Here is a 55,888-nt window from a genome sequence, read left to right as displayed (position 1 = left end):
TCCTGCCCTTCGTCTGTACCTCCAGGCCGGTGGACGGCTCGCGCCCGCCCCTGGTCTGGCACGACGACAACGGTGCGGTTCAGCGCACCCTGAAGCCCACCGATGCGCAGATCGCCCGGGCCGACGACGAGCGTCTGGCCGAGGACCTGCGTCTGTTCTACGTGGCCCTGACCCGGGCCCGGCATGCCTGCTGGCTGGGCGTCGCCGACCTCAAGCGTGGCAACGCCAGTGAGTCGCTGCTGCATCGCAGCGCCCTCGGCTATCTGCTCGGTGGCGGTCAGCCGCTGGCGGATTCCACGGCATTGGTCGGTTGGCTCGATGAGCTGAAGGAGGGCTGCGCGTCCATCAGCAAACTGCCACCGCCGCCAGTCGATGAGCAGCTGTACGTCGCGCCCCGCCAGAGTGCCGAACTGCTGGCCGCGCGCGAGCCGAAGCGCAGCGCGGCGGAAAACTGGTGGATCGCCTCCTACAGTGCCCTGCATATCGGTGAGGAGGCGTTGCAGCTCGACGCCGACGTGGCCCAGGCGCAGCAACTGCTCGACGACGAGCGGCCGGACCCCGAGGCCCTGCGCGATGTGGCGGCGATCGCCGGCGATATCCATCGTTTTCCGCGTGGGCCCAATCCCGGGACCTTTCTCCACGGCCTGCTGGAGTGGTCCGGGCAACAGGGTTTCGACCGGGTCGTCGCGGCGCCGCAGACGCTGCATGACATGGTTGCCCAGCGCTGCAATCGGCGCGACTGGAAAGGCTGGATCGGCACCCTCGGACGCTGGTTGCAGCATCTGTTGCAAACCCCGCTGCGCCTGGGTGACGACAGCACGCCGGTGGCCCTGGGCAGTCTGGTCCAGTACCAGATCGAGATGGAGTTCTGGTTCGCCAGCCACCGCGTCGACGTGCTGCGCCTGGACCGTCTGGTCGCCCAGCACACGCACCAGGGCGCCGCGCGTCCGGCGGCGCAGGGTGCCCTGCTCAACGGCATGTTCAAGGGGTTCATCGACCTGGTCTTCGAGCACGACGGGCGCTACTACGTGGCCGACTACAAGTCCAACTGGCTCGGTCCTGACGACCTGGCCTACAGCGAGGCGGCCATGGACGCGGCGATTCTCGAACACCGCTACGACCTGCAGTACGTGCTCTACCTGCTGGCCCTGCACCGCCAGTTGCGTGCGCGGCTGCCGGACTACGACTACGACCGGCATGTCGGCGGCGCACTGTTCATCTTCCTGCGTGGCGCTCATTCGCCGAGCCAGGGTGTGTACTTCATCAAGCCGCCGCGCGCGCTGATCGAACAACTCGACGCGCTGTTCCGCGGTGCGCCGCCCGCGACGCAACAGGACCTGTTTGGAGATGTCCCATGAGCCGCACCCTCGACGATCTGCTGCCGACGCCACTGGATGCCGAGCACCTCGCCGCGCTGGCGCCGCTGAGCGACAGCGAAGACCTCCTGGCCTTGCTCGATCGCTGGGTCGAACGTGGCTGGCTGCGCGCGCTGGACCGCGCCTTCGTCGGCTTTCTGCGTGACCGCGAACCGCAGGGTGAGCCGCTGGTCCTGCTGGCCGCGGCGCTGGCCAGTCACCAGTTGGGGCATGGGCATGTCTGTCTCGATGTGCACAAGACCCTGGCCGAGCCGGACTTCGCCCTGTCCCTGCCGCCGGAAGGCGATGTGCTGGCGGGGCCGTCGCTGCTGCCGTCGCAGTTGCTCGAACGGCTGAACGCGGATACCTGGCTGCAACGTCTGCAGGCCAGCGCACTGGTGGCGGCGGGCGAGGATCCGCAGCATTCGTCGCGTCCGCTGGTGCTCAGCGAGGGGCGCCTGTACCTGCGCCGCTACTGGACCTACGAACGGCAAATCGACAGTGCCCTGCGCCAGCGTCTGCAGCAGCGCGAAACGACTCCCGCTGACCTGCGCGGGCGCCTCGACACCCTGTTCGGCGAAGGCGCCGAAGCCGGGCAGATCGACTGGCAGAAGCTGGCCTGCGCCCTGGCGACCCGTGGTGCGTTCAGCATCATCACCGGCGGTCCCGGCACCGGCAAGACCACCACGGTAGTGCGTCTGCTGGCCCTGTTGCAGGCGCCGGCGGTGGAGGCCGGGCTGCCACTGCGCATTCGCCTGGCAGCCCCCACCGGCAAGGCCGCGGCGCGTCTGACCGAGTCCATCGGGCAGCAGGTGGAGCGGCTGGCGGTCAGCGCCGACGTGCGTCAGCAGATTCCCTGCGACGTCTCCACGGTGCACCGCCTCCTGGGCAGCCGGCCGAACTCGCGGCATTTCCGCCATCACGCCGGCAACCCCTTGCCGCTGGATGTGCTGGTGGTGGACGAGGCGTCGATGATCGACCTGGAAATGATGGCCAACCTGCTTGCCGCGATGCCGGAAAGTGCCCGGCTGATCCTGCTCGGTGACAAGGACCAGCTGGCCTCGGTGGAGGCGGGAGCGGTGCTCGGCGATCTGTGCCGGGACGCCGAGGACGGTCGCTACAGCCCGCAGACCCGTACCTGGATGGAGCAGGTCAGTGGTGAGTCGCTGGCGCAGAGCGGTCTGCAGCCTGGCGATGGCGAACGTCATCCGCTGGCTCAGCAAGTGGTGATGCTGCGACGTTCGCGGCGTTTCGGCGAGGGCAGCGGGATCGGCCAGCTGGCGCGCCTGGTCAACCGTCAGGACGCCGTGAAGGCGCGGGCCCTGCTGCGCGAAGGCCAGTACGCCGATGTGTTCGGCCTGACCCTGCGCGGCGAGCAGGATCGCGCCCTCGACCGGCTGGTACTGGATGGGCTGGGACGCGGTCCGCAAGGGCCGCAGGGCTACCGCGATTATCTCCACGTCATTCGCCAGGGGCGTCCGGCCGCCGGCAGCGCGATCGACGATCCGTGCTGGAGCGACTGGGCGATGAATGTCCTGAAAGCCTTCGAGCGCTTCCAGTTGCTCTGCGCGGTGCGCAAGGGGCCGTGGGGCGTCGAGGGGCTGAACCAGCGGGTCGGTCGTGTCCTGACCAGCGCTGGGCTGATCGACGGTGAACAACCCTGGTACGAAGGCCGGCCGGTCCTGGTGACCCGTAACGACTATGGCCTGAACCTGATGAACGGCGATATCGGCATTGCCCTGCGGGTACCGGACGGCCAGTCCGAGGCCGCGCCGCTGCGGGTCGCCTTCCCGCGCAACGACGGTCGGGGCGGGGTGCGGTTCGTCCTGCCGAGCCGTCTCAGCGAAGTGGAAACGGTGTATGCGATGACCGTGCACAAATCCCAGGGCTCGGAATTCGCCCATACCGCGCTGGTCCTGCCGGATGCGCTGAATCCGGTGCTGACCAAGGAGCTGATCTACACCGGGATCACCCGGGCCAAGGACTGGTTCAGCCTGATCGAGCCGCGGCTCGGGGTGCTGGAGGAAGCGGTGGAGCGCAAGGTGAAGCGGATTTCGGGGTTGATGCTGGAGCGGGTGTAGTGCGGACTCATACCGCGTTGCATCGTCATTCGGGGAACAGCATGGCCTGCGATTCCCCCATCAACAACGGGCTGTTCCGTTCCGTCACATCGCGGATGTAGTCCCACAGCAAGGTAATCCGCTTCAACTTCCTCAGATCTTCCCGGCAGTACATCCAGAACTGCCGGGTGATCTGCACCTCCTCCGGCAACACCGGCACCAGCCGTGGGTCCTGCGCGGCCAGGAAGCACGGCAGGATCGCCAGGCCCCGTCCTTGCTGCGCGGCGACGAACTGCGCGATCACGCTGGTACTGCGCAGGTGCGCGCTGGCATTGGGCAGCAGGTTGTGCAGGTACAGCAGCTCCGAACTGAACGCCAGGTCATCCACGTAACTGATGAACGGATGCTCGCCCAGGTCGCTGGTGCGGTGGATCGGCGGGTGACGGTCGAGGTAGTCGCGGGTCGCGTACAGGCGCAGGCGGTAGTCGCACAGCTTGCAGCAGACGTACGGGCCATGTTCCGGCCGCTCCAGGGCGATGACGATGTCCGCCTCGCGCTTGGACAGGCTGATGAAGTGCGGCAGCGGCAGGATGTCCACCGAGATCGCCGGGTAGGCGTCGACGAAATGGCTCAGCTGCGGGGTGATGAAGAAGCTGCCGAAGCCCTCGGTACAGCCCATGCGCACATGTCCGGAGAGCGCCACGCCGGAGCCTGAGACCTGCTCGCAGGCCATGTGCAGGGTGCTCTCGATCGACTCCGCGTAGCTCAGCAGACGTTGGCCCTCGGCGGTGAGGACGAAGCCGCTGGTCCGCGACTTTTCGAACAGCAGCGTGCCCAGCGCCTGCTCCAGCGAGCTGATCCGGCGCGACACCGTGGTGTAGTCGACGCCCAGGCGCTTGGCCGCGCTGCTGGCCTTGCGGGTCCGCGCCACCTCAAGAAAGAACTTCAGATCGTCCCAGTTCAGCGAACCCAGGGAAGTGATGTTTTTTTGCATGTTGGACCGGTTTTTATGTGCGTTCTTGTTAGATGTTTGCACATCTATACTCGAAAACAGCCCGGGCCCCAAGCCCTGTCATGGCGACCATTCTCTCGCTAACAACAATCTCCAGGAGAAGCCTCATGAACGCATCCCTCACCCCCGGTCAGACCAAGGTCGACCAGGTTCGCCTGCTGATCGACGGTCAGTGGGTCGAGTCGAAGACCACTGAATGGCGCGACATCGTCAACCCGGCCACCCAGGAAGTGCTGGCGCGGGTGCCCTTCGCCACCGCCGAGGAAGTCGACGCGGCAATCGCCGCCGCGCAGCGCGCCTTCAAGACCTGGAAGGACACGCCGATCGGTGCACGGATGCGCATCATGCTGCGTCTGCAGGCATTGATCCGCGAGCACTCCAAGCGCATCGCCGTGACCCTCAGCGCCGAGCAGGGCAAGACCATCGCCGATGCCGAAGGCGACATCTTCCGCGGCCTGGAAGTGGTGGAGCATGCGTGCAGCATCGGCACCCTGCAGATGGGCGAATTCGCCGAGAACGTCGCCGGCGGCGTCGATACCTACACCCTGCGCCAGCCGATCGGCGTGTGCGCCGGGATCACCCCGTTCAACTTCCCGGCGATGATCCCGCTGTGGATGTTCCCGATGGCCATCGTCTGCGGCAACACCTTCGTGCTCAAGCCGTCCGAGCAGGACCCGCTGTCGACCCTGATGCTGGTGGAACTGGCGATCGAGGCTGGCGTGCCGGCCGGTGTGCTCAACGTGGTGCACGGCGGCAAGCAGGTGGTGGATGCGCTGTGCACCCACAGCGATATCAAGGCGATCTCCTTCGTCGGCTCGACCGAAGTCGGTACCCACGTCTACAACCTGGCCGGCCAGCACGGCAAACGCGTGCAGTCGATGATGGGGGCGAAGAACCACGCCGTGGTCCTGCCTGACGCCAACCGCGAACAGACCCTCAATGCCCTGGCGGGTGCTGCGTTCGGCGCGGCCGGTCAGCGCTGCATGGCGACCTCGGTGGCGGTGCTGGTGGGCAAGGCCCGCGAATGGCTGCCGGAACTGAAGGCGCTGGCGGCGAAGCTGAAAGTGAACGCTGGTAACGAGCCGGGCACCGATGTCGGTCCGGTGATTTCCAAGCGCGCCAAGGAGCGTGTACTGGGCCTGATCGAAAGCGGTATCCGCGAAGGCGCCAAGCTGGAACTGGACGGTCGTGACGTCAAGGTGCCGGGCTACGAGAACGGCAACTTCATCGGCCCGACCCTGTTCTCCGGGGTGACCACCGACATGCAGATCTACACCCAGGAAATCTTCGGCCCGGTGCTGGTAGTGGTGGAAGTGGACACCTTCGACGAGGCCATCGCCCTGGTCAACCGCAACCCCTTCGGCAACGGTACCGGCCTGTTCACCCAGAGCGGCGCGGCGGCGCGCAAGTTCCAGGCGGAAATCGACGTCGGCCAGGTCGGCATCAACATTCCGATTCCGGTACCGGTTCCATTCTTCAGCTTCACCGGTTCGCGCGGCTCCAAGCTCGGCGACCTCGGTCCGTACGGCAAGCAGGTGGTGCAGTTCTACACTCAGACCAAGACCGTCACCGCCCGCTGGTTCGATGACGACAGCGTCAACGATGGCGTGAACACCACCATCAGCCTGCGCTAAGGAGTTGATCATGCGTATCGCATTCGTGGGGCTGGGCAACATGGGCGCGCCGATGGCGCGCAACCTGATCAAGGCCGGCCACAGCCTCAACCTGTTCGACCTCAACACCACCATCCTCGCCGAGCTGGCCGAGCTCGGCGGGCACATCAGCGACTCGCCGCGGGATGCGGCGAGCAACGCCGAACTGGTGATCACCATGCTGCCGGCCGCCGCCCATGTGCGTGGCGTGTACCTCGGCGAGAACGGCGTGCTGGCGGGCGTGCGCGCCGGCACGCCGGTGGTGGACTGCAGCACCATCGATCCGCAGACCGCCCGTGAAGTGTCCGCGGCGGCGGCGAAGCAGGGCGTGGACATGGCCGACGCGCCGGTGTCCGGCGGTACCGGCGGCGCCGCCGCGGGCACCCTGACCTTCATGGTCGGCGGCAGTGACGCGCTGTTCGCCACGCTGCAACCGGTGCTGACGCAGATGGGGCGCAACATCGTGCATTGCGGCGCGGTGGGTACCGGACAGATCGCCAAGATCTGCAACAACCTGCTGCTGGGCATTTCCATGGTCGGCGTGTCCGAAGCCATGGCCCTGGGCAACGCGCTGGGCATCGATACCAAGGTGCTGGCGGGGATCATCAACAGCTCGACCGGGCGCTGCTGGAGTTCCGACACCTACAACCCGTGGCCGGGGATCATCGAGACCGCGCCGGCATCGCGGGGCTATACCGGTGGCTTTGGCGCGGAGCTGATGCTCAAGGACCTGGGCCTGGCGACCGAGGCGGCGAAGCAGGCGCATCAGCCGGTGATCCTCGGTGCGGTGGCGCAGCAGCTGTATCAGGCCATGAGCCTGCGCGGGGATGGCGGCAAGGACTTCTCGGCGATCGTCGAGAGTTATCGCAAGCCTGAGTGATCAGCTTTCAGGGGCCGCTTTGCGGCCCCTGTTCCATCAGGCAAATACGAAGTACTTGCGCACCGTCTCGACCACTTCCCAGGTCCCCTTCATCCCCGGCTCGACGATGAAGATATCCCCCGCCCGCAGATGGATCGGCTCCTGGCCGTCCGGGGTGATCACGCAATAGCCTTCCTGGAAATGGCAGTACTCCCACTTCTCGTAGTTCACCCGCCATTTGCCCGGGGTGCAGATCCAGGTGCCCATGATCTTGCTGCCGTCTTCGCTGGTGTAGGCGTTGAGGTTGACGGTGTGCGGGTCGCCCGCCAGTTTTTCCCATTTGCAGGCGTCGAGTACCGGCAGCGGATGGGTATCGCGAAGGACGACGATTGGCTTGCTCATAAGGGCTCCGTCAGACAGATGAAAGAGTCCGCAGCCTAGCGAGGCGATTCGCCCGGCAATTGCCTGTGCTCGACGTCCAGTTGTCTAAACGCGCGGCTCCAGTGCCGCCAGCAAGGCCAGGGCCTGGCCCGGCAAGGTGGCGAAGTCCCGCGCGCAGAGCAGCAGGCGCCGCTCTGCCCAGGCGTCCTGCAAGGCCACGCTGCGCAGTGGCAACAGCCCTTGCCAGCGCCGCACCGCGGCCAGCGGCACGATACCCAGCCCGGCACCGTGGGCGACCATGCGAATCACCCCGTCGAAGCCTTCGGCGCGCACCCGCACCTGCATGCGCCGGCCCAGGTGCAGGGCCCGTTCCTCCAGGTGCAGGGACAATGCGCTGCTGACGCCGAGGCCGACATGGCCATGCTCCAGCGAGCGGGCGAAGTCGGGTTGTTCGACGGACGCGAGGGGATGGTCCAGCGGCATGATCAGCACCAGCGGATCGTCACGGAACGGGCGGGTCTGCAGGTCGCCGGTGGCCACGGCGGTGGAGACGATGCCGAGGTCGGCGATGCCCTGGCCGAGGGCCTGGACGATGCGCAGGCTTGGCAACTCCTGGATATCCACATCGATATGCGGGCGTTGGCAGAGGAAGCTGGCGAGCAGTTCCGGCAGGTATTCGCTCAGCGCCGCGGTATTGCACAGCAGGCGCACCTGGCCGTGCAGGCCGTTGGCGTACTGGGCCAGGTCGAACTGCAGGCGCTCCACCTGCTGGCCGATCTGCCGCGCATGGCTGACCAGCGCCTGGCCCGCCGGTGTCGGCTGCACGCCGCGGCGGTTGCGCTCCAGCAGGGTAATGCCGAGGGAGTTTTCCATCGCGCGGATCCGCGCGCTGGCTGCCGGCAGCGACAGATGACTGCGCTGTGCGCCGGCGGTGATGTTGCCGCACTCGACGGTGTGGAGGAAAAGGCGCAGGTCGATGAGGTCGAAGTGCATGGGGGAGGCCGTTGTAGAGGTGTGCCGAGTATAGAGTGGGCCGGTAACGGAAACGCAGGGATGTCCCTTGATCGGAAGCCGGTTGCAATCCTGCTCGTCCTTCGACAAATTGTTCCGATGTTTCGGAAGGGTTGTTGATCATGGCAAACGTAGAACTGATGGGCGCTTCTGGCCGCACCGTCGCCTTTGTCGGGGAAGGTACTGAAGTCGAGGTCAACCGGCTGGTTGATGACGACCTGCTGCCTTCTCGTTTCAGTTGGAAGGCCACCGAACGTCGAGAGTTCGATTTACTGGGCGCTGCAGCCGCTTTGCGCCTCAACCGGAAATTCAAGGACATGCTCACCCGACAAGCTCGCAAGGACATCCTGGCGAAGCTGGAGGCTGAACACCTGAATGTGATCAACGAAACGCTCGCCACCTACTCTGTTGATGCGCCTTGTCAGGTTGTCGTGGATCTTCTGGAGGCGAGAGCCTGGGTGATCGAGCTGAAAGATCTTTCTCTTGATCTCACCCACGAAATGAATGAGATAGGCGACAGGCTCCGCCTGCTCGTTGCCGCCGAGGAGGCTGTTGCGGTCGATCCGGAAATCATGGGTGGCCGGCCTGTTTTCAAGGGCTCCCGGCTACCGATCGAGACGGCGATAGCCTCTATCGACGACGGGGTCACGATGTCGGAAATGATTGAAGATTATCCTTTCCTCTCGGAAGAAAAGATCGCGCAGGCGCGTGTGTATCTTCGTGTCCACCCTCGTGCAGGACGCCCTCGCAAGGCCGCTATCCGTGGCAAGCATGAGGCCGTTCGCCGTGTTCAAGTCGAGAAAGATCCAGCCTGAACATGGCGTACAGTTTTCTGATTGACGAATGTCTGAGCCCTCAGCTCGCACAATTGGCTCATGTATCTGGTCATGCGGCAACGTCGGTTCGTGACAGAGGTTGGTGTGGTTTGTCAGACCGGGAAATCATGCGTCGGGCCGTCGAATTCGACCTGACGTTGGTCACCAATAATTCGGTTGATTTCAGGGGGGGAAACCCTCCAGCTTCCGGGGGATTGTTTGCTCTCGAAGAACTGCATGCAGGCCTGGTATGTCTCAATTCGGCAGTGGGGCTGATGACGCGGGACATCCAGAAATTGGCATTTACCGTACTGCTTCAGCGATTGCCCGCAGACTTGGTCAATCGCGCTATCGAAGTGACCGCTCAACGAGGCGGACGTTTTACGCTCGTCGAATACGCAATACCCATGAACTGAAGTCACCTGGACGCTGCAGTGCGGGCCTCGGACTCCGTTTGCCTGGTCAGCCTATTGTTTTCACACAGGCTGGCTGAGGGAATTCCAGCTCCTCAAAGCAATCGCTACAAGGCAGCATGGACCCATGACCACCTTCCTCAGCTTCTACCAATCCATAGGTCCGGCCCTGACCCTGCTGGTGCTCTTCACCTTCCTCCTGGCCGGCGCGGTCAAGGGCGTGATCGGCCTTGGCCTGCCCACCATCGCCATGGGTCTGCTCGGTCTGGCTATGTCTCCGGCGCAGGCAGCCGCGCTGCTGATCGTGCCCTCGACCCTGACCAATGTCTGGCAACTGGCGAGCGGCGGGCATCTGCGCGGGCTGCTGCGGCGGCTGTGGCCGATGCTGGCGATGATCTTCATCGGCACCCTGGCCGGCAGCGCCTGGCTGGGGATCGGCAGCGGCGCCTGGGCGGTTCACGCGCTGGGCGCGGCGCTGCTGTTGTATGCGCTGGTGGGGCTGTGGCTGCCGCCGTTCAGCCTGGCACCGGGGCAGGAACGCTGGCTGGGGCCGCTGTGCGGCGGGCTGACCGGGCTGATCACGGCGGCCACCGGGGTCTTCGTGATTCCCGCCGTTCCTTACCTCGGCGCGCTGGACCTGGACCGCGACGCCCGCGTCCAGGCCCTGGGCCTGTCGTTCAGCGTGTCCACCGTGGCCCTGGCCATCGGCCTGGCCGGGCAGGATGCGCTGGGTGGCGAGGCGCTTGGCGCGTCAGTGCTGGTGCTGCTGCCGGCACTGCTCGGCATGCTGTTCGGGCAGTGGCTGCGCCAGCGCATCAGCGCGCCACTGTTCAAGCGCTGCTTCTTCATCGGCTTGGCGCTGCTGGGCGCACACCTGTTGCTCAACGGTTAGCCGAGGACGCGCTGAGCATCTCGATCAACTGGATCTCGAAATCCCGCTCCAGGTAGTCCATGCGCTTCTCGAAGAATTCGCGCATGTGCGGCAGGGCCGAGTGCACGTCGAGCGCGGCCTTGCTGGCCCAGATTTCATAGAAGACGAACAGGCTCGGATCTTCCTTGTCGCGCAGCATGTGGTATTCGATGCAGCCCGGTTCGGCGCGGCTCGGTTCGACATAGGAGCGAAACAGCGCTTCGAAGGCCTCGGCCCGTTCCGGACGGGTCTTGGCTTTGAGGATGAAGCCGTAGGGTTCGTGCATGAGGAGTACCTCGTGGAAATGAGGTGCTGATTCTATTTCAACAATCTCAAGTTGATTTGTGCTTTTGAGTCAAAAGTATTTTGTCCGCGCGACGGTTTTTCCTACCCCGTTCCCTCACTAATCTGCCGCCATCCCGATATCCCGGTCCCCTGGCCACAGGCCCTGACGCGGACCCATGACAGATGAGGCAAGACATGAAAAAGGTTCTGTTGCTCAACGGCGGCAAGCAATTCGCTCACTCCGACGGCCGTCTGAACGAAACCCTGCACGAAACCGCCCTGGCGTTCCTCGATCGCGCCGGTTTCGATGTGAAGACCACCTACATCGACGGCGGTTACGACAACCAGGAAGAGGTTGCGAAGATCCTCTGGGCCGATGTGCTGATCTACCAGATGCCCGGCTGGTGGATGGGCGCGCCGTGGACCGTCAAGCAGTACCTGGACGAGGTCTTCACCGCCGGCCATGGCAGCCTCTATGCCAACGACGGTCGGACCCGTTCCGATGCCTCGCAGAAGTACGGCAGCGGCGGTCTTATCCACGGCAAGCAGTACATGCTCTCGCTGACCTGGAATGCGCCGCGGCAGGCGTTCGACGACCCGAGCGACTTCTTCGAGGGCAAGGGCGTGGACGCGGTGTACTTCCCGTTCCACAAGGCCAATCAGTTCCTCGGCATGAGCGGCCTGCCGACCTACCTGGCGGTGGACGTGATGAAGCGCCCCGATGTGCCGGCCGCGGTGGCCGCCTATGAAGCGCACCTGGCGCGGGTTTTCGGCATCGAAGCCTGAGCCGCACTTGCGTCGGACGGGGCGAGGGGCTATCTATCTGCGCGTCATGTGTCGCGAGGTAGCCCCGTGAAAGCCAGGTCCGATGAGTTGCAGGTGTTCGTCTCGGTGATCGAGTGCGGCTCGATTTCCGCCGCCGCCGAACAGGGCGGGCAGACGCCTTCGGCGATCAGCCGCACCCTGTCGCGTCTGGAAAGCAAGCTGGGCACCACGCTGATCAACCGCACCACGCGGCGCATGGACCTGACCGAGGAAGGGCGGTTCTTCTTCGAGCGGGCCAAGGCGATCCTGCAGCAGATGGACGAGCTGGAAGACCATCTGTCGCGCCACCAGCAGACGCCATCCGGGCGCCTGCGCATCAATGCGGCGCTGCCGTTCATGCTGCACGCCATCGTGCCCTGGGTCGCCGAGTTCCGCGCGCTGTATCCGCAGATCCAGCTGGAGCTGAACACCAACGACCTGATCATCGACCTGCTGGAGCAGAGCACCGACGTGGCCATCCGCATCGGCGACCTGGCCGACTCCAGCCTGCATGCCCGGTCCCTCGGCTGCAGTCCGCTGAACCTGCTGGCCAGCCCGCAATACCTGGCACGCCATGGCACGCCGCGGCGGGTCGAGGACCTGGCCGGACACACGCTGCTCGGTTTCACCCAGACCGAAACCCTCAATCACTGGCCATTGCGCCACCGCGAAGGCGACCGTCTGCTGATCCGTCCGACGATTTCCGCCTCCAGCGGCGAAACCCTGCGCGCCCTGGTGCTGGCCGGCGAGGGCATCGCCTGTCTGTCGCACTTCATGACCCACGAAGACATCCGCGCCGGCCGCCTCGAAGTCCTGCTCGGCGAGGCCAACAGCGGCTACCGCCAGCCGATCAACGCGGTGTACTACCGCAACTCGCAACTGGCTCTGCGCATCCAGTGCTTTCTCGACTTCATGCAGCGCAAGTTGGCGATGTACGCCTGCTGAAAAGGAAAAATCCCACGTTGTTTGATAACTCTTCCCTCATGGGCCTTAATGAGTGTTCAACGAAAACAACAACCAGGGACGTACTTATGCGCGTTGTGATGTTTCGCACCTTGGGTTTCTCCGCGGCGATCCTCGCCAGCTCAACCACTTACGCCGTCACGCTGGAAGGCGGCGCGGTGGCCGCACCCGATCAATATGGCGCACAGGTGGCCGCCGACATCCTGAAAAAGGGCGGCAACGCGGTGGATGCCGCGGTCGCCACCGCCTTCACCCTCGCGGTCACCTATCCCGAGGCCGGCAATATCGGCGGCGGCGGTTTCATGACCCTGTACATGGACGGCAAGGCGTATTTCCTCGACTACCGCGAAGTGGCGCCGAAAGCGGCCACGCGCAACATGTACCTGGACGACAAGGGCGAGATCATCGAGAACCTGAGCCTGGTCGGCGCCCGCGCCGCCGGGGTGCCGGGCACGGTGATGGGGCTGTGGGAGGCGCACCGCAAGTTCGGCAAGCTGCCCTGGTCCGAGCTGATCACGCCCGCGGTGGGCTACGCGAAGAACGGTTTCAAGGTGGCCGCCAAGCAGTACCAGTACCGCGAGGATGCCAAGGGCCTGTTCAAGGACAGCACCAATTTCGATGACTACTTCGGCCAGATGAAGATCGGCGAGACCTTCAGGCAGCCGGAGCTGGCGCAGACCCTGGAACGCATCGCCGACAAGGGCGTCAGCGAGTTCTACCAGGGCCGGACCGCCGACCTGCTGGTGGCGCAGATGCAGGCCAGCAACGGCCTGATCAGCAAGGACGACCTCAAGGACTACAAGGCCGTGTGGCGCGAGCCGATGCGTATCGACTGGCGCGGCAACGTGGTCTACACCGCGCCGCTGCCCAGTTCCGGCGGCATCGCCCTGGCCCAGTTGCTGGGGATCAAGGAGCAGCGCGCGGCGGACTTCAAGGGCGTCGAGCTGAATTCGGCGCGTTATATCCACCTGCTGGCGGAAATCGAAAAACGCGTATTCGCCGACCGTGCCGACTACCTCGGCGACCCGGCCTTCGCCAAGGTGCCGGTGGCCGAACTGGTGGCGCCGGAGTATCTGGCGCGGCGGGCCAAGGAGGTCAATCCGAACGCGATTTCCGCGACCGACAAGGTCCGCCCGGGCCTTGAACCGCACCAGACCACGCACTTCTCCATCGTCGACAAGCAGGGCAACGCGGTGAGCAACACCTACACCCTGAACTGGGACTACGGCAGCGGCATGGTGGTCAAGGGCGCGGGCTTCCTGCTCAACGACGAGATGGACGACTTCAGTTCCAAGCCGGGGGTAGCCAATGCCTTTGGCGTGGTCGGCGGGGATGCCAATGCCATCGAGCCGGGCAAGCGCATGCTGTCGTCGATGAGTCCGAGCCTGGTGACCCGCGATGGCAATGTCACCCTGGTGCTGGGGACACCCGGTGGCTCGCGGATCTTCACTTCGATCTTCCAGGTGCTGAACAACCTGTACGACTACGACCTGCCGCTGGAGAAGGCGGTGGCGGCGCAGCGCGTGCATCACCAGTTGCTGCCCAAGGACACCATTTATTTCGATGCCTATGCGCCGCTGACCGGTGAGGTGGCGCAGGCGTTGAAGAAGATGGGTTACACCCTGGAGGACCAGGGCTGGGAGATGGGTGATGTGCAGGCGATCCGGGTGAGCGGGGAGAAGCTGGAGACGGCTTCGGATCCGCGCGGTCGGGGGGTGGGGCAGGTCGTCAAGTAGGGGGATCCCGGTGCTCTTTCGGGCCTCATCGCAGCATGGGTATCTACACAATCTGGATAGCTGCCGAAGTCATTGTGGGAGCGAGCTTGTCGGAGCGCCGAACCGTCGCGAACGGGCGCGAAGCGGCCGCAAAACCTGAGTGCAGAGTCTGTCAGACAGACCCGGAACTCAGATTTTGCGACGGCTGCGCCGCCGTTCGCGAGCAAGCTCGCTCCCACAAGGTTCGTGTCGGCCACTTGTGTAGGTACCTATGCTCATCGCTGGCAAGCCAGCGATGAGGTCCGAAAGAGCGGCCTCAAACCCCGGTCAGACGCGGAAGTGACTGACCATCATCTGCAACTGATTACCCAGCCGCGCCAGCTCCACACTGGACGCCGCGGTCTCTTCACTGGCCGAAGCGGTCTGCTCCGACACATCACGCACACTCAGGATGCTCCGGCTGATTTCTTCGGCCACCGCGCTCTGCTGTTCCGCCGCCGCGGCGATCTGCTGGTTCATCGACTGGATGTCGGACACCACGCGGGTGATGCTTTCCAGTGAGGTCCCGGCCTTGCGCGTCAGCTCGACGCTGCTGTCGGTCAGGCTGCGGCTGCCGAGCATGACATTGGCCACCTGCTGCGTACCGTTCTGCAAACCGGCTACCAGTTCCTCGATTTCCTCGGTGGACTTCTGCGTACGCTGGGCCAGGCCGCGCACTTCGTCGGCGACCACGGCGAAACCACGCCCGGCCTCGCCAGCCCGGGCGGCTTCGATGGCCGCGTTGAGGGCCAGCAGGTTGGTCTGTTCGGCCACCGACTTGATCACGTCCATGACGCTGCCGATCTTCTGGCTTTCCTGCTGCAACTGCGCCATGGCCTCGGTGGAGCGTGCCACTTCGCCGGCCAGCTTTTCGATCTGGGCGATGGCCTGGGCGACCACGTCGTCACCGGCGCGGGCCTGGCGGTCGGCATCGGTGGCGGCGGCCGAGGCGTGCTCGGCGTTGCGCGCGACTTCCTGCACAGTGGTGGCCATTTCATGCATGGCGGTGGCGACCTGGTCGGTTTCGACCTTCTGGTTGTTGGCGCCGGCGCTGGTCTGTTCGGTCACCGCCGACAGTTCCTCGGCGGCGCTGGCGATCTGCGTGACGCCGTCGCGAATGCCGCTGATCAGGTCGCGCAGGGTGGTCCCCATGCGCTGGATGCCCTGTTGCAGCATGCCGAGTTCGTCGCGACGGGTGACGCGCTGTTCGTGGGTCAGGTCGCCGGCGGCGATGCGCTCCACCACATCCAGGGTCTGGCGCAGCGGGCGGGTGATCTGGCGGGTGATGACCACCGCCGCGAGCACGCCGAAGAACAGCGCCAGCAGCGTGGCGATGGTCTGCAGGGTACGCGCCTGGGCGCTTTCGGCATCACGCCGGTCGAGCTGGATCTGGTACAGCGCATCGCTGTTCTTGACGATGTCGGCGCCCTGCACGGTCATTTCCTGACGGGCCTGGGCGATGTCGGCGATGGCGGCCTTGAACTGCATCACGGCGTCGCGATAGCTCATCACGGCGGCTTCGAACTGCTGGATGCGCGGGCCCTCGCCGGGCAGCGCGGTGCTCAGCTGGCGCGCATAGTTCAGTGCGTTGTCGAGCTGGCGCAGGGCGGTCTGCTCGGCCTGGGTGGTGTTGTCGGCGATGTAGCCACGCACTTCCAGGCGCACCTGCAGCAGTTGTTCCTTGGCCGCATTGGCGGCACGGAACTGCTCCAGACGGCTGGCGTCGCCTTCCGGCAGGCTCAGGACGTCGCGGTTGATCGCCTCGATCAAGGCGATCGCGCTGGCGGCGGCAGCTTCCATGCTGGCGCGGGCGGCAAGGGTGTTCTTGTAGCCGGCGCGCATTTTGTCCAGGGACACCTGGTAGTCGGCCATGACCTGTGCGGTTGCCTGCAGGAGCTTGAGGTTTTCCGGGCTCTTGAAGGTCTTCAGCAGGTGCTCCAGCTGCTGGCTGAAGGCGTTGAGCTTGACCTGGACGTTACCGGCGCTGGCATCGTCGCCGTTGGCGATCATGTATTGCAGGCGGGCGATGCGCAGGTTGGTCAGATCGCTGTTGAGACGGGTGATGTCGCTCATCCAGTTGCTGCGCTGGATCAGGCTGCCGAGGCTGCTCCAGCCGGCCAGGGCGAGCAGTCCGGTGAGTGCCAGGACCAGGCCGAAGCCCAGCCCGAGTTTGCGGTTGACGCTGAGGTTGGCGAACCAACTGTTCATGGGGGTCCCTCCGGGAAAAAGGTGTGATCGGCGGTCGCTGATGTGTTCTTTTTCTTGGGGGCCAGCGGGCGTTGAGCAGGCTTTATCGGCGACAACGGGCTGAGCTGAAACGCTTTTTCAATAAATCCGACGGAAATACTCAACAAGATGTGACAAGCCCCGCAAATCGCGGGGCCTGAGAGGGTCGCTGCGCACCTACAGGCTCTGCGCCTTGAAGGTATCGCACTGCTTCACATCACCCTTGTCGAACCCGGCCTTGAACCAGCGCACCCGCTGCGCCGAGGTGCCATGGGTGAAGGAGTCCGGTACCACGCGGCCCTGGCCCTGCTGCTGCAGGCGGTCGTCGCCGATGGCGTTGGCGGCATTCAGGGCTTCCTCGACATCCCCCGGCTCCAGCCAGTCGTGGCGCTGCTGCGCCTGGTAGGCCCAGACCCCGGCAAAGCAGTCGGCCTGCAGTTCCTGGCGCACCAGCAGGCCGCTCGCGCCCTCGACTTTCTGTCCGCTGCGTCGGGCCTCGTTGACCTTGGCCGAGATGCCCAGCAGGGTCTGTACGTGGTGACCGACCTCATGGGCGATCACATAGGCCTGGGCGAAGTCGCCGGCGGCGGCGAAGCGCTGTTCCATTTCGCGGAAGAAACTCATGTCCAGGTACACCTGCTGGTCCGCCGGACAATAGAAGGGGCCGGTGGCCGACGTGGCGAAGCCGCAGGCGGAATTGACCTGGCCGCTGAACAGCACCAGCTTGGGGTCTTTGTATTGCTGGTTGGCCTGGGCGAAGATCGCCCGCCAGGTGTCCTCGGTGTCGCCCAGGATGCTGGCGACGAACTGACTGCCTTCGTCATTCGCCGCCGGGCGTGGCTGGGTTTGCGTCGGTGCGCCTTGCTCCATCTGCCCGGCCAGCTGGCCGAGGATCTGCAGCGGATCCTGCCCGGTGAGCAGGCCGATGCCGACGATCAGCACCACCGCGCCAAGGGTCAGGCCCTTGCCGCCGCCCATGCGCATCCCGCCGCCCGGACTCTCGCCCCGGGCATCGACCACGTTGTCGCTGCGCCTGCCTTTTCGCCATTGCATGGGAGTCTCTCCACGAAGGTGGTGTCATCGTCCTAAAGGGTAGTCCACCACTGAGATAAGCGGTTACACATAACCATTTGGTTATGTGTGGTATCGGACAATTCAGTTTTCGCCGTGGCCGTCGCGGGGGACACTTTGCCGTACCACCCGCCCGTCCTGATCGGGCTCTCCATAAATCCAAGAACAGGAGCACGACATGTCTGCCACAGACAACAGTCGCTTCGTTATCCGTGATCGAAACTGGCACCCGAAAGCCTTCACCCCGGACTACAAGACCTCCATCGCCCGCTCGCCGCGCCAGGCTCTGGTGAGCGTTCCGCAGTCGATCAGCGAAAGCACCGGCCCGGACTTTTCCCACCTGCGTTTCGGCGAACACGACAACGACCTGCTGCTCAACTTCAACAACGGCGGCCTGCCGGTGGGTGAGCGCATCCTGGTCACCGGTCGGGTCTTCGACCAGTACGGCAAGCCGATTGCCAATACCCTGGTGGAAATGTGGCAGGCCAACGCGGGCGGCCGCTACCGGCACAAGAACGACCGCTACCTGGCCCCGCTGGACCCGAACTTCGGCGGCGTCGGCCGTGCCCTGACCGACAGTGAGGGCCGCTACAGCTTCCGCACCATCAAGCCGGGTCCGTACCCATGGCGCAATGGGCCGAACGACTGGCGTCCGGCGCATATCCACTTCTCCATCAGCGGCCCGTCGATCGCTACCCGGCTGATCACCCAGCTGTACTTCGAAGGCGATCCGTTGATCCCGCTGTGCCCGATCGTCAAGAGCATCGCCAACCCGGCGGCCGTCGACCTGCTGATCGCGCGCCTGGACATGAGCAACGCCAACCCGATGGACTGCCTGGCGTACCGCTTCGACATCGTCCTGCGCGGCCAGCGCGCGACCCACTTCGAAAACCGCTGAGGAGCACCGTCATGCCAATCGAACTGCTGCCGGAAACCCCTTCGCAGACCGCAGGCCCCTACGTCCACATCGGCCTGGCCCTGGAGGCCGCCGGCAACCCGACCCGCGCCCAGGAAATCTGGAGCCAGATGGCCCGCGCCGATGCGCCGGGCGAGCACATCCTGGTGTTCGGCAATGTCTATGACGGCAACGGCCACCTGGTGCGCGACTCGTTCATCGAGTTCTGGCAGGCCGACCACAACGGCGACTACCAGACCGACTACAACCTGGAAAACGCCTTCAACGGTTTCGGCCGGACCGCGACCACCTTCGATGCCGGTGAGTGGACCATGCAGACCGTCAAGCCGGGCGTGGTGAACAACGCCGCCGGCGTGCCGATGGCGCCGCACATCAACATCAGCCTGTTCGCCCGGGGGATCAATATCCACCTGCAGACGCGGATCTACTTCGATGACGAGGCCGAGGCGAATGCCAAGGATCCGGTGCTCAACCTGATCGAGCAGCCGCAGCGCCGCGAGACCCTGGTGGCGACCCGTTGTGAGCGGGACGGGAAGACGGCGTACCGCTTCGATATCCGGATTCAGGGGGAAGGGGAGACGGTGTTCTTCGATTTCTGATCTGTGTTGCCAGTGTCGGGCCTGCTTTGCAGGCCTTCGCGAGCAAGGTTTCCTATTCCTGTGGGAGCGAGCTTGCTCGCGAAGGACCGCAACGCGGTCCCAGTATTAGTTACCCCGCTTGCCATTGAAGGTCAGCACCTCCCCCTCGATCACCCCCTGACTGACGATCAGCGGGTCCACCAGCGGCCGGCTGGCGAGGAAATGCGGGGTCAGCATATGCGCCTCGAACGCCGCCTCGCTCTCATACACTTCATACAACCAGACCAGATCCGGATCGCTGTGATCGCGGATCACATCGAACACCAGGCACCCCGGTTCATCACGTACCGAACTGGCGGCATTGACCCGCATGGCGTCCATGAACTGCGCCAGGCTGCCGGGCTTGAGCTGGGTCTTGAGTAGAAGGCTGTACACGTCGAACTCCTTTTTGTCTTATATTTGCGAAAAATTGTATACAAAAATGGAGCCGAAGCCATGCCTGTCCGTCCCAGCCGTCTTAACGGCCTGCGTCATCTCGCGATCCTGGTGCCCAATCTCGAAGTCTGCGAACGCTTCTATGTGGATGTCCTGGGCATGGAGGTGCTGCACCGCGCCAACGAAGACCTGGTCTACCTGACCTGCGGCAACGACAACCTGTCCCTGGGCCGCGCCTTCGCGCCGAGCAGCGGCGTGCAGGCGGTGGATCACTACGGCTTCGTGGTCGACAGCGTCGACGAACTGCACGCCTGGCATGCCTATCTGAAGGCGTGCGGGGTGACCCTGCTGGATACGCCGTTCGCCCATGGCGACGGGACCTGGAGCTTCCACCTGCTGGACCCCGCGGGGAACAAGGTCCAGCCGATCTATCACCCGGCGATTTCCGGGCAGCGCTTCACCTGATCACTCGTACGCGGTGACCCCGGCGATATGGCGCGCGGCGATATAGCCGAAGGTCAGCGCCGGACCGAGGTTGATGCCGCCCGCCGGATAGTGCCCGCCCATGATGCTGGCCATGTCGCAACCCGCCGCGTACAGCCCGGCGATCGGTCGCTGGTCGCCATCCAGCACCTGGGCGTGTTCGTTGCTGCGCAATCCGGCAAAGGTGCCGAAACAGCCCGGCTCGACCTTCACCGCGTAGAACGGCCCGTGCTCGATGGGCGCCACACACGGATTCGGTCCGTGCAGGGCATCGCCCTGTTTGCGGTTGTACAGGGTGCGACCGCGGCCGAACTGCGGGTCCTCGCCGACGCGGGCGTGAAGGTTGTACTGGCTGACGGTATCGACCAGCGCGCGGGCGTCGATGCCGCACTGGTTGGCCAGGTCGTGCAGGCTGGCGGCGCGCTTCAGGTAGCCGCGGCGCACCAGTGACGAGGTCGGCAGCGGAAACGGCCGGGCGATGCCGAGGCCGTAGCGGCGCTGGAAGCGGTGGTCGCAGATCAGCCAGGACTCGACCTTCTCGCCCGGGGCGGCGGCGACCATGGCGCTGACATAGTCGTAGTAGCCATCGGCCTCGTTGACGAAGCGCTGGCCATTGCTCAGCACGCCGATGATCCCTGGCTTGCCGCGCTCGATGATATGCGGGAAATGTCCGTTGCTGCCGTCGGCATACGGCACCTCCGACACCGGCGCCCAGGCCACCGGGCTGTGCAGGTCGTCGGCGACCTGGCCACCGACGCTTTCGCCCAGGCGCAGGCCGTCGCCATTGGCGGCGAGGGGCGGCAGGGCGAGGTGTTCATGGCCGGTCGGCGTGCGCGGGAACAGCGCCTTGCGCCGCTCGATATCGTTGGGGAAGCCGCCAGCCGCGAGGACCACGGCGCGGGCGTTGATCGTCACTTCGCCGTCGGCGGTCTGCACCACGGCGCCGCTCACCTTGCCGTCGTCCTGCAGCAGGCGGCGGGCAGGCGCCGATTCCCAGAGCTGCACGCCAAGGTCTTCGGCGGACTTGGCCAGGCGCGCCACCAGGGCCACGCCATTGACCAGGTGCAGGGCGCGGCCATGGCTGGCGAGGCCGATCAGGTGGCGGCCGACACGGCTGGCAACGTGCAGCAGCGAACGCCAGGAGCGGGTCAGGGTGAGGAAGGCGCCGAGGTCTTTGCCGGCCATGATCGGCATGCCCCAGAACGCGGTTTCGCGCATCGTCCGGCGCAGGCGCTTGAGCAGCTTGCCGGTGTGCCGGGCATCGTAGGGCGCGGCGATCACCGAGCGGCCGCCGGTGCCGGCGCCGGGGGTGTCGCCATGGATATCGGCGATGCCGTTGCCATCGGCGAACTGCAGTGCGGTGTGGGTTTCGAAGAAGCTGACCATGTGCGGCCCGGCTTCGAGAAAGGCGTCGATCAGCGGCGCGTTGAAGCGCTCGCCCAGTTCGTGCTCCAGGTAGGTGCGCGGTGCCGAGCGCTCCTCGACGATGCCGGCGCGGCGCGCCAGCGGATTGCACGGCACCCAGGCCCAGCCGCCGGACCAGGCGGTGGCGCCGCCGAACACCGGATCCTTCTCCACCACGATGACCTTCTGTCCATGCCAGGCCGCGGTGACCGCGGCACTGAGGCCGGCGGCGCCGGAACCGATCACCAGGACATCGCAGTCCACCGTGCGGGCAGGGGAGGGAAGGGCGGTCATGGAAAATCCTCGTAGTGGTATTTTTGGAACTTTATTCCATAATCCATGATCGTGTTGCAGGTGCCAAGCGGCCGCCAGCGAAGTTGGGCGAAGATCGAACAGTGGTTTGCGCTTTGCCCGGCGCTCTTTAGAATTCCGCAAAATTTCCAGGGACCATGACCATGGCCGGCAGTCAGATCGAACGCGCGTTCAGCCTTATCGAAAGCCTCACCAGCGAGCCTCGCGGGCTGCCGATGCAGACCCTTTCCGAACAGCTGGACATTCCGAAAAGCGCGACCCACCGCATGCTCGCCGAGCTGATCCGCCTGGGTTACGTGCGGCAGAACCCGGAGAACAGCCGCTACCTGCTGAGCACCCGGCTGGTGGCCATGGGCTTTCGCTACCTGGGCAACAGTGGCGCGGATATCGTCCAGCCGATCCTCGACGAGCTGGCGCGGCAGAGTGGCGAGCTGGTGCGCCTCGGGGTGATCGACGGCGAGCGCCAGACCTGGATCGCCAAGTCCCAGGGCGCGCGTTCCGGGCTCAAGTACGACCCCGACATGGGCCGTGATGCACCGCTGTTCTACAGTGCCTCCGGGCACGCCTGGCTGGCCAGCCTGAGCGATGCCCAGGCCCTGCTGCTGGTGGAGCGCCAGGGCGTGGGGCCGGCCGAAGCCTTCGGGCCGAATGCGCCGAAGTCCAATGCCGCGTTGCTGGAGCGCCTGCGGATTGCCCGCGAGCATGGCTATGCCTGGGTGGTGGAGAGCTCGGCGGTGGGCATGTCGGCGCTGGCCGCGGTGATCGCCGATCCGCGGGACGGGCATGCGCTGGGGGTGGTGAGCATCGCCGGGCCGACCGCGCGGATGAGCGAGGCGCGGATGCACGAGCTGGCGCCGTTGTTGCTGGAGACGGTGCGGGAGCTGGCGGCGGCGAGTCCGGCTTCCGAGTTGTTTGTCTGAGCCCCCCTCCCTTCGCTGCATTCCCCGTAGGAGCTGGCTTGCCTGCGAAAGGACCGCAAAGCGGTCCCCCGATAGCAGTGAGATCTGGGACCGCTGCGCGGTCCTTTCGCAGGCAAGCCAGCTCCTACAGGCCCTTCGCAGGCACGCCATTTTCTACGGGGGTTGCATAAAAAATGGAACTTGGTTCTAAATAAGTGGAGTCGGAACAACAATCGAAAAAAGAGAACCCACTCCCCATGAGCCAACGAACCCTGTCCCTGGCCGCCCTCACCGTCCTTGAGCTCTCCCCCCCGGAAATGGTCGAGGTCGCCGCCCGCGCCGGCTACAGCCATGTCGGTCTGCGCCTGGAACCGGCCACTCCGGAAGAACACCACTTTCCCCTGGTCCGCGATGCCGCCTTGCGCCAGCAGACCGCCGCGCGCCTGCGTGACACAGGGATCAAGGTGCTGGACATCGAGATCCTGCGTCTCAAGCCGGACACCTGTGTCGCCGACTTCGACCCGCTGCTGTCGGTGGGCGCGGAGTTCGGTGCCACGGAGCTGCTGGTGGCCGGCAACGATCCGGATCCGGCGCGGATGACCGCCAACTTCGCCGCCCTCTGCGACCTGGCCGCCCGCTACGGCATTCATCCGCACCTGGAGTTCATGCCCTGGACCGATGCGAAGAACCTCACCCAGGCGCTGGAGATCGTCACCGCCGCCAACCGCGACAACGGCTGCGTGCTCGTCGATGCCTTCCACTTCGACCGTTCCGCCTCGCGCCTCGACGACCTGCGCCAGGTTCCGGCGTCACGCCTGCGCTACCTGCAACTGTGCGATGTCGCCGGCCCGCGTCCGCACGACATGGCCGAGATCCTGCGCCAGGCGCGCAACGAGCGGCGTTTCCCCGGTGACGGCGACTGCGATCTGCACGGCCTGCTGAGCGCGGTGCCGGCCGATATCCCGCTGAGCCTGGAAATCCCCACCCGGCAGTTGCTGGAACAGGGTGTGCCGGCACTGCAACGCGCGCAGTGGGCGCTGGAAAAGACCCGTGACGTCCTGAGCCACCTCTAACCGCTTCGAGCCGCCCCATGCCCTCAGTCAGTCAACCGTTCAAAGGCATCCTGCTGGTCGTTGTCGCGACCTTCCTGTTTTCCAGCCACGACGCGCTGTCGAAGTACCTGTCGGGGTTCTATCCGATCGTCTGGGTGGTGTGGGCGCGTTATCTGGTGCACACCCTGCTGATGCTCGGCATCTTCCTGCCCCGGGCCGGCCTGCGCGGGTTGCGGACCCGCCGGCCGGGCCTGCAGGCGGCGCGGGCGCTGTGCCTGCTGGGCTGCAGCCTGCTGTTCACCAAGGCCCTGCAGTACCTGCCGCTGGCCGAGGCGACGGCGGTGAACTTCCTCGCGCCGCTGCTGGTGACGGCGCTGTCGATGCCGCTGCTCAAGGAGCGGGTGACCCGTGGCCAATGGCTGGCGGTGATCGCCAGCTTCCTCGGCGTACTGGTGATCGTGCATCCCGGCGGCGCCATGTTCACCCCGGCGGTGCTCCTGCCGTTCGGCTCGGCGACCTGCTTCTGCTTCTACCAACTGCTGACCCGCAAGCTCAGCGAAGTGGACAGCCCCACCGTCAGCAACTTCTTCACCGGCGTGTTCAACACCCTGGTGATGAGCACCCTGGTGCCGTTCTTCTGGACCGTGCCGAGCCTCACCCACGGTCTGATGACCCTGGCCCTCGGTACCTTCGGCATGCTCGCCCACCTGTTCCTGACCCAGGCCTTCCGCCATGCGCCGCCGGCGATGCTGGCGCCGTTCAGCTATTGCCAGATCGTCTTCGCTGGGTTGATGGGCATCGTGCTGTTCGGCCAGCGCCCGGATACCTGGGGCGTGATCGGCATCAGCGTGGTCTGCCTCAGCGGGCTGGCCGCGGCCTGGCTGCAGCGGCGGCGCTGAAACGCACGCGGGGCCTGTCCTTTCGGAACAGGCCCCGCGCGGGTCACGCGATGGCGATCAGTCTTCGATTTTCGGGACTTTGCGTGGCGCCATGAAGTACATCCAGGTCAGGGCAATGAAGTACATCGCCGGGATCATGGTGAACAGCACGGTGTAGTTGTTGTTGGTGGTGGTCAGCACGTAGCCGACGATCTGGGTCATGAACATGCCGCCGATGGCCGCGCACATGCCGCCGAAGCCGAACACGGTGCTCATCATGTGCTTGGGCGTGTAGTCCATCACCAGGCTCCAGATGTTCGCGGTCCAGGCCTGATGCGCGGCGATCGCCAGGGAGATCGCCAGTACCGCGACCCACAGGCTGCTGGCGCCGGCGGCGAAGATCACGCCGACGATGGTGGCGGCGAACAGGGCCATGGACATCAGCCGCGCCTTGACCGGGGCCACGCCGCGACCGATGAGGAACGAGGAGAGGATGCCGCCGCCGACGCTGCCGAAGTCGGCGCTGAGGTAGATGACGATCAGCGGGATGCCCATTTGGGTGACGCTGATGCCCAGGCTGTATTGCTGATTGAGGAACGGTGGCAGCCAGTACAGGTAGAACCAGAACACCGGCGCGGTGATCGAGTAGGCCAGGGCGAACGCCCAGGTGCCGCGCATGCGCAGGATCCGCGAGAACGGCACGCCTTTCTGCTCGGGTTCGGCCTCGCCCATCACGTAGGCGCGCTCGGCGTCGGTGACGCTCGGGTGCTCTTCCGGGTTGAAGTATTTCAGGCCCCAGAACACGACCCACACCAGACCCAGGGCGCCCATGGCCATGAACGCGGCCTGCCAGCCCCACACGGTGAGGATCAGCGGCAGCAGCATCGGGGTGAACATCGCGCCGACGTTGGTGCCGGCGTTGAAGATACCGGTGGCGACCGCGCGTTCACCGGCCGGGAACCACAGGCGGGTGGTCTTGACGCAGGCCGGGTAGTTGGCTGCTTCGGTCAGGCCGAGAATGAAGCGGCAGACCATGAAGCCGACCGCCGAGGTGGCCAGGCCGTGGGCGCCGGTGGCCAGGCTCCAGAGCAGTACCGCGCAGAAGAACACTCTCTTCACGCCGACACGGTCGATCAGCCGGCCCTGCAGGACGAAGCCGATGGCGTAGCCGACCTGGAACCAGAAGTTGATGTTGGCGTAGTCCATCGCCGTCCAGCTCATTTCCTTGGCCAGGATCGGCTGCATGACGCCGAGGGCGGCGCGGTCGATGTAGTTCAGGGTGGTGGCGAAGAACACCAGGGCGAGCATGACCCAGCGGGTCTTGCCGACGGCCATGGCGCCACGGATCTTGTCGCCGATGCCGGCGTGCGGGGTACTGCTCAGCGGCTGAGCGACGGGATTGCTGGGGCTGTGGATCATCGTGGGTTACCCGTATTTTTATGTTTATGGGTCGAGCCTTGGGTGACGCAGGAAAACGGCATTGCATGGGCCAGGTTGGCAGGATCGACCGGGTTCGATGGCCGATGAATCCCTGCTTCATGGTTTGAAATGGTGCGCACTGCTCAAAAAAGGGTCAATTCGTCACAGCGCATTTCGGGCGATAATCGCACACAAAACTAACCAGTTCGTACCTTTTTGTTGAGCTGGTTTGCGCCCCGGCCAATAATTCTTCTCAGTTTGGGCACTGCCTGCCCGTAGGAGACTGAAGATGCAGCGTTCGATTGCCACCGTGTCCCTGAGCGGCACCCTGCCGGAAAAGCTCGAAGCCATAGCCGCCGCGGGTTTCGACGGCGTCGAGATCTTTGAAAACGACCTGCTCTACTACGACGGCAGCCCCCGCGAAATTCGCCAGCGCTGCGCCGACCTGGGCCTGGCCATCACCCTGTTCCAGCCGTTCCGCGACTTCGAAGGCTGCCGTCGTGAACGTCTGGCGCGCAACCTCGATCGGGCCGAGCGCAAGTTCGACCTGATGCAGGAACTGGGCACCGATCTGGTGCTGGTGTGCAGCAACGTCGCCGCCGACGCCCTGGGCGAGCGCCAGATACTCGTCGATGACCTCGGCCTGCTGGCCGAACGCGCCGGCGCGCGCGAGCTGCGCATCGGTTACGAAGCCCTGGCCTGGGGCCGGCATGTGAACCAGTGGCAGCAGGTCTGGGACATCGTCCGCGAGGCCGACCACCCGGCGCTGGGCATGATCCTCGACAGCTTCCACACCTACTCGATCAAGGGCGACCCGAGCGGCATCGCCCAGGTGCCGGGGGACAAGATCTTCTTCGTGCAGATGGCCGACGCGCCGATCCTGGCCATGGACGTGCTGGAGTGGAGCCGGCATTTTCGCTGCTTCCCGGGGCAGGGCGAGTTCGACCTGGCGGGCTTCCTCGCGCCGATCCTGCAGGCCGGCTATCGCGGCCCGTTGTCCTTGGAAATCTTCAACGACGGCTTCCGCGCCGCGCCGCCCCGGGCCAATGCCGCCGACGGCCTGCGCTCGCTGCTGTACCTGGAAGAGAAGACCCGCGAGCGCCTGGCGCAGACCGCGCCGGCGGTGGCGGCCGAGCCGGCGCTGCTGTTCAGCCCACCGCCGGCCAACGCCTATGACGGCATCGAATTCCTCGAATTCGCCGTCGACGATGCCCTCGGCGCCAAGCTCGGCGGCTGGCTGCAGGGCCTCGGTTTCAGCCAGGTTGGCCAGCACCGCTCGAAGAACGTCAGCCTGCTGCGCCAGGGCGACATCAACCTGATCCTCAATGCCGAGCCGTATTCCTTCGCCCACAACTTCTTCGAAAGCCATGGTCCGTCGCTGTGTGCCACCGCTGTGCGGGTCAAGGACAGCGCCCAGGCCCTGGCGCGCGCCGTGGCCTATCATGGCCAGCCCTATCGCGGCCTGGTCGGGCCCAACGAGCGCGAGCTGGCGGCGGTGCGCGCGCCGGATGGCAGCCTGATCTACCTGGTGGACCAGGGTGTCGATGGTCGCACCATCTACGACACCGACTTCAGCGTCAGCATCAGACAACCGGTGGACGGCATCGGCCTGACCCGTATCGACCACATGGCCATGGCCCTGCCGGCGGATGGCCTGGACAGTTGGGTGTTGTTCTACAAGAGCGTGCTGAATTTCGAGGCCGATGACGAGGTGGTGTTGCCGGACCCCTATGGTCTGGTCAAGAGCCGCGCGCTGCGCAGCCAGTGCAGCAGCATTCGCCTGCCGCTGAACATCTCGGAAAACCGCAATACGGCGATCTCCCACGCGCTGTCCAACTACCGGGGGTCCGGTGTGCACCACATCGCCTTCGACTGCGACGATATCTTCAGCGCCGTGAAGCGGGCGAAGGAGGCCGGGGTGGCGTTGCTGGACATTCCGTTGAACTACTACGACGACCTCGCGGCGCGCTTCGATTTCGACGACGAGTTCCTCAGCGAGCTGGCCTACTACAACGTGCTGTACGACCGCGATGCCAACGGCGGCGAGCTGTTCCATGTGTATACCGAACCGTTCGAGGAGCGCTTCTTCTTCGAGGTGATCCAGCGGCGCAACGGCTATGCCGGGTATGGCGCGGCGAACGTGGCGGTGCGCCTGGCGGCGATGGCCAAGGCGCGTAGTGGCGGATTGCGCCACGCCAAATTGTGAGGGGGCGGGCGCGTATCCCTCGGTAGGAGCGTGGCTTGCCCGCGAAGGGCCGCAACGCGGCCCCCGAATTCCCCACCTTTCCAAGGCTTTCTTCTGACGCGCCCCAGGCCCATAATCGCCCGGTTAATCGAAGGCCACGAGCTCCGTATGACCACGAACATCGCACCTTCCGCGCCAGCCGAAACCGCGCCGCGCAAGGGCCGCAAGAACAACCCGGAAAAGACCCGCGAGAACATCCTCCAGGCGGCGATCAGCGAGTTCGTCCAGCAGGGCCTGGCGGGCGCCCGGGTCGATGCGATCGCCGAGCGCACGCAGACTTCCAAGCGGATGATCTACTACTACTTCAACTCCAAGGAGCAGTTGTACGTCGAGGTGCTGGAGAAGCTCTACGGCGATATCCGCAATACCGAGAGCAACCTGCACCTGGCCGAGCTGGAACCGCGCCTGGGGATTCGCCGGCTGATCGAGTTCACCTTCGACCACCACGACCGCAACGTCGATTTCGTGCGCATCGTCTGCAACGAGAACATGCACCACGGCGAGTACGTGAAGCAGTCCTCGGCGATCCGTTCGATGAACAAGACGGTCCTGCAGGCGCTGGACGAGGTGCTGCGGCGTGGCGCCAGCGAGGGGGTGTTCCGCACCGGCCTGGAGGCACTCGATGTCCACCTGCTGATCAGTTCGTTCTGCTTCTACCGGGTATCCAACCGGCATACCTTCGGCGAGATCTTCCAGGTCGATTTCGAGGACCAGGTGGTCAAGGCCCGACACAAGGACATGATCTGCGAGTCGGTGCTGCGCTACCTGCAGGCCTGATCACGGCGTCGCCGCGGGATTGCCCCGCGGCGGATATGCCGCTCAGTTGCCCAGGCGCTGGAAATGTTCGGTCATGCGCTGTGGATCGGGCGCCACGCCACTGAACAGTTCGAACGCCTTGACCGCCTGATACACCGCCATGGTGGCGCCATTCAGGGTGCGGCAGCCGAGGGCGCGGGCTTCGCGCAGCAACTCGGTTTCCAGTGGGAAGTAAACGATCTCCGCGACCCACAGTTCGGCCCGCAGCAGGGCTTTCGGGACCGGCATGCCGGGCAGCTTGGCCATCCCCATCGGCGTGGTGTTCACCAGGCCGCAAGCCTGCGCCAGGGTGCTTTCCAGATCGTGACCGACCCTGGCCCGGGTCCCCGGGAAATGCTGGTTGAGGTTATCCACAAGGGCCTGGGCCCGCGCGACTTCCACATCGAACACGCTCAGCCGTTGCACACCCTCGCTGAGCAGGGCATGGGCCACCGCCGCGCCAGCGCCACCGGCGCCCATCTGCACCACATGCTGGCGGGAAACGTCCGGCAGGCCGCGACGAAAACCTTCGGCAAAACCCAGGCAGTCGGTGTTGTGGCCGATGCGCCGGCCGTGTTTCAGCACCACGGTATTCACCGCCCCGATGCCGCGGGCCTCCGGCGACAGCTCGTCGAGCAGCGGGAGGATCGCCTGTTTGCACGGAAAGGTGATGTTCAGGCCGGTGAAGCCCATGTACTGGGCGGCGGTCAGCAGTTCTTCGAGGGCACTGCTGTCGAGCTTGAGCTGGTCGAGGTCGATCAGCCGGTACAGGTAGGTCAGGCCCTGGGCGGCGCCTTCGTGTTCGTGCAGCGCGGGGGTGCGCGAGGCCTGGATGCCCGCGCCGATCAGGCCGGCGAGAATGCCGGGCGGTTTGGCCAGATTCATCGGTAAGACTCCGTTGTTGTTCTTGGCGATTGGAAAAGGAGTGTTCCGACAAAATGTACCGTCTGGTTAACAGGAATCAATCGGTGCCAGCGTTTAGTGTTCGCTGATCGCACAGGGTCGTGCTACACCTTGTGGCTCGACCATGGAGGAGGAATGCAAATGTCAGTGCAGTTGGACGTCACCCAGCATCAGACCTGGCCGGGGCTGGCCAACCTGACGCATTCGATGCTTTGCGCACTCGGCGCGGTGGGCTTTCGCAATTCGTTCGGCCTGGCGCCCGCGCGGGCGACCTGCCTGCTGCTGATCGATGGCCTGGGCCACGATCTGCTCCGCGAGTACCGCGACGAGGCGCCGTTTCTCGCCGGGTTGATGCGCCCGGACGGCGTGTTTCGTGTCGGTTTTCCCGCGACCACGGCGTCGAGCCTGGCCGCCCTGGCGTCGGGACTGGGCAGTGGTGCCCACGGCATCGTCGGCTGCAGCTTCGCCCTGGATGCCGACAGCGAGTTTTCCCCGCTGACCTGGACCTGCGCGCCCTTCGTCGCGCAACGGGCATTCGCCGAGGTGCCGACGCCGGAGCAGTTCATCGTGCCGCAGACCGCCTGGGAGCAGGCCACCGAGCAGGGACTGCGGATCAGCACGGTGATGCCGGCGCGTTATGCCGAGTCCGCCTACACCCGGGCGATCTACAAGGGCTCGCAGATCCTCGGTGCGCCGTCGTACTACGGCTATCCGCAACTGGTGCGCCAGGCCCTGGAGGTGAATGCACCGGCGCTGTGCTTCGCCTATTTCGCCGACCTGGATTTCGCCGGACACCTGTTCGGTCCGGGCTCGGACGCGTGGCTGGCGCAGCTGCGCGTTGCCGATCGTCTGGCCGAGTCGATCTTCCAGCAGCTCCCCGCGGGTGCGCGACTGCTGGTGACCGCCGACCACGGCATGCTCGGGCTGGATGCCGACGCGGTGGTGGATTTCGACCGCGAGCCGGCGCTGCAGGACGGGGTGCTGGCGGTCGCGGGGGATATCCGCGCGCGGCATGTCTATGTCGATGCCGCACGGCTGGACCGCACCCAGGAACGCTGGCGCGATCGCCTGGGGGATGGCTACACGGTGCTGAGCAAGGCCGACGCCATTGCCGGCGGGTTGTTCGGCGATGTGATGCTGAGTCAGGCGGAGGCGCGGATCGGCGACCTGATCGTGGTGCCGAATGGTGGCGGGGGGATCATTCGCAGTGAAGTGGAGCCGGCGGCGAGTCGCTGGCTGGGGCACCATGGGGCGTTGACCGATGCGGATCAGGTGGTGCCGTTGTTGATGGCGTGAGCCTTTGGGACGTTTGTCTCGTAGGAGCGTGGCTTGCCCGCGAAGGAACTTGTAGGAGCTGGCTTGCCTGCGAAAGGACCGCGCAGCGGTCCCCCGAAACATCACCGAATTGGGACCGTTGCACGGTCCTTCGCGGGCAAGCCACGCTCCTACGCGCGGGGCTGCGGTGTGGCTGTCAGCGCCGAACCAGCAGCACCCCACTCTCCATGTGATGGGTATAGGGGAACTGATCGAACAACGCACAGCGCTCGATCCGGTGCGTGTCATGCAACTGCGCGATGTTCGCCGCCAGCGTTTCCGGATTGCAGGAGATGTACAGGATGTTGTCGAAGCGCCGGGTCAGTTCGCAGGTGTCCGGGTCCATGCCGGCACGCGGCGGGTCGACGAAGACGCTGCCGAAGTCGTAGCTCTTCAGGTCGATGCCTTCCAGGCGCCGGAACGGCCGCACCTCGTTCAGCGCTTCGGTCAGTTCCTCGGCCGACAGGCGCACCAGCCTGACGTTGTCCACCGCATTGTCATCGAGGTTGTGCAGGGCAGCATTCACCGAGGTCTTGCTGATCTCGGTGGCCAGTACCTTGCGCACCCGGGTCGCCAGCGGCAGGGTGAAGTTGCCGTTGCCGCAGTACAGCTCCAGCAGATCGTCCTCGCGCTGGCCCAGCGCCTCATAGGCCCAACCGAGCATCTTCTGGTTCACCTGGCCGTTGGGCTGGGTGAAGGCGCCTTCCGGCTGGCGGTAGCGGAATTCGCGTCCCGCCACCTGCAACGCTTCCTGCGCGTAGTCACGGCCGATCACCAGGCGCTTGCCCTTGGAGCGGCCGATGATGCTCACGCCCAGTTCGCCGGCCAGTTGCCGCGCCGCCACTTCCCAGGCCTCGTCCAGCGGACGGTGGTAGCACAGGGTGATCATCGCGTCGCCGGCCAGGGTGGTGAGGAACTCCACCTGGAACAGCTTGTTGCTCAGGGCCTCGCTGGCCTGCCAGGCGCTTTTCATGCGCGGCATCAGATCGTTGATCCGCCGGCTGGCGATGGGGAAATCCTCGATCAGGATCGGCGTGTGCTTCTCGCCCGGCGCGAACATCGCGTAATGCCGCTGGCCGCCTTCGCGCCACAGGCGGAACTCGGCACGCAGACGGTAGTGCTCGCGCGGCGAATCGAACACCGCCGGTTGCGGCGCATCGAACGGCGCCAGCAGCTCGCGCAGGCGCTCGACCTTGGCGGCGAGCTGCTGGTCGTAGGTGGAAGGGTCGAAGACAGCACTCATGCGTTGAACCAGCCCAGCTTGATGACGAACAGGATGGACAGGATCACCAGGGCCGAGTTCAGGTCGCGGCCGCGGCCGGAGATCAGCTTGATCGCGGTCCAGGAAATGAAGCCGAAGGCGATGCCGTTGGCGATGGAGTAGGTCAGCGGCATCGCCAGGGCGGTGATAACCACTGGCGCGGCTTCGGTGATGTCGTCCCAGTTGATTTCCGCCAGGCCCGAGGCCATCAGCACGGCGACGAACAGCAGCGCCGGCGCGGTGGCGAAGGCCGGCACGCTACCGGCCAGCGGGGCGAAGAACAGCGCCAGGAGGAACAGGATGGCGACGACGATGGCGGTCAGGCCGGTACGGCCGCCGGCGCTGACGCCCGCCGCCGACTCGATGTAGCTGGTGGTGGTCGAGGTGCCCAGCAGCGAACCGGCCATTGCCGCGGTACTGTCGGCGATCAGGGCGCGGCCCATCTTCGGCATGTGGCCGTCCTTGCCCATCAGGCCGGCGCGCTTGGCCACGCCGATCAGGGTGCCGGAGTTGTCGAACAGGTCGACGAAGAGGAAGGCGAAGATCACGCTGACCAGGCCGATGTCCAGTGCGCCCTTGATGTCCAGTTGCAGGAAGGTCGGGGCCAGCGATGGCGGCATCGACACCAGGCCGCCGAACTCGGTGACGCCGAACACGATGGACACGATGGTCACGGCGAGGATGCCGATCAGCACGGCGCCGCGCACTTTCAGCGCTTCCAGGGCGACGATCAGGAAGAAGCCCAGGGTGGCGAGGATCGGCGCGGGCTGCTTGAGGTCGCCCAGGCCCACCAGGGTGGCCGGGTTATCGACGACGATACCGGCGTTGTGCAGGGCGATCAGCGCGAGGAACAGACCGATACCGGCGGCGATCGCCGAACGCAGCGGCAGCGGGATGCTGTTCACGATCCACTCGCGGATGCGGAAGATCGACAGCAGGAAGAACAGCACCGCGGAGATGAAGACCGCGCCCAGCGCCACCTGCCAGGTGTGGCCCATGTGCAGGACCACGGTGTAGGTGAAGAAGGCGTTCAGGCCCATGCCCGGCGCCAGGGCGATCGGGTAGTTGGCGATGATGCCCATGATCGTGGAGCCGATGGCCGCGGCCAGGCAGGTGGCGACGAATACCGCGCCCTTGTCCATGCCGGTCTCGCCGAGGATGCTCGGGTTGACGAAGAGAATGTAGGCCATGGCCAGGAACGTGGTGACGCCCGCCAGGATCTCGGTACGCACATTCGTATTGTGTGCTTTCAGTTGAAACAGCCGTTCCAGCATGTCCTGCTCCCCGTGGCGCGATGGGCGCCTAATGTTGTCGGTCCGGTCAGGAAAGCACAAAGCGTACCGCCTTGACGTATTTTTCGACCGGGCCGGAAAAAAGCCGCGCATCATACCAGCATGGCCGGCAGAGGGTAATGCGTCCAACCGCCCGCCGATCGTTCGTCATGGGGCCGGTGATCTACGCTGGATGGACACGCCCGGAAGGAGTTCATCATGACCCAGAGAGCCCTGATCGCCGTCGCCGAAGGCGTCGATGACCTGCAGACCGTGACCCTCATCGATGTCCTGCGCCAATCGGCGGTGGAGGTGCTGGTGGCGAGTGTCGAGACGCGGCGGATGCTCACCTGTGCCCGTGGTACCCGGCTGACCGCCGACGCCATGCTGGTGGACGTGCTGGCGCAGTCGTTCGACCTGATCGTCCTGCCCGGGGGCGAAAACGGCGCACGGCACCTGGCCGCCAGCCCGGCTTTGGAGCAGCGCATGCAGGAGCAGGTCCGGGCCGGGCAGTATTACGCGGCGATCGGCGAGTCGCCGGCGCTGGTGTTGCAGGCCTGGGGGTTGCTGCGTCAGCGGCGGATGACCTGCCACAACGATGTCAGCCAGCACCTGTCCGGGTGCAGCTTCGTCGACCAGGCGGTGGTGGTGGATGGCAACTGCATCACCGCGCAGCATTCGGCGGCGGCGATCCCGTTCGCCCTGGCCCTGGTGGAGCTGCTGGAAGGGAAGGTGATGCGCGGGCAGGTGGCGCACTTGCTCGGTTGCTGACGCCACGTAGATCCCCCTCGTAGGAGCGTGGCTTGTCGTGTGACGAACCACCGAGAAGGACCGCGCAGCGGTCCCTGATCCGGTCGCCTATGGGCCTGCGTTGCAGGCCTTCGCGGTGGTTCGTCACACGACAAGCCACGCTCCTACAGTGGGACGCGGAGTCGTCAGGTCGAGCGCCGGCTATGCATATGATCCCGCCCCGCCAGGCTCGGAAACAGCTTGATCCACACCCCGGTCACCACCAGCGTCCCGACGCCACCCAGCACCACCGCCGGCACCGTGCCGAACCAGTGCGCGGTCACCCCTGACTCGAACTCGCCCAACTGGTTCGAAGCACCAATGAACAAACCGTTCACCGCACTCACCCGTCCGCGCATCTCGTCCGGCGTCTCCAACTGCACGAAGGCGCCGCGGATCACCATGCTGATCATGTCGGCCGCGCCGAGCACGGCCAGCACCGCCAGGGAGAACCAGAACGAGGTGGACAGGCCGAAGGCGATGGTCGCCACGCCGAATACCCCGACCGCGGTGAACATCACCCGGCCGACCTTGCGCTCCACCGGGAAGCGCGCCAGCCACAGCGACATCAGCAACGCCCCCACCGCCGGTGCCGAGCGCAGCAGGCCAAGGCCCCAGGGACCGGTGAGCAGGATGTCCTTGGCGAACACCGGCAACAACGCGGTGGCGCCGCCCAGCAGCACGGCGAACAGGTCGAGCGAAATCGCCCCGAGGATATCCGGGCGACTGCGGATGAAGCGGATCCCCGCCAGCAGCGATTCGATGCTGGCGCGGCCCTGGGCCAGCGGGGCCTGCCGCGCGGTCAGGCTGAGGGTCAGGCAGCAGGCGATGACATACAGGCACACCGTCGGCCCGTACACCCAGACGCTGCCGAAGGCATAGAGAACGCCGCCCAGGGCCGGGGCGACGATGGTCGCCGACTGCATCGCCGAGGCCGACGCCGCCACCGCTCGCGGAAACAGCTCCGGCGGCACCACGTTGGGCAGCAGCGCCTGGGTCGCCGGCATCTCGAACGAACGGGCGGCGCCGAGGAGGAAGGCGAGGATGAAGATCAGCTCGCGACTCACCGAGTCGGTGCTACTGGCCAGCGCCAGCGCCAGGGCGATCAGCGCCTGCAGGCTCTGGCACAGGGCGGCGACGCGACGCCGGTCGTAGCGGTCGGCGACATGCCCGGTGTGCAGCATGAACAGCACCCGCGGGGCGAACTCCACCAGGCCGACCAGACCCAGGTCGAGCACGTTGCCGGTCAACTGGTAGAGGTGCCAGCCGATGGCCACGGTGAGCATCTGGAAGCCGCTGGCGGTGAACACCCGGGCCAGCCAGAACGACAGGAAGGGACGGTGATGACGAAGCAGCAACGGAGCCGTGGCGGACATGGGCGAAGGCGGAGTCTTGATGGGAACGGGGTGTGGCAGCGTAACACCTGGCTGTAACAAAAGGTTGCAGGAAACGCCGAACCCGTTCGCTGAGCGCACCGTTTCACATTTTCGTAAAGAGGGTGAGGCAACCGGTCACGCGGCAATCAACCACACAACCGCGCGGAGGGTTCGGGACTATCCTTTCTCCCTGTCATTGATCTGGATCAATAGTTGCCCCTGCAACGATCCGCTCGACGACGGGCCCGCGGGCCACCGATCCCTGGGGTGGGAAATTTCTCAGAACAATTCGAACAGGTTGCACCCAACCACCACGGGGGCAGTTGGCGTCAAGGCAACGGACCCTGACGCCGGATTACCTGACAGAGGAAGCACCATGTTCGGATCAGAGGCCCTCGATCTCGCCCGAATGCAGTTCGCGTTCACCGTGTCCTTTCACATCCTGTTCCCTGCCATCACCATCGGTCTCGCCAGCTACCTGGCGGTGCTCGAAGGCCTCTGGCTGAAAACCAACGAAGCGGTCTACCGCGACCTCTACCACTTCTGGTCGAAGATCTTCGCGGTCAACTTCGGCATGGGCGTGGTATCCGGGCTGGTCATGGCCTACCAGTTCGGCACCAACTGGAGCCGCTTCTCCGACTTCGCCGGCGCGGTGACCGGGCCCTTGCTGACCTACGAGGTACTCACCGCGTTCTTCCTCGAAGCCGGTTTCCTCGGTGTCATGCTCTTCGGCTGGAATCGCGTCGGCCGTGGCCTGCACTTCTTCTCCACGGTGATGGTGGCCCTGGGGACGCTGGTCTCGACCTTCTGGATCCTCGCCTCCAACAGCTGGATGCAGACGCCCCAGGGCTTCGAGATCGTTGATGGCCGGGTGATTCCGGTGGACTGGCTGGCGGTGATCTTCAACCCGTCGTTCCCCTACCGCCTGATGCACATGGCCACCGCGGCCTTCGTCGCCACCGCGTTCTTCGTCGGCGCCTCGGCGGCCTGGCACCTGCTGCGCGGGCGCGACAACCCGGCGATCCGCAAGATGCTCTCGATGGCCATGTGGATGGCCCTGATCGTCGCCCCGATCCAGGCGGTGATCGGCGATTTCCACGGCCTCAACACCCTCAAGCACCAGCCGGTGAAGATCGCCGCCATCGAGGGGCACTGGGAAAACGTCGGCGACGAACCGACCCCGCTGATCCTCTTCGGCATCCCCGACATGCAGGCCGAGACCACCCGCTTCAAGCTGGAAATTCCGGCCCTGGGCAGCCTGATCCTGACCCACAGCCTGGACAAGCAAGTGCCGGCGATGAAGGACTTCCCGCCCGAGGACCGGCCCAACTCCACCGTGGTGTTCTGGTCGTTCCGCATCATGGTCGGCCTCGGCATGCTGATGATCTTCGTCGGCCTGTGGAGCCTGTGGCTGCGCAAGCGCGGCAGCCTCTACAGCTCGCGGCCGTTCCTCTACCTGACCCTGTGGATGGGGCCGTCCGGGTTGATCGCGATCCTCGCCGGCTGGTTCACCACCGAGGTCGGCCGTCAGCCGTGGGTGGTCTATGGCCTGATGCGCACCGCCGATGGCGCCTCCAACCACAGCTACGCACAGCTCGGTTTCACCCTGATCATGTTCGTGGTGGTGTATTTCGCCCTGTTCGGCGCGGGCCTGGGCTACATGATGCGCCTGGTGCGCAAGGGACCGAAGACCGGCGAAGGCAACGAGACCAACCCCGGCGGCCCCGGCCAGCCGCGCACACCGGCGCGGCCGCTGTCGGCGGCGAAAGACGACCACGACCTCGGCGATGTCAGCCTGAACAAAGAAGGACACTGAATCATGGGAATCGATCTTCCGCTGATCTGGGCCGTGATCATCATCTTCGGCGTGATGATGTACGTGGTCATGGACGGTTTCGACCTGGGCATCGGCATCCTCTTCCCGTTCGTCAAGGGCGAACAGGATCGCGATGTGATGATGAACACCGTGGCGCCGGTCTGGGACGGCAACGAGACCTGGCTGGTGCTGGGCGGGGCGGGGTTGTTCGGCGCCTTCCCGCTGGCCTACTCGGTGGTGCTCTCGGCGCTGTACCTGCCGCTGATGCTGATGCTGGTGGGCCTGATCTTCCGCGGCGTGGCCTTCGAGTTCCGCTTCAAGGCCAAGGCCGACAAGCGCCACCTGTGGGACAAGGCCTTCATCTGGGGTTCGCTGGCGGCGACCTTCTTCCAGGGCGTGGCCCTGGGTGCCTTCATGGAAGGCTTCAAGGTGGTCGACAGGCAGTATGCCGGCGGCACCCTGGACTGGCTGACGCCGTTCAGCCTGTTCAGCGGCCTCGGCCTGATCGTCGCCTACGCGCTGCTCGGCTGCACCTGGCTGATCATGAAGACCGAAGGCAGGCTCCAGGAGCAGATGCACAACCTTGGCCGGCCGCTGGCCCTGGCCTTGCTGCTGGTGATCGGCATCGTCAGCCTGTGGACGCCGCTGGCCTATCCGCAGATTGCCGAGCGCTGGTTCAGCGTGCCCAACCTGTTCTGGTTCATGCCGGTGCCGCTGCTGGTCCTGGTGACCTTCTACGGCCTGCTCCAGGCGGTGAAGCGCAACGCCCACTACACGCCGTTCCTGCTCACCCTGGTGCTGATCTTCCTCGGCTACAGCGGCCTGGGCATCAGCCTGTGGCCGAACATCATCCCGCCGTCGATCTCGATCTGGGACGCCGCCGCGCCGCCGCAGAGCCAGGGCTTCATGCTGGTCGGCACGCTGTTCATCCTGCCGTTCATCCTCGGCTACACCTTCTGGAGCTACTACGTGTTCCGCGGCAAGGTGACCCATGAACATGGCTATCACTAGGAGGGTTCAGGGTATGAAAGGCAACGATACCTTCGAGCCGGAGAAGAAGCCGCTGTGGCAGCGGCTGGGCTGGCTGGCGCTGATCTGGACGCTGAGTGTGGCGAGCCTGGCGGTGGTGGCGTGGCTGATGCGCCTGTTCATGAGTGCGGCGGGGTTGAGCACGTAGGAGCTGGCTTGCCTGCGATGGACCGCGCAGCGGTCCCAGGCCTCACTGCTGTCTGGGACCGCTGCGCGGTCCTTCGCAGTGGTTCGTCACACGACAAGCCAGCTCCTACAAGAAGCAGCGCAATTTCTTCGCGTTTTATTTCCGCGCCTTGAGAATCACGAACTTCGGCGTCGCCGCCACCTGTTCCACACCACGGAACAACCGCGCCAGCTTGGTGTGGTAGCCCAGGTGGCGGTTACCCACGACATACAGCGCCCCCCCCACCACCAGCGCCTCCCGGGCCTGCTGGAACATGCGCCAGGCGAGGAAATCGCCGACCACCTGCTGCTGGTGGAACGGCGGGTTGCACAGCACCACGTCCAGCGAGTTCGCCACCTGACCGTCCAGGCCATCCGCCGCGCGGATTTCCACTTCCCGCTCGCCCAGCGCCGCACGCCAGTTCTCCGCGGCTGATTGCACCGCCATATAGGACTCGTCCACCAGGGTGTAGTGCGCCTGCGGGTTGTCCAGGGCACTGGCGATCGCCAGCACGCCATTGCCGCAGCCGAGGTCCGCCACCCGGGCGTTGCCAAGGTTGCGCGGCAGGTGCGGAAGAAACGCGCGGGTGCCGATATCCAGCCCTTCGCGGCAGAACACGTTGGCATGGTTGACCAGTTCCAGTACCGGCTTGTCCAGGCGGTAGCGGGTCGGGTAGGGCGACTGCGCGGGCGCCTTCGTCTCGAAAGTGGCGACCAGCAGGCGAGCCTTCTTCTGCGCCAGCGAAGCCTGCATCGGCCCAATGTACTGCTCCAGCAGATCCCCGGCGGCCCGTGGCAGGTGCTTGATCATCGCCCCGGCGACCACGCGCGCGCCCGGTGCCAGTTGGCCTTGCAGGCGAATCAACTGTTCTTCGAGCAAGGCCAGGGTTTTCGGCACCCGCACCAGGACATAGTCGAACGGCCCCTGACAAGGCGCGCTGGCCGGCACGAAGGGCACGCCGTCCCAGGGCTGGTCGTTGCGTGGCAGGTTCTTCTCCAGGCCGAGGCGAGCGAGGAAGGAATCGCCGCTGCTGGTCACCGCGAAGCGCTCGCGCAGGCTGATGGCCAGGCCGCCGAAGCTGTCGTTGAGGACCAGCACCCGGGCGCCACCGGGCAGGTCCTGTTCGGCCACGTGCTCCAGCAGGTATTCGTCGGCGGCGTCGAAGGCCTGCAGGGGATCGTTGGCGTAGTCGGGCTGGCGGATCAGGTCGAGGTGGGCGAAGGGGCTGGTCAGCAAAGGCATGGGTCGAGGCTCTGGGGCATGGGTGTGCACTGCCGGGCAGTGACAGACAGGCGCCGATTCTACAGGGCTTTGCCTTCGAGCGGGGTCACAGCAGTCCGTGCATGGCGGCGATGGCCACGGCGCCGGCCTTGTTGTTGGCGTGCATCTTGGAGATGACGCTGCGGATATGGAAATTCACCGTGCTCTGCGACAGGGTGAGGATGCAGGCGATGTCCGAGGCGGTCTTGCCGGCGGCGGACCATTTCAGCACTTCGCGCTCGCGCTCGGACAGACCGAAGCCATTGGGTTGCAGCGGATTGATGCATTCGAGCATGACCGTGTGCATGACATTGCACAGCCACAGGGCCTGGCCGGTCTTGTCATAGAACTCGGCTACGCTGATAGCGTTTTCGCTGCGCACCAGGCTGAGCACACTGTTGTTGCCGCGGATATCGTGGGCGGCCTGGCTCCAGCCGTGGGTGAGGCCATTGGCCTTGGCTTCTTCGCGCAATTGCGGGGTCTGTTCGAATACCGAGTCTTCCCACAGCAGCGGGATCAGCGAGTGACGGCAATGGTGGAAGGTCGGGTCCTGGGTCAGGTAGTTGCGTTCCTGGTACAACGCGTTCCACTCGGTGGAAAAGTTGTTGTACATCAGGTACTGGGGGGTGAGGCCGCTCGCCTGGCTCTGCACCACCAGCCCCAGGTATTGCATGCCCAACTGCTCGACCAGGGACAGGGCGGTTTCGAAGATACGCTCAGGATCCCGTTCGCCGATCAGGCTTTCGAGCTGCTCTTGCTTCCAGTGCGGCATTGACGGGTCGCTCCCTGTGCATGGATCCAAGTTTTCCGCTGCGGCTTCGTCAGTATAGGAATTGTCCTACAATGCGATTGGTTTTTTTCGCTATAAGTTGACCTATGTCATGGTCGGCGAAGGACAGTTGAGGTAACAGGATGTTTGCCGTGCGCCGAGGTTTTTCGTACAAGGCCTACAAACCGGCGGTGTTTATTCTGATGGCTTTGCGCGACACTGGGCGAACCCGATTTGTGGAGCGAACCATGACTGCCAGCGCGGAGAAATACACCCGCCAGACCCTCCTTGATGTCCAGCCGCTGACCCCCAGCCTCTTCAGCTTGCGCACCACCCGCGATGCCGGTTTCCGCTTTCGGGCCGGCCAGTTCGCTCGCCTGGGCGTGACCAAGGCCGATGGCAGCGTGGTCTGGCGCGCCTATTCGATGGTGTCGTCGCCGTTCGACGAACACCTGGACTTCTATTCCATCGTGGTGCCGGGCGGTGAGTTCACCAGTGAGTTGAGCCGCCTGCGCGAAGGCGACGAACTGCTGATCGACCGCCAGGCCTTCGGCTACCTGACCCTCGATCGCTTCGTCGACGGCCGCGATCTGTGGCTGCTGGCGACCGGTACCGGGATCGCCCCGTTCCTCTCGATCCTGCAGGACTTCGAGGCCTGGGAGCGTTTCGAGCGGATCAAACTGGTGTATTCGGTGCGCGAGGCGCGTGAGCTGGCGTATCTGGATCTGATCGCCGGGCTGGAGCAGCGCGACTACCTGGCGGAGTACGCCGGCAAGCTGCAGTTCATCCCGGTGGTGACCCGCGAGCAGCATCCGGGGGCGCTGAATGGGCGCATCACCACGCTGATCGAGAACGGCGAGCTGGAGCGGGCGGCTGGGCTGGAGCTGACTCCGGAGCATTCGCGGGTGATGCTCTGTGGCAACCCCGAGATGATCGACGACACGCGCAAGGTGCTGAAGGCCAGGGAGTTGAACCTGAGCCTGAGCCGGCGGCCGGGGCAGGTGGCGGTCGAAACTTACTGGTGAGAGTCATTGGGACCGCCTTGCGGTCCTTCGCGGTGGTTCGTCACACGACAAGCCACGCTCCTACGAGTGCAGCGCGGATCGGGCTCTTGCATGTGGACGCGGATTTTGTAGGAGCGCGGCTTGCCCGCGAAGGGCCGCATAGCGGCCCCAAAAATCTCAAGGCTTGTTGTTCTGAGCCTTCAACAGATCGCGAATCTCGGTCAGCAAGGTCTCCTGCGGGGTAGGCGCCGGCGGTACGGACGGTGCCACCGCTTCTTCACGCTTCAGCCGGTTGATCACTTTCACACCCATGAAGATCGCGAAGGCCACGATCACGAAGTCGATGATGGTCTGAATGAATTTGCCATAGGCCAGCATCACCGCCGGCGCCTCGCCTTCGGCGGCCTTCAGCGTGATCGCCAGGTCACTGAAGTCCACTCCGCCCACCAACAAGCCTATGGGCGGCATCACCACATCGCCGACAAAAGATGAAACGATCTTGCCGAAGGCCGCGCCGATGATGATACCAACGGCCATGTCGACGACATTGCCCTTGACCGCAAAGGCTTTGAATTCACTGATCACGCCCATGGTTTATTCCTTGTAACAATTGAAAGGGGACAACGCAGTGTAATTCAGCTGCTGGCTTCATGCGTTGTGTCGCCTGCAAATGACCGTGCTCATAGCCAAGGGTTTGCCACGATTGGCGCCTTTCCCGGCGCGGCGGCTATCATGGCGACTTTTTCCAGGAGACTGCCCATGGCCAAGGCCAAGCGCTTGTACGGCTGCACCGAGTGCGGCGCGACCTTTCCGAAATGGGCCGGCCAGTGCAGCGAATGCGGCGCCTGGAACACCCTGACCGAGACCATGATCGAGAGCGGCGGCGCCGCGGCGCCCAGCGGTCGTACCGGTTGGGCCGGGCAGCAGGCGCAGATCAAGACCCTCGCCGAGGTCTCCATCGAGGAAATCCCGCGGTTCTCCACCGCCAGCGCCGAGCTCGACCGCGTCCTCGGCGGCGGGCTGGTGGACGGTTCGGTGGTGCTGATCGGCGGCGACCCGGGGATCGGCAAGTCCACCATCCTCCTGCAGACCCTCTGCCACATCGCCACGCGCATGCCGGCGCTGTACGTCACCGGTGAGGAATCCCAGCAGCAGGTGGCGATGCGCGGGCGTCGCCTGGGGCTGCCGCTGGATCAACTGCGGGTGATGACCGAGACCTGCATCGAAAGCATCATCGCCACCGCGCGCAGCGAAAAACCCAAGGTCATGGTGATCGACTCGATCCAGACCATCTTCACCGAGCAACTGCAATCCGCCCCCGGCGGCGTCGCCCAGGTCCGCGAGAGCGCCGCGCTGCTGGTGCGCTACGCCAAGCAGAGCGGCACGGCGATCTTCCTCGTCGGCCACGTGACCAAGGAAGGCGCCCTGGCCGGTCCGCGGGTGCTGGAGCACATGGTCGACACCGTGCTGTATTTCGAGGGCGAGTCCGATGGCCGCCTGCGCCTGTTGCGCGCGGTGAAGAACCGCTTCGGCGCGGTCAACGAACTGGGCGTGTTCGGCATGACCGACCGTGGCCTGAAGGAAGTCTCCAACCCGTCGGCGATCTTCCTCACCCGGGCTCAGGAGGCGGTTCCGGGCAGTGTGGTCATGGCCACCTGGGAAGGTACCCGGCCGATGCTGGTGGAGGTCCAGGCGCTGGTGGACGACAGCCATCTGGCCAACCCGCGGCGGGTCACCCTGGGCCTGGACCAGAACCGCCTGGCCATGCTTCTGGCGGTCCTGCACCGCCACGGCGGCATTCCCACCCACGACCAGGACGTGTTCCTCAACGTGGTCGGCGGGGTCAAGGTGCTGGAGACCGCCTCCGACCTGGCCCTGCTCGCCGCCGTGATGTCGAGCCTGCGCAACCGGCCGCTGTCACAGGGCCTGCTGGTGTTCGGCGAAGTCGGTCTGTCCGGCGAGGTACGGCCGGTGCCGAGTGGCCAGGAGCGTCTGAAGGAAGCGGCCAAGCACGGCTTCAAGCGTGCCATCGTGCCCAAGGGCAATGCGCCGAAGGAGGCGCCGGCGGGTCTTCAGGTGATCGCCGTGACCCGTCTGGAACAAGCCCTCGACGCGCTGTTCGAGGAATGAGCGGAGCAGGGCCTGCCCGCGCGCAGGCCCGCGACGACTGTCCGCGGGCCTGGCTGCAGGTTCACCGCCTGGCTGGGACGCTGGTGGCGACAGGTTTGCAGCGGTTGGAGCGGTACTTCTTCAACTGTGGCGAGGCCGCGATGGTGAGGCGCTGAGGCAAGGGTAACGGCCAGCGCCATGCCGCCTGGCGCCCCAGGCGTTGGCGCTCATGCACCAGCCAGAGCATACCGACCAGCATCAGCGGCAGATGCCCTTGCTCCACCAGCATCGGCAGCAACATCAACGGCCAGCAGGCGGCGATGCACCAGTTGCCCTTGACCACGCCGTAGCGCAGGCAGTCGCGGACCATGGCCCAGCCGAACGCGGAAATCCGCGGCAGGTAGTGACAGTGGTTCAGCGCCTGTTGCTTGACCGGTGTCGCCTGCCAGAACAGGACGACTCCCAGAGCCAACAGTGCCGCGTATCCGCCGTTGTCGCCCGTGAGCAGTTTCAGCCCGATGGACAGCCCGGTCAGCAGCAGGCCGGCCAGGCTCCACACCAGTACGTAGCCGCACAGGAACAGCGCCACGGCCAGCGGACGACGCCGTGGCAGACTGCGTTGCCACAGGTAGTCCAGGGGCGCGGCCAACAGGGGCGGCATCATCGCCAGCAGCATCATCCACCAGGCCAGCAGCAGCCCCAGCGGATCGAGGGACAGCGCCTGGGTGACGCCGTGCCAGCCCAGCGCGGAGAGCACTCCGGCGATGGAGCCGCAGAAGTCGGGCAGCGCCGATTGTGTCGGCGCCGCCACCAATGCGGCCCACCCGGCCAGGCTGGCGGTCGCCAGCCATGGCCAGGGGCTGTGCAGCCAGGCGGTGGTCAGCCTGACATCCATCATCACTCGCCTTGGCGGTAAATGCTGATGCGGCCGACCGTGATGTCATCGCCGTCGAACAGGTTCTGGTCCGGGAACAGGCTGACCTGCAGGTGGGCCAGATCCAGGTCGCCACCCTGGCGCAGCACCTCGATCACCTGGGTGATCTCCAGCGAAGCGCTGAGACCGCTGCCGCCGTGGCTGGTGTTGACGTCACTGGCCGACGAGACGCCGAACAGCGAGACCGAACCCGCGTGCAGTTCCGGATGTGTGTCCGGTTGCTCGCCTTGCGGCAGGTTGACGTAGACGTCGATCAGTACCGCGTTGCGCTGGCCACGGATGTTTTCCAGGTTGAGGAAGATCCGTTCATGCTTGGGCGCGGCGGCGTTCTCCGCCACCAGGCTCTTGGCCGCGAGACGTCGGGATACCTTGGCAAGCCCCGATTTGTCCAGATGCACCCTGGTATCGCCCTTGCGTCCTACCAGCTTCAAGGTGTCACTGTTGGCGCCGATCAGTTCGACGTCGACTTCGGGTTCGTCCACGGCCGCTACCGTCGGTTGAGCGACGAATGCCGCCGCTGCCAGTTTTTCTTGCGGTGCCTTCGGTACCGGGTCATAGAAACTTTCATAGGTATAAGGCTGATCCTTGAGCTCCAGCGTTTCATGGACCTTCCAGAAGCGACTTTCGCCGTTCACCGTCGGCAGGATGAACGGACGGCCCAGGGGTGGACCATCGACGAACTTGGGCTTGGTCGAATTGTGGTGGCTCGGGTCACGGTTCAGCCAGATCTGCCAGAGACGGTCGATGTTGGCGTGGTGCAGCCAGAACACCGGATCGAGGCCGGCGGTGTCCGGATCGGACATCAGCCCCGCACGGAAAGCCGGATCCTTGACCGGCAGGCCGTTGTCGCCACCGACCATGGTATGCACGAAGTTGTGCGGGCTGGATTCCAGCAGGCCGCTGGGGTGGCCGGCGTTGTGGTTGAAGCCGGTGGACGGGCCACCGAAGCCAGGAGAGCCGCCATTCTCTTTGCGGGTGAACTGGTCTTCGTTGAATGCTGCTGTCAGATCGAGCTTTGCCGGGTTCAGTCGGATGATGCCGTCCTTCTGTGAACCGAAGCGCAGCACTACCGGCAGCGCCAGAGGGTTCGGCGTGCCGTCGGGCAGGGTTTCGCTGTAGAACTCTTCCGGCAGCCCGAGGGTTTCCGGACGGGTCTGGTACTCGTCGTAGTTCCAGTACGGCAGGGCCCAGTCAGCCGGGCCACCGAGCTTGACCACCGCGGCGCGGACGATCTCCTCGAAGGACAGCAGGTACGGACGGTGCCACGGCAGGAAGTACCAGGACTGGTGCTGGCACTGTTTCCAGTACAGCTCGCGGTCCTTCAGGCTCGGCAGTTTGTCGACCTTCTTGTCGTAATAGCCTTCGGTTTCCCAGATGCTCGCGTTGAAGCCATGGATCGCAGCGAGAAAACGCCAGCTGGTGGGGTCGTTCAGCGGGCGCGACTGCAGTTCGCGGACGGCTTTCGCATACCACAGCAGCGTCGGGTTCCAGGTCTCGCCGAGGTTCCACAAATCCTTGCGCACATAAGTCATGTTCACGCTCTCCCTGTTCCATGTGAGGTGGTGTTCCATACCGGCCCGAAGACGATAGACCAGTAGAGGCACAGTGCCATATCGCTCTGTCGGATTGTTGAAGGAAATGTGCGCGCGCCAATCAATGAAAAGGGGCCGATGCTTGCGCATCGGCCCCCGGGGTCTGGCGTGTCGTCAGTGTTCGGCGACGGCTGATCGTCGCGAGCCTGTTCCGCCATGTTCTCCTTCGGCGACCATCGGGATTTCCTTGCCTTCGGCATCGAACAGCTTGCCGTCCTTGAAGTAGTCGCCATCACGCAGGGCGGAGATATCGGAGTACACCACCGTGCGCTCGTAACCGGCCGCGAACACGGATTGCTGGTCGGAATTGCCGGCCTTGAGGTGGTTGAACAGCAGGTTCAGGGCAATGGCCATGATCGCAGCGGAACTGATGCCCGAGTGGAAGATGGTCTCGAACCAGCGCGGGAAGTGATCGTAGAAGTTCGGCGCGGCGATCGGGATCATGCCGAAGCCCAGGGAGGCGGCGACGATGATCAGGTTCATGTTGTTCTTGTACTCGACCTTGGACAGGGTGCGGATACCGCTGGCGGCCACGGTGCCGAACAGGACGATACCGGCGCCACCGAGGACCGAAGTCGGCACCGCGGCAATCACCCGGCCCATGATCGGCAGCAGGCCGAGGACCACCAGGATGACCCCGCCAGTGGCGACCACGTAGCGGCTCTTGACTCCGGTCACGGCGACCAGGCCGACGTTCTGGGCGAAGGCGCTCTGGGTGAAGGAGCCGAAGATCGGCGCCAGGATGCTCGACGCCATGTCGGCGCGCAGGCCGTCGCCGAGGCGGCGCGAATCGACCTTGGTGTCGATGATTTCACCGACGGCGAGGATGTCCGCCGAGGTTTCCACCAGGGTCACGATGATCACGATGCACATCGACAGGATCGCCGCGATGTGGAAGGTCGGCATGCCGAAATGGAACGGCGAGGGCATCGCCACCAGCGGGCCTTCCATCACCTTGCTGAAGTCGGCCATGCCCAGCGACCAGGCGATCAGGGTACCGATGATCATCGCCAGGAGGATCGACAGGCGCGAGATCGCCGCGCTACCGAGCTTGCTCAGGGCCAGCACGATACCGAAGGTCAGCGCCGCCAGGCCGATGTTGGCCATGCTGCCGAAGTCCGGTGACTTGCTGTTGCCACCCATCACCCAGCGCGCCGCGACCGGCATCAGGGTCAGGCCGATGGTGGTGATGACGATACCGGTCACCAGTGGCGGGAAGAACTTGGTGATGCGCGAGAAGACCGGCGTGATCAGGAAGCCGATGAACGACGCCGCCATGACCGCGCCGAGCACGCCCGGCAGGCCACCGCCGCCTTCGGTACTGAGGATCGCGCCCATGGTCGCCACACCGGCGAACGAAACGCCCTGGACCAGCGGCAACTGGCAGCCGAAGAACGGCAGGCCGAGGGTTTGCAGAAGCGTTGCCAGACCCCCGGCGAACAGCGACGCGGCGATCAGCAGGCCGATCTCGGCCGGTGTCAGCCCGGCCGCCTGGCCGAGAATAAGGGGTACGGCGACGATACCGCCGTACATCGTCAAGACGTGTTGCAGACCATAGGCCAGGTTGGCGCCTAGACCGAGGTTTTCGTCCTCGGGGCGTTGGGCTGGAGACGTGCTGGATGCGGACGTGTTCATGGGAGCATGGGTCTCTGCTTTATTGTTGTGACGCTACTGTAGACACTCAGTGCATTCGATTGCTAGCAGAATTGTATACAATTTATCGATTGGCGCAGCAACAGTAGGGCCATTGATTTGGCCTTTTGTACTGTGCATCAATCGTTCCAAGTGGATTGGCACGCTGTATCACGGCGACGAAATAACCGTGTACAGCGTGAAAAAAGCTGTCGGAGTGGACAAGAAAGTCGTGGGCAGGGGAATCGATAGCAGGCTAAAAGATTTTAAACTTCGATCAATTCGTGCAATTCACGCATCAACTCGGTGCGGTCAGGCAGATTGAGCTCCACGATGCGGCGCAAATGTTCCATCGAGACGATATCGATATACAGGCAGACGAAACCCAGTTGCGCGTTGTCCAGATGACGCAGTTGCACCTGCATGACCACCTTCGCGTCCTCGTCCAGGTGGATTTCGGCCTCGAACGGTTGCTCGCCATCGGCATCCCAGTCGGCGGGGGCCTCGACCAGCAGGCCTTTGAAGGAAATATCGATCAGCTCGACCGGCCAGCGCCGGGCACCCTGGATCAATTCGGTGGGGGCGTCGAAGGCAATGCGTTTGAAGCGGCGACGATCGTTTTGCTCGTTCATGTTCAGGCCTCCGGGGGGGACCTGTGAACTATAGCGCAGCGCTTGCCAGCGTTTGCCGAGGGGCGCAATCTTGCGTGGTGGCCATGGGCTCTGGAGGCTCTAGACCAACGTTGGGGCTGGCCTTTCCAGTGAGTCTCGCTAGACTCCGGGGGCTACCTTTTATCCACTAGCTGGAAGCGAACCATGAACAACAATAATAGCCTGGCCCGCCATATTCCCTGGCTGGCGCTGGCAGTACTAGGGGCCTGCGCGCTCGGGGTGGTTGCCCTGCGGCGTGGCGAAGCCATCAATGCCTTGTGGATTGTCGTCGCCTCGGTGGCGATCTACCTGGTCGCGTACCGTTACTACAGCCTGTTCATCGCCACCAAGGTGATGCAACTGGACCCGCGTCGGGCCACGCCCGCGGTGCTCAACAACGATGGCCTGGACTACGTCCCGACCAACAAGCACATCCTCTTCGGTCACCATTTCGCCGCCATCGCCGGCGCCGGCCCGCTGGTCGGCCCGGTGCTCGCCGCGCAGATGGGTTACCTGCCCGGCACCCTCTGGCTGATCGCCGGTGTGGTCCTGGCCGGCGCGGTGCAGGACTTCATGGTGCTATTCCTCTCCACCCGTCGCAACGGCCGCTCCCTGGGCGACATGGTGCGCGAGGAGATGGGCCGGATTCCCGGAACCATCGCCCTGTTCGGCTGCTTCCTGATCATGATCATCATCCTCGCGGTGCTGGCGCTGATCGTGGTCAAGGCCCTGGCGGAAAGCCCATGGGGCATGTTCACGGTCATGGCGACCATCCCGATCGCGATGTTCATGGGCATTTACATGCGCTATATCCGCCCGGGGCATATCGGCGAGATCTCGGTGATCGGCGTGGTCCTGCTGCTGCTGTCGATCTGGCTGGGGGGCCAGATCGCCGCGGATCCGGTGTGGGGCCCGGCGTTCACCTTCACCGGCGTGCAGATCACCTGGATGCTGGTGGGCTACGGCTTCGTCGCCGCGGTGCTGCCGGTGTGGCTGGTGCTGGCGCCGCGTGACTACCTGTCGACCTTCCTCAAGATCGGCACCATCGTCGGCCTGGCCATCGGCATCCTGATCATCGCTCCCGAGCTGAAAATGCCGGCGCTGACCCAGTTCACCGACGGCACCGGTCCGGTGTGGAAAGGCACCCTGTTCCCGTTCCTGTTCATCACCATCGCCTGCGGCGCGGTGTCCGGCTTCCACGCGCTGATCTCCTCGGGGACCACGCCGAAGCTGCTGGACAACGAAGTGAACGCCCGCTACATCGGCTACGGCGGCATGCTCATGGAGTCGTTCGTCGCCATCATGGCCATGGTCGCCGCTTCGGTGATCGAGCCGGGCGTGTACTTCGCCATGAACAGCCCGGCGGCGGTGGTCGGTGCCGACGTCGTGTCGGTGGCGCAGACCGTCAGCAGCTGGGGCTTCACCATCACCCCGGAACAACTGGAAGCGACTGCCCGCGACATCGGCGAGCACACCATCCTGGCCCGTGCCGGCGGTGCGCCGACCCTGGCGGTGGGTATCGCGCAGATCCTCCACCAGGTGCTGCCGGGTGAAAACACCATGGCCTTCTGGTACCACTTCGCGATCCTGTTCGAGGCGCTGTTCATCCTCACCGCGGTGGACGCCGGTACCCGTGCCGGTCGCTTCATGCTCCAGGACCTGCTGGGCAGCTTCGTCCCGGCGCTGAAACGTACCGAGTCGTGGGGCGCCAACCTGCTCGCCACCGCCGGCTGCGTGGCGCTCTGGGGCTACCTGCTGTACCAGGGCGTGATCGATCCGCTGGGTGGCATCAACACCTTGTGGCCGCTGTTCGGCATCTCCAACCAGATGCTCGCCGGTATCGCCCTGATGCTCGGCACCGTGGTCCTGATCAAGATGAAGCGTCAGCGCTACATCTGGGTCACCCTGGTGCCGGCCGTGTGGCTGCTGATCTGCACCACCACCGCCGGCCTGATCAAGCTGTTCGACCCGAACCCGGCCGTGGGCTTCCTGGCCCTGGCCAAGAAGTACAGCACCGCGCTGGAAGCCGGTCAGGTCCTGGCTCCGGCCAAGGACATCGGGCAGATGCAGCATGTGATCTTCAACGCCTACACCAACGCGACCCTGACCGTGCTGTTCCTGGTCGTGGTCTTCAGCGTGCTGTTCTTCGCGCTCAAGGTCGGTTATGCCGCCCTCGGCAAGAAAGAACGCAGCGACAAGGAAACCCCGTTCCAGGCTCTGCCGGACGCGTGATCGAGGACTGCAATCATGTTCAACGACCTGGGTCGACTGGGTAAGTACCTGGGGCAGGCAGCCCGCCTGATGGTCGGCATGCCCGACTACGACAACTATGTCGAGCACATGCAGACCAAGCACCCGGACAAACCGGTGATGAGCTACGAGGCGTTCTTCCGCGAACGCCAGGAAGCCCGTTACGGTGGCAAGGGTGGGCCCAAGTGCTGTTGAAAGGCCGCGCTTGAGTCAGTGACACACCTGTGGGAGCCCGGCGCGCCGGGCTCCCACAGTCATTTTCAGCGTCAGGAGAATTTCCCGCGTGCATTCCCCCATTCCCGTGACCGTGCTCAGCGGCTTTCTGGGTGCCGGCAAGACCACCTTGCTGCGGCACATCCTCAAGGCCGAGCACGGCCTGAAAATCGCCGTCATCGAAAACGAATTCAGCGATGCCGGCATCGACAGCCAGTTGCTCGGCGACGCGCCGGTCCAGGTCATGACCCTGGCCAACGGCTGTGTCTGCTGCAGCATCCACACCGACCTGACCAAGGCCCTGTTCCTCCTGCTGGAGCGCCTGGACAGCGGCGAGATCGCCTTCGACCGCCTGGTGATCGAGTGCACCGGCCTGGCCGATCCGGCACCGGTGGCGCAGACCTTCTTCATCGACGAGGAATTGCGCGAGCGCTACATCCTCGACGGCATCATCACCCTGGTCGATGCCGCGCATGCCGAACTGCACCTGACCCAGGCCATCGCCCAGGCCCAGGTCGGTTTCGCCGACCGCCTGCTGCTGAGCAAGACCGACCTGGTGGACGAGGCCACGGTCGATGCGCTGATCGCGCGACTGAGCCGGATCAACCGCCGCGTGCCGGTGCGGGTGGTGGAGCATGGCCGGATCGACCTGGCCGAATTGCTGGATGTGCGTGGTTTCAATCTCAATGCTGACCTGGGTGGTGGGATGCTCCTGCGGCCAGTCGGCGGGACGAGCACGCCAGACCGCATTTCCAGCCTGGTTCTGCGCACGGAAACGCCGCTGGACATCGATCGCCTCAGCGACTTCATGAACGAATTGCTGGAGGAGCATGGCAAGCAGTTGCTGCGCTACAAGGGCGTGCTGAACATCACCGGCGAGGAGCGGCGCCTGGTGTTCCAGGGGGTGTTGAAGCTGTATGGCTTCGACTGGGATACCGAATGGGCCGAGGGCGAGGCGCGTGAGAGCGTGATGGTGTTCATCGCCGATGAGCTGCCGGAAGAGAAGATCCGGGTGGGGTTCGAGGCGTTGGGTCGCGATCTTCGGGCCTGACGTTATCCCCGTAGGAGCGCGGCTTGCCCGCGAAGGCCTGCAAAGCAGGCCCATTCGGGACCGCTGCGCGGTCCTTTCGCGGGCAAGCCACGCTCCTACAGGTTCTGGCCAGAACCGATGTCCCATAAAAAAACCGATGCCGGTCACCCGGCATCGGTTTTTTCATTTCAGCCCTGAATCAGTTGCCGTAGACCGGCAGCTTCTTGCAGATGGCCTTGACCTTCTCGCGAACGGCGTCGATCACCGCTTCGTTGTTCAGGTCGGCGAGGATGTCGCAGATCCAGCCAGCCAGTTCCTTGCACTCGGTTTCCTTGAAACCGCGAGTGGTCACGGCCGGGGTGCCGAAGCGCAGGCCGGAGGTGACGAACGGGGAACGTGGGTCGTTCGGGACGGAGTTCTTGTTCACGGTGATGTAGGCGCGGCCCAGGGCAGCGTCGGCATCTTTACCGGAGATCTCCTGCTTGATCAGCGAGAGCAGGAACAGGTGGTTCTGGGTGCCGCCGGACACCACGTCGAAACCACGCTCGATGAACACGCTGGCCATGGCCTGGGCGTTCTTCACCACCTGCTGCTGGTAAGCCTTGAACTCAGGTTGCAGCGCTTCCTTGAAGCAGATGGCCTTGGCGGCGATCACGTGCTCCAGCGGGCCGCCCTGGGCGCCCGGGAAGACCGCGGAGTTCAGCTTCTTCTCGATGTCGGCGTTGGCGCGAGCGAGGATCAGGCCACCACGCGGACCACGCAGGGTCTTGTGAGTGGTGGTGGTGACCACGTCGGCGAACGGAACAGGGTTCGGGTACACGCCAGCGGCAACCAGGCCGGCAACGTGGGCCATGTCGACGAACAGGTAGGCACCCACTTTGTCGGCGATGGCGCGGAAGCGGGCGAAGTCCAGGACCTGCGAGTAGGCCGAGAAACCGGCGACGATCATCTTCGGCTTGTGCTCGACCGCCAGGCGCTCGACTTCGTCGTAGTCGATCAGGCCGTTGCCGTCGATGCCGTACTGGATGGCGTTGTACAGCTTGCCCGACGAGCTCACGGCGGCGCCGTGGGTCAGGTGACCGCCGTGGGCCAGGCTCATGCCCAGGATGGTGTCGCCGGCCTGCAGCAGGGCCAGGTAGACAGCGGCGTTGGCTTGCGAACCGGCGTGCGGCTGGACGTTGGCGTAGTCGGCGCCGAACAGTTCCTTGGCGCGATCGATGGCCAGTTGCTCGACCACGTCGACGTACTCGCAACCACCGTAGTAACGCTTGCCCGGGTAGCCTTCGGCGTACTTGTTGGTCAGAACCGAGCCTTGAGCTTCCATCACGGCTGGGCTGGTGTAGTTTTCCGAAGCGATCAGCTCGATGTGCTCTTCCTGGCGCTGGGCTTCCTGCTGCATGGCTTCGAAGAGCTCGGCGTCGTACTTGGCAATGGTCAAATCACGGCTGAACATGGCGGTCCTCAAGGATCGGGCTGAAAAGGGGGGCATTCTACCCCATAGACTTTTGTCTGGCATATGAAAGGGGATCATCTGGCGGACAAATGGGATTCAAGCAGCTTGAATCCCGGCACTACTCGAGCATGAACAGGGTTTCGTTGCTGAATTGCGCTTCGAACTGGTTGGCCGGCATCGGCCGGCCGAACAGGTAACCCTGCACCTCGTCGCAGCCATGCTCGCGGAGGAACTCCAACTGCTCGTGGGTTTCCACGCCCTCGGCGATCACCGCCAGGTTGAGGCTGTGGGCCATGGCGATGATCGCCCGGGCGATCTGCGCGTCCTGCTCGCCTTCCGGCAGACCGTCGACGAAGGTACGGTCGATCTTCAGCACGTCGATGGGGAACTGCTTGAGGTAGTTGAGCGACGAGTAGCCGGTGCCGAAGTCGTCGACCGCGATGCTCAGGCCGAGGTTCTTCAGGCTGTCGAGGATCTGCATGGCCTCGTGCACTTCGCGCATCAGGATGCTTTCGGTCAGTTCCAGTTCCAGGCACGCCGGCGGCAGGCCGGTGTCCTTGAGGATACTGGCGATGCGATTGCCCAACTGGCCGTCGGAGAACTGCCGTGCCGAGATGTTCACCGACACCTTGGGTACCCGCACCCGCGCCTGATGCCAGGCCTTGAGCTGGCGGCAGGCCTCGGCGATGACCCAGTCGCCGACGTCCACCACCAGGCCGAGCTCCTCGATCACCGGGATGAAGTCGCCCGGCGGCACCAGCCCGCGTTGCGGATGGCGCCAGCGCAGCAGTGCCTCGGCACCGGTCAGGCGCTTGCCGTCGCCGCTGAACTGCGGTTGGTAATAAAGGATGAACTCGTTCTGCTCCAGGGCATGGCGCAGGTCGCTTTCCAGTTCCAGGCGCTCCAGGGCGCTGGCGTTCATGTCCGCCTGGTAGAACTGGAAGTTGTTCTTGCCGCGCTCCTTGGCGTGGTACATCGCGGTATCGGCGTTCTTCATCAACTGGCTCAGCTCGCTGCCGTCCTGCGGGCTGAGGGCGATGCCGACGCTGGCGGTGACGAAGAACTCGCGGTTTTCCAGGACGAACGGCCGCACCAGGCTGCCAAGGATCTGTTCGGCGACATGGATGGCGCGGTTCAGCGCCATCTCGCGGGTGGCCCGCGGCTGCAGGAGCAGGGTGAACTCGTCGCCGCCCATGCGCGCCACGGTGTCGTCGTCGTCGACGCAATCGAGCAGGCGCTCGGCCATGTCCTTGAGCATGCGGTCGCCGGCGGCGTGGCCGAGGGAGTCGTTGATCGGCTTGAAGCGGTCGAGGTCGAGGAACATCAGCACCACCCACGACTTGTGCCGCTCGGCCTGCTGCAGCGCGGTGTACAGGCGGTCCTGGAACAGCGTGCGGTTGGGCAGGTGGGTGAGGGCGTCGTAGTAGGCCAGGCGGTGGATGCGCTGCTCGCTGGCCTTGCGCTCGCTGATGTCGGTGAAGAAGCACACGTAGCTGGCCAGGTCGCCTTCGTCGTCGAGCACCGCAGTGATGCCGACCCACGCCGGATAATGTTCGCCATTGCGCCGCTTGAGCCACACCTCGCCTTCCCAGGTACCGCGCTGGTGCAGTTGCTTGAGCACGTAGCGCAGGTGCGAATCCTGCTGGTCGTCGACGGTAAGCATGCTCGGCAACTGGTCGAGCACATCGCGCACCGCGTAGCCGCTGACCCGGCTGAACGCTTCGTTGGCCTGGACGATGTAACCGGCCGGGTCGGTGATCAGGATCGCCGAGGTGGAGTGCTCGAAGACCGTGGCCGCCATGCGCAGGTCTTTTTCCGCGCGGCGCTGCTGGCTGATGTCGCGACCGACGCCGAGGATCCCGCCGAATTGGTCGTGCTCGTCCCAGACCAGTACCAGGCGCAGTTCGATGGGGATCTTGCGACCATCGGCGCGCAGGCAGTCGAACAGGAACAGCTGGGTCGGCACCTGGGTGCGCAGGGCCTCCAGTTGCGCGGCGTCGCCGAGGGCGCGGTTGACCCGTTCGACCAGCGTATACAGGCCGGCCAGTTGCGCCGGGTTGGCGATGGTCGACTGCCAGCC

The 55,888-nt window shown here is 64.9% G+C and carries 50 protein-coding genes and 1 pseudogene (2 of these 51 only partly in view); 28 read left to right on the top strand and 23 right to left on the bottom strand.

The genetic code is table 11. The annotated features are described in order from the left end of the window. Positions 1 to 1,358: the final stretch of an exodeoxyribonuclease V subunit beta gene (recB, locus tag CHB99_RS23830; RefSeq protein WP_042124892.1), read on the top strand. The gene continues 2,332 nt to the left of window position 1, outside the view; 1,358 of the gene's 3,690 nt are visible here — the last part of the coding sequence; the start codon falls outside the window, past its left edge; the stop codon is at positions 1,356 to 1,358. After that, positions 1,355 to 3,436: an exodeoxyribonuclease V subunit alpha gene (gene recD, locus CHB99_RS23825; protein ID WP_042124889.1), complete on the top strand. Its 2,082-nt coding sequence runs from the start codon at positions 1,355 to 1,357 to the stop codon at positions 3,434 to 3,436. The genes recB and recD overlap by 4 nt, the downstream gene beginning before the upstream one ends. Before the next feature lie 25 nt (positions 3,437 to 3,461). Here recD and CHB99_RS23820 read toward each other — a convergent pair whose 3' ends face one another. Continuing rightward, a complete protein-coding gene (locus CHB99_RS23820) occupies positions 3,462 to 4,409 on the bottom strand; it encodes a LysR family transcriptional regulator (RefSeq protein ID WP_042124887.1) in 948 nt (315 codons plus the stop codon). Positions 4,410 to 4,534: 125 nt separating this feature from the next. Here CHB99_RS23820 and CHB99_RS23815 point away from each other — a divergent pair, with 125 nt between their 5' ends. Beyond that, the gene (locus CHB99_RS23815) at positions 4,535 to 6,061 is read left to right on the top strand and encodes a CoA-acylating methylmalonate-semialdehyde dehydrogenase (protein WP_042124885.1); all 1,527 of its coding nucleotides are present in this window, start codon (positions 4,535 to 4,537) and stop codon (positions 6,059 to 6,061) included. Positions 6,062 to 6,071: 10 nt separating this feature from the next. Further along, on the top strand, positions 6,072 to 6,959 hold the full coding sequence (gene mmsB, locus CHB99_RS23810) for a 3-hydroxyisobutyrate dehydrogenase (RefSeq protein ID WP_042124883.1): 888 nt from the start codon (positions 6,072 to 6,074) through the stop codon (positions 6,957 to 6,959). Between the two features lie 36 nt (positions 6,960 to 6,995). Here mmsB and CHB99_RS23805 read toward each other — a convergent pair whose 3' ends face one another. After that, the gene (locus tag CHB99_RS23805; RefSeq protein ID WP_042124881.1) at positions 6,996 to 7,340 is read right to left on the bottom strand and encodes a cupin domain-containing protein; all 345 of its coding nucleotides are present in this window, start codon (positions 7,338 to 7,340) and stop codon (positions 6,996 to 6,998) included. Positions 7,341 to 7,424: 84 nt separating this feature from the next. Continuing rightward, complete coding sequence (locus CHB99_RS23800) at positions 7,425 to 8,312, bottom strand: LysR family transcriptional regulator (RefSeq protein ID WP_042124879.1); 888 nt, start codon at positions 8,310 to 8,312, stop codon at positions 7,425 to 7,427. Positions 8,313 to 8,452: 140 nt separating this feature from the next. On the opposite strand from CHB99_RS23800, the gene CHB99_RS23795 reads away from it, so the two are divergent. The 3 genes from CHB99_RS23795 to CHB99_RS23785 all read left to right on the top strand — a co-directional run bounded on the left by CHB99_RS23795 (position 8,453) and on the right by CHB99_RS23785 (position 10,450). Then, complete coding sequence (locus CHB99_RS23795; protein WP_141137329.1) at positions 8,453 to 9,145, top strand: DUF433 domain-containing protein; 693 nt, start codon at positions 8,453 to 8,455, stop codon at positions 9,143 to 9,145. A gap of 2 nt (positions 9,146 to 9,147) precedes the next feature. Beyond that, complete coding sequence (locus tag CHB99_RS23790) at positions 9,148 to 9,561, top strand: DUF5615 family PIN-like protein (RefSeq protein ID WP_084702712.1); 414 nt, start codon at positions 9,148 to 9,150, stop codon at positions 9,559 to 9,561. Between the two features lie 124 nt (positions 9,562 to 9,685). Further along, positions 9,686 to 10,450, top strand: a complete 765-nt coding sequence (locus CHB99_RS23785) for a sulfite exporter TauE/SafE family protein (protein WP_042124877.1) — start codon at positions 9,686 to 9,688, stop codon at positions 10,448 to 10,450. Here CHB99_RS23785 and CHB99_RS23780 read toward each other — a convergent pair. Beyond that, on the bottom strand, positions 10,440 to 10,754 hold the full coding sequence (locus tag CHB99_RS23780) for a putative quinol monooxygenase (protein WP_042124875.1): 315 nt from the start codon (positions 10,752 to 10,754) through the stop codon (positions 10,440 to 10,442). The genes CHB99_RS23785 and CHB99_RS23780 overlap by 11 nt on opposite strands. Positions 10,755 to 10,948: 194 nt before the next feature. On the opposite strand from CHB99_RS23780, the gene mdaB reads away from it, so the two are divergent. From mdaB to ggt, 3 genes are all read left to right on the top strand, one after another. Then, entirely contained in the window at positions 10,949 to 11,539 is a 591-nt protein-coding gene (gene mdaB / locus CHB99_RS23775; RefSeq protein ID WP_042124873.1) for an NADPH:quinone oxidoreductase MdaB, read from the top strand. A 66-nt stretch (positions 11,540 to 11,605) separates the two neighbouring features. Next, positions 11,606 to 12,502 (top strand): LysR family transcriptional regulator, encoded by an 897-nt coding sequence (locus CHB99_RS23770; protein WP_042124871.1) that lies wholly within the window; start codon positions 11,606 to 11,608, stop codon positions 12,500 to 12,502. 86 nt (positions 12,503 to 12,588) lie between these two features. Beyond that, on the top strand, positions 12,589 to 14,256 hold the full coding sequence (gene ggt / locus CHB99_RS23765) for a gamma-glutamyltransferase (RefSeq protein ID WP_042124869.1): 1,668 nt from the start codon (positions 12,589 to 12,591) through the stop codon (positions 14,254 to 14,256). Positions 14,257 to 14,562: 306 nt separating this feature from the next. On the opposite strand, the gene CHB99_RS30685 is transcribed toward ggt, so the two are convergent. The 3 genes and pseudogenes from CHB99_RS30685 to ypfJ form a co-directional block, all read right to left on the bottom strand. Further along, on the bottom strand, positions 14,563 to 15,426 hold the full coding sequence (locus CHB99_RS30685) for a methyl-accepting chemotaxis protein (protein WP_377698507.1): 864 nt from the start codon (positions 15,424 to 15,426) through the stop codon (positions 14,563 to 14,565). Continuing rightward, positions 15,418 to 16,347, bottom strand: a pseudogene (locus tag CHB99_RS30680) (methyl-accepting chemotaxis protein); the annotation flags it as partial. The gene CHB99_RS30685 and the pseudogene CHB99_RS30680, both read right to left, overlap by 9 nt. 330 nt (positions 16,348 to 16,677) lie before the next feature. Then, positions 16,678 to 17,553, bottom strand: a complete 876-nt coding sequence (gene ypfJ / locus CHB99_RS23755; RefSeq protein ID WP_042124864.1) for a KPN_02809 family neutral zinc metallopeptidase — start codon at positions 17,551 to 17,553, stop codon at positions 16,678 to 16,680. Positions 17,554 to 17,749: 196 nt separating this feature from the next. On the opposite strand from ypfJ, the gene pcaH reads away from it, so the two are divergent. Together pcaH and pcaG are read left to right on the top strand one after the other, a co-directional pair. Then, the gene (gene pcaH / locus CHB99_RS23750; protein ID WP_042124863.1) at positions 17,750 to 18,469 is read left to right on the top strand and encodes a protocatechuate 3,4-dioxygenase subunit beta; all 720 of its coding nucleotides are present in this window, start codon (positions 17,750 to 17,752) and stop codon (positions 18,467 to 18,469) included. 11 nt (positions 18,470 to 18,480) lie between these two features. After that, on the top strand, positions 18,481 to 19,086 hold the full coding sequence (gene pcaG, locus CHB99_RS23745) for a protocatechuate 3,4-dioxygenase subunit alpha (RefSeq protein WP_042124861.1): 606 nt from the start codon (positions 18,481 to 18,483) through the stop codon (positions 19,084 to 19,086). A gap of 105 nt (positions 19,087 to 19,191) precedes the next feature. On the opposite strand, the gene CHB99_RS23740 is transcribed toward pcaG, so the two are convergent. Continuing rightward, complete coding sequence (locus CHB99_RS23740) at positions 19,192 to 19,500, bottom strand: putative quinol monooxygenase (protein ID WP_042124859.1); 309 nt, start codon at positions 19,498 to 19,500, stop codon at positions 19,192 to 19,194. Between the two features lie 60 nt (positions 19,501 to 19,560). On the opposite strand from CHB99_RS23740, the gene CHB99_RS23735 reads away from it, so the two are divergent. Continuing rightward, complete coding sequence (locus CHB99_RS23735) at positions 19,561 to 19,965, top strand: VOC family protein (protein WP_042124857.1); 405 nt, start codon at positions 19,561 to 19,563, stop codon at positions 19,963 to 19,965. Here CHB99_RS23735 and CHB99_RS23730 read toward each other — a convergent pair whose 3' ends face one another. Beyond that, entirely contained in the window at positions 19,966 to 21,681 is a 1,716-nt protein-coding gene (locus CHB99_RS23730; RefSeq protein WP_042124856.1) for an FAD-dependent oxidoreductase, read from the bottom strand. A 161-nt stretch (positions 21,682 to 21,842) separates the two neighbouring features. On the opposite strand from CHB99_RS23730, the gene CHB99_RS23725 reads away from it, so the two are divergent. The 3 genes from CHB99_RS23725 (at position 21,843) to CHB99_RS23715 (ending at position 24,549) form a co-directional block, all read left to right on the top strand. Continuing rightward, complete coding sequence (locus CHB99_RS23725; RefSeq protein WP_042124855.1) at positions 21,843 to 22,619, top strand: IclR family transcriptional regulator; 777 nt, start codon at positions 21,843 to 21,845, stop codon at positions 22,617 to 22,619. 236 nt (positions 22,620 to 22,855) lie between these two features. Then, entirely contained in the window at positions 22,856 to 23,671 is an 816-nt protein-coding gene (locus CHB99_RS23720) for a sugar phosphate isomerase/epimerase family protein (RefSeq protein ID WP_042124853.1), read from the top strand. Between the two features lie 17 nt (positions 23,672 to 23,688). Next, positions 23,689 to 24,549, top strand: a complete 861-nt coding sequence (locus CHB99_RS23715; protein ID WP_042124851.1) for a DMT family transporter — start codon at positions 23,689 to 23,691, stop codon at positions 24,547 to 24,549. Between the two features lie 57 nt (positions 24,550 to 24,606). Here CHB99_RS23715 and CHB99_RS23710 read toward each other — a convergent pair whose 3' ends face one another. Beyond that, entirely contained in the window at positions 24,607 to 25,947 is a 1,341-nt protein-coding gene (locus CHB99_RS23710; RefSeq protein WP_042124848.1) for an MFS transporter, read from the bottom strand. 289 nt (positions 25,948 to 26,236) lie between these two features. Here CHB99_RS23710 and quiC point away from each other — a divergent pair, with 289 nt between their 5' ends. Further along, the gene (quiC, locus tag CHB99_RS23705; protein ID WP_042124846.1) at positions 26,237 to 28,153 is read left to right on the top strand and encodes a 3-dehydroshikimate dehydratase QuiC; all 1,917 of its coding nucleotides are present in this window, start codon (positions 26,237 to 26,239) and stop codon (positions 28,151 to 28,153) included. Positions 28,154 to 28,300: 147 nt separating this feature from the next. Next, entirely contained in the window at positions 28,301 to 28,969 is a 669-nt protein-coding gene (locus CHB99_RS23700; RefSeq protein WP_042124844.1) for a TetR/AcrR family transcriptional regulator, read from the top strand. Positions 28,970 to 29,011: 42 nt separating this feature from the next. Here the strand turns inward: CHB99_RS23700 and CHB99_RS23695 are convergent, their stop codons facing one another. Next, positions 29,012 to 29,872, bottom strand: coding sequence for a shikimate dehydrogenase (locus CHB99_RS23695; RefSeq protein ID WP_042124842.1), 861 nt, complete (start codon positions 29,870 to 29,872; stop codon positions 29,012 to 29,014). Positions 29,873 to 30,031: 159 nt separating this feature from the next. Here CHB99_RS23695 and CHB99_RS23690 point away from each other — a divergent pair, with 159 nt between their 5' ends. After that, positions 30,032 to 31,186, top strand: coding sequence for an alkaline phosphatase family protein (locus CHB99_RS23690; RefSeq protein ID WP_042124841.1), 1,155 nt, complete (start codon positions 30,032 to 30,034; stop codon positions 31,184 to 31,186). 175 nt (positions 31,187 to 31,361) lie between these two features. Here CHB99_RS23690 and trmA read toward each other — a convergent pair whose 3' ends face one another. Next, complete coding sequence (gene trmA, locus CHB99_RS23685; protein WP_042124839.1) at positions 31,362 to 32,447, bottom strand: tRNA (uridine(54)-C5)-methyltransferase TrmA; 1,086 nt, start codon at positions 32,445 to 32,447, stop codon at positions 31,362 to 31,364. Further along, positions 32,444 to 33,739 (bottom strand): NCS2 family permease, encoded by a 1,296-nt coding sequence (locus tag CHB99_RS23680; protein WP_042124837.1) that lies wholly within the window; start codon positions 33,737 to 33,739, stop codon positions 32,444 to 32,446. The genes trmA and CHB99_RS23680 overlap by 4 nt, the downstream gene beginning before the upstream one ends. A 216-nt stretch (positions 33,740 to 33,955) precedes the next feature. On the opposite strand from CHB99_RS23680, the gene CHB99_RS23675 reads away from it, so the two are divergent. Continuing rightward, positions 33,956 to 34,507: a DJ-1 family glyoxalase III gene (locus CHB99_RS23675; protein WP_042124835.1), complete on the top strand. Its 552-nt coding sequence runs from the start codon at positions 33,956 to 33,958 to the stop codon at positions 34,505 to 34,507. A gap of 164 nt (positions 34,508 to 34,671) precedes the next feature. Here CHB99_RS23675 and CHB99_RS23670 read toward each other — a convergent pair whose 3' ends face one another. Continuing rightward, positions 34,672 to 35,901: an MFS transporter gene (locus CHB99_RS23670; protein WP_042124833.1), complete on the bottom strand. Its 1,230-nt coding sequence runs from the start codon at positions 35,899 to 35,901 to the stop codon at positions 34,672 to 34,674. Positions 35,902 to 36,277: 376 nt separating this feature from the next. Here CHB99_RS23670 and CHB99_RS23665 point away from each other — a divergent pair, with 376 nt between their 5' ends. The 3 genes from CHB99_RS23665 to CHB99_RS23655 are packed head-to-tail and all read left to right on the top strand — an operon-like array spanning position 36,278 to position 38,894. Next, on the top strand, positions 36,278 to 37,717 hold the full coding sequence (locus CHB99_RS23665) for a cytochrome ubiquinol oxidase subunit I (protein WP_042124831.1): 1,440 nt from the start codon (positions 36,278 to 36,280) through the stop codon (positions 37,715 to 37,717). 3 nt (positions 37,718 to 37,720) lie between these two features. Then, on the top strand, positions 37,721 to 38,728 hold the full coding sequence (cydB, locus tag CHB99_RS23660; RefSeq protein ID WP_042124829.1) for a cytochrome d ubiquinol oxidase subunit II: 1,008 nt from the start codon (positions 37,721 to 37,723) through the stop codon (positions 38,726 to 38,728). Between the two features lie 13 nt (positions 38,729 to 38,741). Further along, the gene (locus tag CHB99_RS23655) at positions 38,742 to 38,894 is read left to right on the top strand and encodes a DUF2474 domain-containing protein (protein WP_042124827.1); all 153 of its coding nucleotides are present in this window, start codon (positions 38,742 to 38,744) and stop codon (positions 38,892 to 38,894) included. A 135-nt stretch (positions 38,895 to 39,029) separates the two neighbouring features. Here the strand turns inward: CHB99_RS23655 and CHB99_RS23650 are convergent, their stop codons facing one another. Both CHB99_RS23650 and CHB99_RS23645 read right to left on the bottom strand, forming a co-directional pair. Continuing rightward, positions 39,030 to 40,154: a methyltransferase gene (locus tag CHB99_RS23650; protein WP_042124826.1), complete on the bottom strand. Its 1,125-nt coding sequence runs from the start codon at positions 40,152 to 40,154 to the stop codon at positions 39,030 to 39,032. 85 nt (positions 40,155 to 40,239) lie between these two features. Continuing rightward, on the bottom strand, positions 40,240 to 40,944 hold the full coding sequence (locus CHB99_RS23645; protein WP_042124824.1) for a LuxR family transcriptional regulator: 705 nt from the start codon (positions 40,942 to 40,944) through the stop codon (positions 40,240 to 40,242). A gap of 245 nt (positions 40,945 to 41,189) precedes the next feature. On the opposite strand from CHB99_RS23645, the gene CHB99_RS23640 reads away from it, so the two are divergent. Next, positions 41,190 to 41,966: a ferredoxin--NADP reductase gene (locus tag CHB99_RS23640; protein WP_042124822.1), complete on the top strand. Its 777-nt coding sequence runs from the start codon at positions 41,190 to 41,192 to the stop codon at positions 41,964 to 41,966. A gap of 156 nt (positions 41,967 to 42,122) precedes the next feature. On the opposite strand, the gene mscL is transcribed toward CHB99_RS23640, so the two are convergent. Then, complete coding sequence (mscL, locus tag CHB99_RS23635; protein ID WP_042124819.1) at positions 42,123 to 42,536, bottom strand: large-conductance mechanosensitive channel protein MscL; 414 nt, start codon at positions 42,534 to 42,536, stop codon at positions 42,123 to 42,125. Between the two features lie 168 nt (positions 42,537 to 42,704). Here mscL and radA point away from each other — a divergent pair, with 168 nt between their 5' ends. After that, on the top strand, positions 42,705 to 44,075 hold the full coding sequence (gene radA / locus CHB99_RS23630) for a DNA repair protein RadA (protein ID WP_042124817.1): 1,371 nt from the start codon (positions 42,705 to 42,707) through the stop codon (positions 44,073 to 44,075). A gap of 61 nt (positions 44,076 to 44,136) precedes the next feature. On the opposite strand, the gene CHB99_RS23625 is transcribed toward radA, so the two are convergent. From CHB99_RS23625 to CHB99_RS23610, 4 genes are all read right to left on the bottom strand, one after another. After that, positions 44,137 to 44,949, bottom strand: a complete 813-nt coding sequence (locus CHB99_RS23625; protein ID WP_052419429.1) for a copper chaperone — start codon at positions 44,947 to 44,949, stop codon at positions 44,137 to 44,139. Positions 44,950 to 44,951: 2 nt separating this feature from the next. Beyond that, positions 44,952 to 46,520, bottom strand: coding sequence for a DUF7868 domain-containing protein (locus CHB99_RS23620; protein ID WP_042124815.1), 1,569 nt, complete (start codon positions 46,518 to 46,520; stop codon positions 44,952 to 44,954). Between the two features lie 174 nt (positions 46,521 to 46,694). Further along, on the bottom strand, positions 46,695 to 48,215 hold the full coding sequence (locus CHB99_RS23615) for a nucleobase:cation symporter-2 family protein (RefSeq protein ID WP_042124811.1): 1,521 nt from the start codon (positions 48,213 to 48,215) through the stop codon (positions 46,695 to 46,697). A 263-nt stretch (positions 48,216 to 48,478) separates the two neighbouring features. Then, positions 48,479 to 48,844, bottom strand: coding sequence for a PilZ domain-containing protein (locus CHB99_RS23610; protein ID WP_042124809.1), 366 nt, complete (start codon positions 48,842 to 48,844; stop codon positions 48,479 to 48,481). Between the two features lie 183 nt (positions 48,845 to 49,027). On the opposite strand from CHB99_RS23610, the gene CHB99_RS23605 reads away from it, so the two are divergent. The 3 genes from CHB99_RS23605 to yjiA all read left to right on the top strand — a co-directional run bounded on the left by CHB99_RS23605 (position 49,028) and on the right by yjiA (position 52,376). Further along, positions 49,028 to 51,094, top strand: a complete 2,067-nt coding sequence (locus CHB99_RS23605; RefSeq protein WP_042124808.1) for a carbon starvation CstA family protein — start codon at positions 49,028 to 49,030, stop codon at positions 51,092 to 51,094. A gap of 15 nt (positions 51,095 to 51,109) precedes the next feature. After that, positions 51,110 to 51,307, top strand: a complete 198-nt coding sequence (locus CHB99_RS23600) for a YbdD/YjiX family protein (RefSeq protein ID WP_028944033.1) — start codon at positions 51,110 to 51,112, stop codon at positions 51,305 to 51,307. A gap of 88 nt (positions 51,308 to 51,395) precedes the next feature. Further along, a complete protein-coding gene (gene yjiA, locus CHB99_RS23595; protein WP_042124806.1) occupies positions 51,396 to 52,376 on the top strand; it encodes a GTPase in 981 nt (326 codons plus the stop codon). Positions 52,377 to 52,554: 178 nt separating this feature from the next. On the opposite strand, the gene glyA is transcribed toward yjiA, so the two are convergent. Together glyA and CHB99_RS23585 are read right to left on the bottom strand one after the other, a co-directional pair. Next, positions 52,555 to 53,808: a serine hydroxymethyltransferase gene (gene glyA, locus CHB99_RS23590; RefSeq protein WP_042124804.1), complete on the bottom strand. Its 1,254-nt coding sequence runs from the start codon at positions 53,806 to 53,808 to the stop codon at positions 52,555 to 52,557. Between the two features lie 118 nt (positions 53,809 to 53,926). After that, positions 53,927 to 55,888: the 3' portion of a sensor domain-containing protein gene (locus CHB99_RS23585; RefSeq protein WP_042124802.1), read on the bottom strand. The gene runs 1,887 nt beyond the window's last position; 1,962 of the gene's 3,849 nt are visible here — the last part of the coding sequence; its start codon lies off the right edge, out of view — the gene reads right to left on this strand; the stop codon is at positions 53,927 to 53,929.

Origin of the sequence: Pseudomonas japonica (genome assembly GCF_900188455.1) — a bacterium.
In the GTDB taxonomy this organism is placed as follows: domain Bacteria; phylum Pseudomonadota; class Gammaproteobacteria; order Pseudomonadales; family Pseudomonadaceae; genus Aquipseudomonas; species Aquipseudomonas japonica.
Note: the sequence above shows the minus strand (reverse complement) of the source record. Positions and strands in the feature narration are given on the sequence as shown.

Excerpts from the sequence above, each read along its gene's own strand:
- recD (WP_042124889.1), top strand. The coding sequence starts at position 1,355 with ATGAGCCGCACCCTCGACGATCTGCTGCCGACGCCACTGGATGCCGAG.
- CHB99_RS23820 (WP_042124887.1), bottom strand. The coding sequence starts at position 4,409 with ATGCAAAAAAACATCACTTCCCTGGGTTCGCTGAACTGGGACGATCTG.
- CHB99_RS23815 (WP_042124885.1), top strand. The coding sequence starts at position 4,535 with ATGAACGCATCCCTCACCCCCGGTCAGACCAAGGTCGACCAGGTTCGC.
- mmsB (WP_042124883.1), top strand. The coding sequence starts at position 6,072 with ATGCGTATCGCATTCGTGGGGCTGGGCAACATGGGCGCGCCGATGGCG.
- CHB99_RS23805 (WP_042124881.1), bottom strand. The coding sequence starts at position 7,340 with ATGAGCAAGCCAATCGTCGTCCTTCGCGATACCCATCCGCTGCCGGTA.
- CHB99_RS23800 (WP_042124879.1), bottom strand. The coding sequence starts at position 8,312 with ATGCACTTCGACCTCATCGACCTGCGCCTTTTCCTCCACACCGTCGAG.
- CHB99_RS23795 (WP_141137329.1), top strand. The coding sequence starts at position 8,453 with ATGGCAAACGTAGAACTGATGGGCGCTTCTGGCCGCACCGTCGCCTTT.
- CHB99_RS23790 (WP_084702712.1), top strand. The coding sequence starts at position 9,148 with ATGGCGTACAGTTTTCTGATTGACGAATGTCTGAGCCCTCAGCTCGCA.
- CHB99_RS23785 (WP_042124877.1), top strand. The coding sequence starts at position 9,686 with ATGACCACCTTCCTCAGCTTCTACCAATCCATAGGTCCGGCCCTGACC.
- CHB99_RS23780 (WP_042124875.1), bottom strand. The coding sequence starts at position 10,754 with ATGCACGAACCCTACGGCTTCATCCTCAAAGCCAAGACCCGTCCGGAA.
- mdaB (WP_042124873.1), top strand. The coding sequence starts at position 10,949 with ATGAAAAAGGTTCTGTTGCTCAACGGCGGCAAGCAATTCGCTCACTCC.
- ggt (WP_042124869.1), top strand. The coding sequence starts at position 12,589 with ATGCGCGTTGTGATGTTTCGCACCTTGGGTTTCTCCGCGGCGATCCTC.
- CHB99_RS30685 (WP_377698507.1), bottom strand. The coding sequence starts at position 15,426 with ATGGGGACCACCCTGCGCGACCTGATCAGCGGCATTCGCGACGGCGTC.
- ypfJ (WP_042124864.1), bottom strand. The coding sequence starts at position 17,553 with ATGCAATGGCGAAAAGGCAGGCGCAGCGACAACGTGGTCGATGCCCGG.
- pcaH (WP_042124863.1), top strand. The coding sequence starts at position 17,750 with ATGTCTGCCACAGACAACAGTCGCTTCGTTATCCGTGATCGAAACTGG.
- pcaG (WP_042124861.1), top strand. The coding sequence starts at position 18,481 with ATGCCAATCGAACTGCTGCCGGAAACCCCTTCGCAGACCGCAGGCCCC.
- CHB99_RS23735 (WP_042124857.1), top strand. The coding sequence starts at position 19,561 with ATGCCTGTCCGTCCCAGCCGTCTTAACGGCCTGCGTCATCTCGCGATC.
- CHB99_RS23730 (WP_042124856.1), bottom strand. The coding sequence starts at position 21,681 with ATGACCGCCCTTCCCTCCCCTGCCCGCACGGTGGACTGCGATGTCCTG.
- CHB99_RS23725 (WP_042124855.1), top strand. The coding sequence starts at position 21,843 with ATGGCCGGCAGTCAGATCGAACGCGCGTTCAGCCTTATCGAAAGCCTC.
- CHB99_RS23720 (WP_042124853.1), top strand. The coding sequence starts at position 22,856 with ATGAGCCAACGAACCCTGTCCCTGGCCGCCCTCACCGTCCTTGAGCTC.
- CHB99_RS23715 (WP_042124851.1), top strand. The coding sequence starts at position 23,689 with ATGCCCTCAGTCAGTCAACCGTTCAAAGGCATCCTGCTGGTCGTTGTC.
- CHB99_RS23710 (WP_042124848.1), bottom strand. The coding sequence starts at position 25,947 with ATGATCCACAGCCCCAGCAATCCCGTCGCTCAGCCGCTGAGCAGTACC.
- quiC (WP_042124846.1), top strand. The coding sequence starts at position 26,237 with ATGCAGCGTTCGATTGCCACCGTGTCCCTGAGCGGCACCCTGCCGGAA.
- CHB99_RS23700 (WP_042124844.1), top strand. The coding sequence starts at position 28,301 with ATGACCACGAACATCGCACCTTCCGCGCCAGCCGAAACCGCGCCGCGC.
- CHB99_RS23695 (WP_042124842.1), bottom strand. The coding sequence starts at position 29,872 with ATGAATCTGGCCAAACCGCCCGGCATTCTCGCCGGCCTGATCGGCGCG.
- CHB99_RS23690 (WP_042124841.1), top strand. The coding sequence starts at position 30,032 with ATGTCAGTGCAGTTGGACGTCACCCAGCATCAGACCTGGCCGGGGCTG.
- trmA (WP_042124839.1), bottom strand. The coding sequence starts at position 32,447 with ATGAGTGCTGTCTTCGACCCTTCCACCTACGACCAGCAGCTCGCCGCC.
- CHB99_RS23680 (WP_042124837.1), bottom strand. The coding sequence starts at position 33,739 with ATGCTGGAACGGCTGTTTCAACTGAAAGCACACAATACGAATGTGCGT.
- CHB99_RS23675 (WP_042124835.1), top strand. The coding sequence starts at position 33,956 with ATGACCCAGAGAGCCCTGATCGCCGTCGCCGAAGGCGTCGATGACCTG.
- CHB99_RS23670 (WP_042124833.1), bottom strand. The coding sequence starts at position 35,901 with ATGTCCGCCACGGCTCCGTTGCTGCTTCGTCATCACCGTCCCTTCCTG.
- CHB99_RS23665 (WP_042124831.1), top strand. The coding sequence starts at position 36,278 with ATGTTCGGATCAGAGGCCCTCGATCTCGCCCGAATGCAGTTCGCGTTC.
- cydB (WP_042124829.1), top strand. The coding sequence starts at position 37,721 with ATGGGAATCGATCTTCCGCTGATCTGGGCCGTGATCATCATCTTCGGC.
- CHB99_RS23655 (WP_042124827.1), top strand. The coding sequence starts at position 38,742 with ATGAAAGGCAACGATACCTTCGAGCCGGAGAAGAAGCCGCTGTGGCAG.
- CHB99_RS23650 (WP_042124826.1), bottom strand. The coding sequence starts at position 40,154 with ATGCCTTTGCTGACCAGCCCCTTCGCCCACCTCGACCTGATCCGCCAG.
- CHB99_RS23645 (WP_042124824.1), bottom strand. The coding sequence starts at position 40,944 with ATGCCGCACTGGAAGCAAGAGCAGCTCGAAAGCCTGATCGGCGAACGG.
- CHB99_RS23640 (WP_042124822.1), top strand. The coding sequence starts at position 41,190 with ATGACTGCCAGCGCGGAGAAATACACCCGCCAGACCCTCCTTGATGTC.
- mscL (WP_042124819.1), bottom strand. The coding sequence starts at position 42,536 with ATGGGCGTGATCAGTGAATTCAAAGCCTTTGCGGTCAAGGGCAATGTC.
- radA (WP_042124817.1), top strand. The coding sequence starts at position 42,705 with ATGGCCAAGGCCAAGCGCTTGTACGGCTGCACCGAGTGCGGCGCGACC.
- CHB99_RS23625 (WP_052419429.1), bottom strand. The coding sequence starts at position 44,949 with ATGGATGTCAGGCTGACCACCGCCTGGCTGCACAGCCCCTGGCCATGG.
- CHB99_RS23620 (WP_042124815.1), bottom strand. The coding sequence starts at position 46,520 with ATGACTTATGTGCGCAAGGATTTGTGGAACCTCGGCGAGACCTGGAAC.
- CHB99_RS23615 (WP_042124811.1), bottom strand. The coding sequence starts at position 48,215 with ATGAACACGTCCGCATCCAGCACGTCTCCAGCCCAACGCCCCGAGGAC.
- CHB99_RS23610 (WP_042124809.1), bottom strand. The coding sequence starts at position 48,844 with ATGAACGAGCAAAACGATCGTCGCCGCTTCAAACGCATTGCCTTCGAC.
- CHB99_RS23605 (WP_042124808.1), top strand. The coding sequence starts at position 49,028 with ATGAACAACAATAATAGCCTGGCCCGCCATATTCCCTGGCTGGCGCTG.
- CHB99_RS23600 (WP_028944033.1), top strand. The coding sequence starts at position 51,110 with ATGTTCAACGACCTGGGTCGACTGGGTAAGTACCTGGGGCAGGCAGCC.
- glyA (WP_042124804.1), bottom strand. The coding sequence starts at position 53,808 with ATGTTCAGCCGTGATTTGACCATTGCCAAGTACGACGCCGAGCTCTTC.